The following is a 57,671-nucleotide window of genomic DNA, read 5'->3' as shown; positions in this document are numbered from 1 at the left end:
CCGTCTCGCGCAGCAGGTCCTCGAAGCGACCGAAGGCGTGCTGGCGGATGGTGGCGTCGTAGTCGAAGCGCCAGACCCACGCGCGGTCGTGCGAGATCGGGATGTGCAGGTTGGCGGACCAGAAGTCCGTCATCCGCTCCAGCACGGTGCGCTCGGAGTAGATCCGGCGCAGGATCGACCAGTTGCCGAGCTCGTGGCCGTAGACCCAGCCGCCCTTGACCTGGTTGGCCTGGTTGCTCCAGCGCGTGGCGGCGGAGTCGGTGCGCAGCGAGCGGAACCAGCCGTCGACGGTCGCGACCTTCGGGTGCTCGGCGAAGCGGGCCGGCGAGGTGACCTGCGCCTGCAGCCAGGCAGCCGGCGTGGCGAAGCCGCGCAGCTGCAGCAGGGCGCGCTGCGAGTAGCCGGTGCCGAAGCGGTTGAGGAAGAGCCGCTCCACGGCGGTGGGCGTCATCGTCTGGGCCTGCGTCGGCGTCGTGACCAGGGCGTACGGGTCGGACGGGCGCGGCGGCGTCTGGGCGGCCTTGGCCTTGGCCTCAGCAGCGGCCTTGGCCTTGGCCTCGGCAGCCGCCTTCGCCTTGGCCTCGGCCTGCGCCTTGGCCTTCGCGGCGGCGGCAGCCTTGCGTCGGGCCTCGGCGCGCGCCTTGGCCCGGGCCTTCGCACGAGCGCGGGCACGTGCCTTCGCACGCGCCTTGGCACGCGCCTTCGCGCGGGCAGCCCTCGTCCTGCGGGCCTGCAGCGCCGTCCTGGCGCCTCCTACCGAGATCACTGACACGGGATCCGTCCACTCATCAGGTGTTGATGGTGAAATTTTGCCACAGATGGTGGCAAAACGGACAGACGTTGACTCGAGAGGCGCGGGTGTCTCGTCCCGTGGACGCCTAGAAGGTGCGGGCCTCGTCGGGGAAGCTCTGGTCGCGCACCTCGGCGGCGTAGGCGCGCGCCCCCTCGAGCAGGACGCCGCGCACGTCGGCGTACTGCTTGACGAAGCGCGGCATCCGGCCGGCGCGGAGGCCGAAGGCGTCCTGCCACACCAGCACCTGGGCGTCGCAGTGCGGCCCGGCGCCGATGCCGATGGTGGGGATGGTCAGCTGCTCGGTCACCTGGGCGGCGACGTCGCCCGGCACCATCTCCATCACCACCGCGAAGGCGCCGGCCGCCTCGACCGCCCGCGCGTCGGCGAGCACGCGCTCGGCGGTCTCTCCGCGGCCCTGCACCCGGTAGCCCCCCAGGGCGTGCTCGCTCTGCGGCGTGAAGCCGATGTGGGCCATCACGGGGACGCCGCCGCGGCTCAGGAGCTCGATCTGGGGTGCCATCTCGGCGCCGCCCTCGAGCTTGACGGCGTGGGCGCCGCCCTCCTTCATGAAGCGCACCGCGGTGTCGTAGGCCTGCTCGGGGGAGCGCTGGTAGGAGCCGAAGGGCAGGTCACCCACGACGAGCGCGCGGCGTACGGACCGGGCGACGGCGAGGGTGAGGGGGAGGAGCTGGTCGACCGTGACCGGGAGGGAGGTGGTGTTGCCCAGCACGTTGTTGGAGGCGCTGTCGCCGACGAGCAGCACCTCGATGCCCGCCTCGTCGAAGACCTCGGCGGTGTACATGTCGTAGGAGGTCAGCATCGCGAAGCGCTCACCCCGCTGCTTCATCTCCCGCAGGTGGTGGGTGCGGACGCGCTTGGTGGGCGGCGGTGTCGTGGCCGGCCCGCTGCCGTAGGGGGCGCTCTCCTCGCTCATGCGCCGAGGCTATCGGCCACACTGGGCCCGTGGACTTCCGATCGGTGTATGCGCACGGCTTCGCGCGGATCGCCGCCTGCACCGTGCCGGTGCGGGTCGCGGACCCGGCGGCCAACGTCGAGGTCGTGCTGGAGCAGGCCCGCGGCTGCCACGACGAGGGGGTGGCGGTCGCGGTCTTCCCCGAGCTCTGCCTGACCGGGTACGCCGTCGACGACCTCTTCCTCCAGGACGCCCTGCTCGACGCGGTCGACGAGGCGCTCGCGCGACTCGTCGAGGCGAGCAGGGAGCTGCGCACGGTGATGGTCGTGGGCGCCCCCGTGCGGCACCTGCACCGGCTCTACAACTGCGCCGTGGTCATCCACCGCGGCCAGGTCCTGGGCGTCGCGCCGAAGACCTTCCTGCCCACCTATCGCGAGTTCTACGAGAAGCGTCACTTCGGGTCCGGCGGCGACCAGCGCGACGGCGCCGTCGTCGACGTGCTCGGCAAGACGGTCCCCTTCGGCGTCGACCTGCTCTTCGAGGTCAGCGACGTGCCCGGCCTGACCTTCCACGCCGAGGTGTGCGAGGACATGTGGGTGTCGGTGCCACCCAGCGCCGAGGCGGCGCTCGCCGGCGCGACCGTGCTGCTCAACCTCTCGGGCTCGCCGATCACGATCGCGCGGGCAGAGGACCGGCGGTTGCTGGTCCGCTCGGCCAGCCTGCGCTGCCTCGCGGCGTACGTCTTCGCGGCCGCGGGGGAGGGCGAGTCGACCACCGACCTGTCGTGGGACGGCCAGACCATGGTCTACGAGATGGGCGACCTGCTCGGTGAGAGCGAGCGTTTCCCCGAGGGTCCCCGGCGCACCGTGGTCGACGTCGACCTCGACCGGCTGCGGCAGGAGCGGATGCGCGTCGGCTCGCACGACGACAACCTGCGGGCGCAGGGGGTGCGAGCGGAGGACTTCACCAGGGTGGGGCTCGCGCTCGACCCGCCGGCCGGCGATCTCGGGCTCCGCCGCAAGGTCGACCGCTTCCCCTTCGTGCCCGACGACCCGGCCCGGCTCGCCCAGGACTGCTACGAGGCCTACAGCATCCAGGTCTCCGGCCTCGAGCAGCGGCTGCGCGCCATCGGCGACGACGACTGGCAGCCGAAGGTCGTGATCGGCGTCTCCGGTGGGCTCGACTCGACGCACGCGCTCATCGTCGCGGCGCGGGCGATGGACCGGCTGGGGCGCCCGCGCAGCGACGTGCTCGCCTTCACCCTGCCCGGCTTCGCGACCGGCGAGACCACCAAGGCGTACGCCACCGGGCTCGCGAAGGCGCTGGGCGTCTCCTTCGAGGAGATCGACATCCGCCCCGCCGCCCGGCAGCTGCTGGCCGACCTCGGGCACCCCGCGTCGCAGGGCGAGCACGTCTACGACGTCACGTTCGAGAACGTGCAGGCAGGGCTGCGCACCGACTACCTCTTCCGTCTCGCCAACCAGCGCGGCGGCATCGTGCTCGGCACCGGTGACCTCTCCGAGCTGGCGCTGGGCTGGTGCACCTACGGCGTCGGCGACCAGATGTCGCACTACAACGTCAACGCCGGGGTGCCCAAGACCCTGGTGCAGCACCTGATCCGCTGGGTCGCCGACAGCGAGCAGCTGGGGGAGCGCGAGGGAGAGGTCGGTCGGCTGCTGCGCGAGATCGTCGCCCAGGAGATCACCCCCGAGCTGGTGCCGACGCGCGAGGGCGAGACGCCGCAGAGCACCGAGGCCAGCGTCGGGCCCTACGCGCTGCAGGACTTCACGCTGTGGCACGTGCTGCGCCAGGGTGCGCGCCCGAGCCGGATCGCCTTCCTGGCCCACCACGCCTGGGGCGACGCGGAGGCGGGGGAGTGGCCCCCCGGCTACCCCGAGGAGCTGCGCCCGGCGTACACGCTGGAGGAGGTGCGGCACTGGCTCGAGGTCTTCGTGCGCCGCTTCTTCGCCAGCCAGTTCAAGCGCTCCGCGCTGCCCAACGGGCCGAAGGTCAGCCCCGGCGGCACCATGTCGCCGCGCGGCGACTGGCGGATGCCGAGCGACGCCTCGCCCGCCGCGTGGCTGCGCGACCTCGAGCGGGTGCCGCGTGAGCAGGACTGACCCGGTGCGCGTGCTCGTGGTCGAGCACGAGGCCGGTGCGCCGGCCGCGCTGCTCGGACAATGGCTGCAGCAGGCCGGCGCCGACCTCGACGTACGCCGCCCCTACGCCGGCGACGACCTGCCCGACACCCTCGACGACCACGACGCGCTGCTGGTCCTGGGCGGGTCGATGGGGGCGCACGACGACGCCGACCACTGGTGGCTCGAGCCGACCAAGGCGCTGGTACGCCGCGCGGCCGAGGAGCGCGTCACCACCCTCGGCGTCTGCCTGGGCCACCAGCTCGCCGCGGTCGCGCTGGGAGGCAGGTCGGCGCGCAACCCCGCGGGGCAGCAGCTCGGCCTGCTGCCCGTGGGCTGGACCTGGGCGGTGCACGACGATCCCCTCTTCGCCGCGGCTCCCGGCGCCGCTGGCCGCGGCCTGCACTGGAACGACGACGTGGTGGTGGAGCAGCCGCCCGGCACCGTGGTGCTGGCGCTGGCCCCGGGCGGCGAGCTGCAGGTCGCGCGCTACGCCCCGACGGTGTGGGGCGTGCAGCTGCACCCCGAGGTCGACGAGGCGATCGTCCGCGGCTGGCACGAGGAGGACCCCGACCGCCACGCCGAGGGTGTGGTGGGTCCTGTGCTCGCGGCGGTGACCGAGGCCCGCGACGAGCTGGAGCGCTCCTGGAGGCCCCTGGCCGAGCAGCTGGTCGCCCTCGCGCGGCAGCCGCGCGAGGCCTACCCCTAGGCTCGCTCCATGGGCAAGCAGGAAGACTTCGTGCTGCGGGCGCTCGAGGAGCGTGACGTCCGCTTCGTGCGACTCTGGTTCACCGACGTGCTGGGCTACCTGAAGTCGGTGTCGGTCGCGCCGGCCGAGCTCGAGGGAGCCTTCTCCGAGGGCATCGGCTTCGACGGCTCGGCGATCCAGGGGTTCGCGCGCGTCACCGAGGCCGACATGCTGGCCCACCCCGACCCCACGACCTTCCAGCTGCTGCCGTGGCGGGGCGACTCCCCGGCCACCGCGCGGATGTTCTGCGACATCGGCATGCCCGACGGCTCGCCGTCGTACGCCGACCCGCGCTACGTGCTCAAGCGCACGCTGCAGAAGGCCTCGGAGAAGGGCTTCACCTTCTACACCCACCCCGAGATCGAGTTCTACCTCTTCCAGGGCCGTCCGGGCATGGGGGAGGAGCCGGTGCCGGTCGACCGGAGCGGCTTCTTCGACCACACCGCCCAGTCGCGGGGCGCCGACTTCCGCCGCGAGGCGATCACGATGCTGGAGTCGATGGGCATCTCGGTGGAGTTCAGCCACCACGAGGGCGGTCCGGGCCAGCAGGAGATCGACCTGCGCTACGCCGACGCGCTCTCGACGGCCGACAACATCATGACCTTCCGCACCGTGGTGCGCGAGGTGGCGCTGAGCCAGGGGATCTGGGCGAGCTTCATGCCCAAGCCCTTCACCACCCACCCCGGGTCGGGCATGCACACCCACCTCTCGCTCTTCGAGGGCGACAGCAACGCCTTCTTCGAGGCCGGCGCGGAGTACCAGCTCTCCAAGACCGCCCGTCACTTCATCGCCGGCCTGCTGCGGCACGCAGCCGAGATCACGGTGCTCACCAACCAGTGGGTCAACTCCTACAAGCGGCTCATCGGCGGCGGCGAGGCGCCGTCGTACATCTGCTGGGGGCACAACAACCGCTCGGCGATGGTGCGGGTGCCGATGTACAAGCCCGACAAGGCGCAGTCGACCCGCATCGAGCTGCGCACGATCGACGCCGCCTGCAACCCCTACCTGGCCTTCGCGGTGATGCTCGCCGCCGGCATGAAGGGCCTGGAGGAGGAGTACGAGCTCCCGCGCGAGGCCGAGGACGACGTGTGGTCGCTCAACGAGCGCGAGCGCAAGGCCCTCGGGCTCGAGCAGCTGCCCAAGAACCTCAGCGAGGCGATCCGCGTCGCCGAGGACTCCGAGCTGCTGGCCGAGACCCTCGGCGAGCACGTCTACGAGTTCTTCCTGAAGAACAAGCGGGCGGAGTGGGAGGAGTACCGGGGGCAGGTCTCGGCCTTCGAGCGCGACCGGATGCTGCCCGTCATCTGAGGGTGGCGAGCGGCCGCGGATCCGATTCGCCGTACAGCGCGTCAGATGTGGCGTAGACATGAGTATCCGTACCGATGCACCGGGGCCTCGGTCGACGCGATGGTGGTGACATGAGACGACGTGGCACGCACGAGGACGACTCCACGCCGGTCAGCAGCCTGACCCTGCCCAGCGACGCCGAGGCCGACCTGCGCCTCGCGGGCGACGCGGTCACGGTCACGGTGCGCGGCGACGTCGACCTGCACACCGCCCCCGACCTGCGGGCGACGCTCGCCGCGGCGGTCGACGAGCACGCCGAGCTGGTGCTGGTGCACCTCGACGAGGTGACCTTCCTCGACTCGACCGGGCTGGGCGTGCTGGTCAGCGCCTGGAAGGCCCAGCGGGCCGCCGATCGGCGGCTCGAGCTCGTCTGCAGCCGCCCCGAGCCGCTGAAGCTGCTGCGCCTGACCGGGCTCGACCGCGTGATCACGGTGCACCCCGGCACGCCGTACGCCGAGTGAGCGACCCACTGTCGCTCACCTGGCTGCGGATCGCCGGGTGGGTCGGCCTCGTGGTCGCTGCGGCAGGCGTCGTGGGCGGGGCGGCCGCGATCGTGGTCGACCTCGCGCGCACCGACGACGAGATGCACGGGCTCGGCGTGCTGCTGGGCGGTGTGGTCGTGCTCCTCGCCTGCGTGCCCGGTGCTCTCGCGGTGGCCGTGCTGCGGCTGCGCGAGCGCCGTCCCCAGGGGGTCTCCCTGCTCGCGGTGCTGCTGGGGGTCGTGCTGTGCGTGTTCGCCCCGGCCGTCGTCGGCTTCTTCGTCCCAGTGCTCTCGGTGCCGGCGCTGCTGCTCGGGCTGCTGGTGCTCGGCCTCGGGGTCGCGGCCTCGGTCCGGCTGCGACGCGCGCCGAGCGGGTCCGGCCCGGTGGGCGACCGGCGGTAGGTTGCCCTGGTGGCCGCCCCTACCGACAGCGCGACCGGGCCGCCCCTCGGCAGCCTCGCGCGTCTGGGGTTCCACGACCCCGACCGCGCGGCCGCCCAGCTGGCGCGGCTCGGCGACGTGGTGACACCGCTCGCGCCGCTGCTGGGGCGAAGCGCCGACCCCGACCAGGCGCTCGACGGGCTGGTCGCCCTCGCCGAGGCCGCCACCGACCGGGAGCAGCTGCTCTTGGAGGTCGCCGACGACGAGGGCACCTCGATGCGGCTGCTCAGCGTGCTCGGCGGGAGCACCGCCCTGGCCGACCACCTGCGACGGCACCCGGGGCACTGGCGCGAGCTGTGCGACCCCACCATCGGCTCCACCCGGCCGACCCGGGCGGCGATGCGCCGGTGGCTGATGGAGGCCGTGGGCGCCGACCCCGCGGAGGCGGCGCCCGTGGCCGGAGTCGACCCCGCCGAGGCGTGCGACGCGCTGCGGGTGGAGTACCGCCGGCAGCTGCTGCGCCTGGCGGCCCGCGACCTGGCGCACGCGCTGGGGATCGACGACGTCGCGGCCGAGCTCTCCGACCTCGCCCTCGGCACCCTCGACGCCGCGCTCGCGGTGGCCCGCGCCATGCACCCCGACGCCGGCCGGGCGTGCCGGCTCGCGGTGGTCGCGCTGGGCAAGTGCGGCGGCCACGAGCTCAACTACGTCTCCGACGTCGACGTCGTCTTCGTCGCCGAGGCGCCGCTCGCCGAGGCGTCGCAGGAGCAGCCGACGGAGGAGCACGAGGCGCTCCGCGCGGCCACGCAGCTGGCCTCGGCCATGATGCGGGTCTGCGGCGACCACACCCGTGAGGGCACCATCTGGCCGGTCGACGCCAACCTGCGGCCCGAGGGCCGCTCCGGCCCGCTGGTGCGCAGCCTGGAGAGCCACCGCGGCTACTACGAGCGGTGGGCCAAGACCTGGGAGTTCCAGGCGCTGCTCAAGGCGCGTCCGGCGGCGGGCGACCTCGCGCTGGGGGAGGAGTACCTCGAGATGGTCGGCCCGCTCGTGTGGTCGGCCGTCGAGCGCGACGGCTTCGTCGAGGAGGTGCAGGCGATGCGCCGCCGGGTGGTCGACCACATCCCGGCGCGCGAGTCCGAGCGGCAGCTCAAGCTCGGCCCCGGCGGGCTGCGCGACGTTGAGTTCGCCGTGCAGCTGCTGCAGCTGGTGCACGGCCGCACCGACGAGGCGATCCGCTCGCCCACGACGCTGAGCGCCCTCGCGCGGCTGACCGAGCGCGGCTACGTCGGCCGCGACGACGGCCGGGCGCTGCACGAGGCCTACGCCTTCCTGCGGACCATGGAGCACCGGCTGCAGCTGCACCAGCTGCGTCGTACCCACGTGGTGCCGACCGACGAGGTCTCGCTGCGGCGGCTCGGGCGCTCAATGGGCTTCCGCCGCGACCCGGTCGCCGAGCTCGACGATCGCTGGCACTACCACCAGCGCGAGGTGCGGCGGCTGCACGAGAAGCTCTTCTACCGCCCGCTGCTCTCCGCGGTCGCGCGGATCAGCGGCGACGAGGCGCAGCTCTCGCCGGAGTCGGCCAAGCAGCGGCTCGCGGCCCTGGGCTACCTCGACCCGACCGCGGCGTTGCGCCACCTGCAGGCGCTCACCTCCGGCGTACGCCGCAGCGCGCAGATCCAGCGGCAGCTGCTGCCGGCCATGCTGGGCTGGTTCGGCGACACCCCCGACCCCGACGCGGGGCTCTTCGGCTTCCGCCAGCTCTCCGAGGCGCTCGGGGGCACGCCGTGGTACCTGCGGCTGCTGCGCGACGAGGGCGAGGTCGCGCAGCGGACCGCGCAGGTGCTCGGGACCAGCCGCTACGCCACCGACCTGCTGCGGCGTGAGCCGCAGGCGGTCGCCTTGCTGGCCGAGGACAAGCTGGCCCCGCTCTCCCGCGAGGCGGTGCTGACCGAGATGCGGGCGGCGGCCGGTCGGCGCGACGAGCTCGCGGACGCCGTCCGCGCCGTCCGTGCCGTGCGCCGGCGCGAGCTGCTCCGGATCTCGGTGGCCGACCTGTGCGTGCCCTTCGGGGTCGAGGAGGTCGGCTACGCCCTCACCGACGTCGCCACGGCGACGCTGCAGAGCACCCTCGAGAGGGTCACCCGCGCGGTGGCCGAGACGCGAGGGGCGGAGCCGCCCACGCGGCTCGCCATCGTCGCGATGGGGCGCTACGGCGGGCACGAGCTCGGCTACGGCAGCGACGCCGACGTGATGTTCGTCCACGACCCGCTGCCGGGCGCCGACGCCCAGGAGGCGGCGACCTTCGCCCGCACCGTGGTCAACGAGCTGCGCCGCCTGCTCAGCGAGGCCGGCAAGGACCCCGCCCTCGAGGTCGACGCCGACCTGCGGCCCGAGGGCCGCCAGGGACCCATGGTGCGCACGCTGGCGTCGTACGCCGCCTACTACGCCACGTGGTCGGCCGTCTGGGAGGCGCAGGCGCTGCTGCGCGCGAAGGCGGTCGCCGGCGACCCCGACCTGTGCCGGCGCTTCACCGAGCTGGTCGACCCGCTGCGCTTCGCCCCCGACGGCCTCAGTGCCGACGACACCGTGGAGATCCGCCGCATCAAGGCGAGGGTCGACGCCGAGCGGCTGCCTCGGGGCGCCGACCCGGCCACCCACTTCAAGCTGGGTCGCGGTGGGCTGGCCGACGTCGAGTGGACCGTGCAGCTGCTCCAGATGCAGCACGCGGGGGAGGTGCCCGGGTTGCGCACGACCAAGACCCTCGAGGCCCTGGAGGCGGCGGTGGCCGCCGACCTGCTCGACCGCGACGACGCCGACGCCCTGGCGCAGGCCTGGCGCTTCGCCAGCCGCGCGCGCAACGCCACGGTGCAGGTGAGGGGCAAGGCGGCCGACCAGCTGCCGCGCGACGCCCGCGAGCGCGCGGCCGTCGCGGCGGTGCTGCAGTACCCGCCGGACGCCACCGAGGCGATGGTCAACGACTACCTGCGCACCGCCCGCCGTGCCCGCACGGTCGTCGACCGGGTGTTCTGGGGTGACCTCGAGTGAAGCTGTGTACTTCAGATCGCGCGGAAGAAGCTATCATCTTCAGATGACCTCGCTGAAGTCCTCTGCTTCAGGCAGCCCGCGTGCCGCCGTCATCGGCGACGTGGTGTCCTGGCGCCGGGTGGGCGACCGGACGGCGCTGCTGCGTCGCCTCGACCGGGTGCTCGCGGCGGCCAACGACCGCTTCGAGACCGTCACGCCGTGGCGCGTCACGGTGGGCGACGAGTTCCAGGCCAGCTTCGCGGGCCTCGGGGAAGCCCTCCGGGCGAGCTCCTGGGTGAGCCTGGCGCTGGGTGACGACGCCGAGGAGCACGCCGTCGAGGTGCGCCACGGCATCGGGTGGGGAGGCGCCGAGGTGCTGGAGCGTGAGCCCTTCTTCGAGGACGGCCCGGCGTGGTGGGCCGCCCGGGACGCCATCGACGACGTCGAGGCGCAGTCGCGTCGCCCGGGTCTCGGCACGCGCCGTACGTCGTTCCGCGTCGCGCCCGACGTCGACGGACCCGACCCGGCCCTCGTCGAGGCGCTGCTCGTCTGTCGGGACCAGGTGGTGCAATCGCTCTCGACACGCTCGCGACGGTTGCTGCGCGGGGTGCTCGAGGGTCGCAGCCAGGCCGAGCTGGCGGCGTCCGAGGGCATCTCCGCCTCGGCCGTCTCGCAGCGGGTCCGTCGCGACGGCCTCACCGCGCTGGCGGAGGTCGACGAGCTGCTGAGGAGGGTGCGATGACCTGGATCGGGTTGCTGCTGGCGGGCGTCGCGACCACCGACCTGGTGCGCTCGGTCACTCCCGGACGCGTGCCCGGCTGGGTCGGCGGCCTGGTGGCACTGTTGCTGCTCACCCTGCTCACCGGTGCCCACGGCCCGCTGGCGCTGGTCACGCTGCTCGTGGGGGCGGTGCTGGTGGTCGCGTGGGACCGCTGCGTGGCCCTCGCCGACTCTCGCCCGGGACCCTGGTCCGCGGCCCCCGCCCTGCTGGTGCTGGGCGGTGGGCTGCTGCTCGCCCTGCTCGCCGCACCCTGGTCGCCCGCGGCCGGCGGACTGCTGTCGGAGTGGCTGCAGCGCAGCCCCTGGCCCTCGGTGGAGAGCCTCGACCCCGATCGCGCCGTGCTGCTGCTCGGCGTCCTGCTGGCCCAGCTCTCGACCGGCAACGTGCTGGTGCGGCTGGTGCTCGCGGTGACCGACACGGTCGCGCCGCGCCTGGTGCACACGGTCGACGACCCCGCCGAGCAGCTGCGCGGCGGCCGCCTGCTGGGCCCGATGGAGCGGCTGGTGATCGTGGGCCTCGGACTGGCCGGCCAGCTCACCGCGGCGAGCATCGTCATCGCGGCGAAGGGGCTGCTGCGCTGGCCCGAGCTGCAGTCCCGGGTCGACCAGCACCAGGTGCACCGGCTGACCGAGTACTTCCTCGTCGGCAGCTTCGTCAGCTGGCTCGTGGCGCTGGGGGGCCTGGTGCTGGCGCACTGAGCGCCGCCCGGGTGGTCGAGGCGGACGCTGCATCGCTCCTCGGCTGGTCGAGGACGGCGCGCAACCCCGGGTGGTCGAGGAAGGCGCGCAGCGATCCCGGGTGGTCGAGGAAGGCGCGCAGCGCCTGTCTCGAGACCCGGTGAGGTGCGAGGCGTGCGGGGGTCTCGACAGGCTCGACCGACAGGGCGCGGGTGGTCGAGGAAGGCGCAGCGACCTCGGGTGGTCGAGGAAGGCGCGCAGCGCCTGTCTCGAGACCGGGTGAGGTGTGCGGCGTGCGGGGTCTCGACAAGCTCGACCGACAGGGCGCGGGTGGTCGAGACGGGCGCGAAGCGACCCCGGGTGGTCGGACGGCGCGGCGACCCCGGGTGGTCGAGGAAGGCGCGCAGCGCCTGTCTCGAGACCCGGTGAGCGGGCGGCGTACGGGGTCTCGAGACGGTTGCTGCGCAACCTCCTCGACCACCCCGGTGGTGGGCGCGCAGCTCGCAGGTCGCGTCTCGCAGGACAACTTGCTCCCGCATCGCGGGTGGTGGGTCGTGGCGGTCGACCGAGGCGTCCGCGGCGAGGTCGATGACGGGTCGGATCCTCACGGTGGCGCCGTCGATGCCGCAGCGGCTGAGCCAGCCGGAGAAGAGGTTGGTCGACAGCGCGCCGAGCCGCTCGACGACCGCCACGCCGTCTCCCTCGAGGTCGGAGGGCGTGAGGTGAACGTTCAGGTTGACGATGCTGGCAGTACGGGGCTGGGCATCGCTCGTTGCTCCGGTCATGAGGTCCAACGCGTGCTGCGGGTCCGCGAGGACGCCGACGGCCTTGGCGCGGCGAACGTCGAGGGCGTCGGTGTCGCCCAGCTCCTTCAGCTCGCCGGCGAGTCGTCCGACGGTCTGATCGAAAGCCAGAGCATCCGGGGTGTCGAGGGTCAGGTGGAGGTCGGTGACGCCGGGGGCGCGTCCGTCGCGCTGCAGCCAGACCCCGCGCCGGGCGGCTGCGGCTTCTTCGTCGGCGTGCGCGCGGTCGGGGTCGGCGTGGAGCCGGGCTTCGTGGACCAGCCGCGCCGCGCCCGCGGCGGTGAGCTGGTCGAGCCGGTCGGGCACGGCGCAGAGCAGCCGGTCGGCGTGCAGCGCGGCGTCGAGGCTCAGGTCGCGGGTCTCCCGCGAGATCGCGCGGGCGCGCCAGACCGCGATCCGCCCCGCACGCATCAGCTCCCACAACCGCGGGAGCCGGAACGCGAGCTCCAACGTGTCGCCGAGCAGCTGTTGGGCGTGCTCGGTCGGACGGCCCAGGGCGGCGGCGAGCTCGAGGGGTGCGGCCGCAGCGACGAGCGGGGCGCCGTCCCCGGCCAAGGGGATCGGACCACCCACGCCGTCGCCGAGGACGAGGCCGTCGTCGCCCCAGCCGGCGTACGCCGCACCCTCGGCGGCGGGGTGCAGCAGCGCCCACTGCAGCGTCAGGCGGAGCTGGCGGGCCTGCGCCTCGTGCTCCTCCGCGCGGGCCTCGACGAGGACGTCGAGGACCTGGCGCTTGGGGAGGTAGGGGCTGGGCTCCATGGACTGATTCTATGCCGGGCCACTGACAATAGAACGTGCGTTCGAGGGTCTGTGGACAAGTCTTCTGGACGAGTGACGGGGTCTCGAGACGGTCGCTGCGCGACCTCCTCGACCACCCGGGGACGGGAGCGACCTCCTCGACCACCCGGGGACGGAAGCGACCTCCTCGACCACCCGGGGACGGGAGCGACCTCCTCGACCGCCCGGTGGGCGGCGTGCGAGGCAGGCTCAGGTCGGGAGCCCGCGCTCCACGAGGGTGACGGCGCGGGCAAGGTCGTCGCCGAGCGGGCGGTCGAGCTTGTCGTCGTCGAGCACCGCGGCCGCCGCCTCGAAGCAGGCGCGGACGGGGGAGTGCGGCAGTCGCTCGGGCGCGGCCCGCAGGGCCCGCACGGCCGCCACCAGCTCGCACGCCAGCACGACCGCCGCCGCGCCCACCACGGCCTCGGACCACCGGGCCGCCTGGGTGGAGAACGACGCGTGCTCCTCCAGCCCGAGCGAGACCACGGCGTGCCCGGTCGAGACGGGCGTCGTCATCGTGCGCGCCCGGGCGAGGGCGTCCTGCGCGACGTACTCGAGGATCATGACGCCGGAGCTGTCGGCGGGACCGGACGCCAGGAAGGCCGGCAGGCCGCTCAGCGACGGGTTGGTCAGCGCACTGAGCCTGGCGGCCGACAGCGAGACGACCGGGTAGGTCGCCTGGCGCAGCGAGTCGAGCGCCGCGCTGAGCCGGGCGGTGACGAAGCCGCCGTGGTGCAGCGGCACCCCGGGCTCGACGACCATGGGGTTCTCGGTGGCGTCGTCGACCTCGACCGAGACGGCGTCGCGGGTGCGCAGCAGCGCGTCGATGAAGGGGGCGTGCACCTGCGGCACGGTGCGCAGGCAGAAGGGGTCCTGCAGCCGCGCGGGAGCCCGGTCGACCCCGTCGTCGAGCAGCTCGCGCAGCCGAGCGGCGACGCGCGCCTGACCGGCGTCGGGGCGCCGGGCGTGCACCCGGGCGTCGTAGGCCTGCAGGGAGCCGCGCAGGGCGGCGACGCTGAGGGCGGCGACCCGCTCGGAGGCCACCGAGATGCGCAGCAGCCGGTCCATCGCCAGGAGCGACGTGGCCAGGGTGAGGGCGTTGCTGCTCATGAAGGGCAGGGCGTCGCCGTCGTCGACCGGGGCGGGGGCGACGCCGCCCAAGCGCCACGGCCGCTCACCGACGAGGGTGAGGCCGAGCTCGGCGAGCGGCACCAGGTCACCGGTGCCGATCGAGCCCCACCGGTGGAGCAGCGGTACGGCGCGGGCCTCGACCGCTGCTCCGAGGGCCTGGGCGAGGCCGGTGCTGACCCCCGAGCGGCCGGAGGTGATCTGGTGCAGCCGGACGGCCATGCCGGTGAGCGCGGTCGTCTCGTCGTAGCTCTCGCCGAAGCCCGCCGCGTGGCTGCGCCACAGCCGCAGGGACGGCGACCCGTGCCCGCCGCTGATGTCGGTGGGCACCGAGCGCAGCGCGCCGACCCCGGTGGTCAGGCCGTAGACGGCACCCGAGCGCCCGGCGGCACGCAGCCCCGCCTGCGCCGCGGTGATCCGCTCGACCGTGGCGTCGGTGAGCACGACGGGCGTCGGTCCCGAGCCGCGCGCCCAGGCGAGCACGTCGTCGAGGGGCAGGTGGGTGGTCTCCATGGTGGCGACCAGTCTGCCGCCCCGCCACCGCGAGCGTCAGGAGGTGGCGGGGGACGGCGGCACGGCCCAACGGGGGGTAGGGAGCCGTGCCGCCGCGTCTTGACCCGGTCAGTCGACCGGGATGATCTCGATGGCGCTGACCTTCGCGTTCTCGATCCGCCGGATGAAGTCGATGGTCATCGACCCGTCCGTGACGGTGGTGTCGAACTGACGGACGATCGCGCGGTCGATGCCACCGGCCTGGGCCCAGATGTCGAAGTTGGAGAGCACGGTGGCGTTCTCCAGCCTGACGTCGAAGGTGCGCTGGTTGGCGGCGGTCTTGTTGAGCTCGGCGAAGTGCAGGCGCACCTGGTAGCGGCCGTTGGTCACGGGGACCGCGAAGCCGAAGGCGCGCTGCCCGACGGGGACGACGCCGGGGCCGTTCTGGCCGCCGGTCCACTCCGACTGGAAGATCGCGTTGCTCATGCCTGCCGGGACGCCGGTGATGGTGTCGGCCTCGCTGTAGGCGAAGCCGCCGGTGACCCGGCTGCTGCAGGCGGTGCCGGTGGCCGAGCAGGCGCTCCACGCGACGCCGCCTGCGGTGACCGCCGGCCCACCGGCGTTGATCCGGATCGTGGGCCGGGCCGTCGCGGGACGGGTGGCGTTGACCGTGGCCGACCTCGCCGACTCGTTGCCGGAGGCGTCGACCGCCGTCACCTGGTAGTACGACGCCGCGCCCGTGGCGGCCGTGGCGTCGGCGTACGACGTCGCGGCGACCGGGTTGGTGGTCAGCCTGGTGTAGCTGCCGCCCGCCGAGGTGGCGCGGTAGACGTGGTAGCCGACCAGGTCGGCAGCGGGGTTGGTCGCCCACGAGACGGTGTTGCCGGACGTGGCGCCGGTGGCACCGACCCCCGTGACGACCCCCGGTGCGACGGTGTCGACCGGGATGATCTCGATGGCGCTGACCTTGGCGTTCTCGATGCGACGGACGAAGTCGATGGTCATCGAGCCGTCGGTGACGGTGGCCGGGAACTGCCGGACGATCGCCCGGTCGATGCCGCCGGCCTGGGTCCAGATGTCGAAGTTGGAGAGCACGGTGGCGTTCTCCAGCCTGACGTCGAAGGTCCGGGTGTTGGCGGCGGTCTTGTTGAGCTCGGCGAAGTGCAGCCGGACCTGGTACTGACCGTTCTGCACCGGCACCGCGAACCCGAAGGCCCGGGCCCCGACCGCCACGGCGCCGGGGCCGTTCTGGCCGCCGGTCCACTCCGACTGGAAGATCGCGTTGCTCATGCCTGCCGGGACGCCGGTGATGGTGTCGGCCTCGCTGTGGGCGAAGCCGCCGGTGACCCGGTTGGCGCAGGCCGTGCCGGTCGCGGAGCAGGCGCTCCAGGCGACACCACCGGCCGTGATCGCACCGCCACCCGCGTTGATCCGGACCACGGGCTGCGTGGTGCCGGGTGCCCGCGGTGGTGGCGCGGTAGACGTGGTAGCCGGTGAGGCCGGTGGCGTTGGACGCCGTCCAGCCCAGGGCGATGCCGCTCTGCGAGCCGGTGGCCTGCAGCCCGGTGACCTGCGCCGGGGGCTGCGGGGCCGCCGGCCCGCGGTGGTGGCGCGGTAGACGTGGTAGCCGGTGAGGCCGGTGGCGTTGGACGCCGTCCAGCCCAGGGCGATGCCGCTCTGCGAGCCGGTGGCCTGGAGCCCGGTGACCGCCGCCGGCAGCGCCGCGGGACGGGTCGCGCTGGCCGTGGCCGAGCGCGGGCCCTCGCCCGCCGCGTTGACGGCGGTGACCTGGTAGAAGGACGCCGCTCCGGCCGGTGCGGTGGCGTCGTCGTACGACGCCGTCGCGACCGGGCTGGTGGTCAGCCGGGTGTAGGTGCCGCCCGCGGTGGTGGCGCGGTAGACGTGGTACCCGGTGAGGCCCGCGGCGTTGGACGCCGTCCAGCCCAGGGCGATGCCGCTCTGCGAGCCGGTGGCCTGCAGCCCGGTGACCTGCGCCGGCGGCTGGGCCGGACGCAGGGCGTCGGCGGCGACGGGGGCGGAGAGGTTGCCCGCCGTGTCGACCGTCCGCACCCGGTAGTAGGAGCGGACGCCCGCCGGTGCCGTGGTGTCGGGGTAGGTCGTCGCGCCGACGGCCGCGTCGTTGAGCTTGGTGAACTCGCCGTCGGCCGAGGTGGCGCGGTAGACGTGGTAGCCGGCGATGTCGTCGCCGACGACGGCCGGCCAGGTCAGCGAGACCCCGGTGGTGGCCGCGGTCGCGGTCAGCGACGCGGGTGCGGCGGGCGCCGTGGTGTCGGTCCCGGGCAGGATCTCGATCGCGCTGATCTTCGCGTTCTCGATGCGACGGATGAAGTCGATGGTCATCGACCCGTCGGTGACCGTGACCGGGAACTGGCGCACCACGGCCCGGTTGATGCCGCCGGCCTGGGTCCAGATGTCGAAGTTGGAGAGCACGGTGGCGTTCTCCAGCCTGACGTCGAAGGTGCGGGTGTTGGCGGCGGTCTTGTTGAGCTCGGCGAAGTGCAGGCGGACCTGGTACTGGCCGTTCTGCACCGGCACCGCGAACCCGAAGGCTCGGGCGCCGACCGCGACCGTGCCGGTGCCGGTGGCACCGCCGGTCCACTCGGACTGGAAGATCGCGTTGTTGGTGCCGGCCGGCAGAGCGGTGTTGGTGTCGGCCTCGCTGTAGGCGAAGCCGCCGCTCACCCAGCCGCTGCACGCGGTGGCGCTCGAGCAGGCCGACCAGGTGGTGCCGCCGACGGTCTGGGCCGTGCCACCGGTGTTGATGCGCACCGGCTGCTGCACCGGCACCGGACGGGTGCCGCTGACCACGCTCGACGGGGCCGAGACGTTGTCGGAGGTGTCGATGGCGACGACGCGGTAGAAGACCGCGGTGTTGGCCGGCGCCGTGGTGTCGACGTAGGTCGACGACACCAGCGGGGTGGTCGTCAGCTCGGTGAAGCTGCCGTCGGCGGTGGCCGAGCGGTAGACCCGGTAGCCGACCAGGTCGGTCGCGGTGGAGTCGGTCCAGTCGAGCGTGACCCCGGCCTGGGTGCCGTCGGCCGTGAGGCCGGTGGGCGCCGCGGGCGGCGTGCTGTCGACGGGGCAGGCGCCCTGGCAGAGCACCTCGATCGCGGAGATCGCCGGGTAGTCGGCGGTGGCCTTGAGGGCGAGCTCCAGGGAGCCGCCCTTGACGGTCACGTTGGTCAGCCCCAGCACCGTCGCGGTGTTGAGACCACCGGCGGCCGCGAAGATGTCGACGTTGCGACGCACGGTCTCGCCCTCGACGTCGATGTCGAAGAGGCGCTTGCCCGCGGTGTTGTTGGCCGCCGCCCGCTCCGCGAAGTGCAGCCGCAGGTCGACCTTGGTCGCGGCCCGGGTGGGCAGCGAGTAGGTCAGGTTGCGGGGCGTCACCGAGCCGGTGTTGCCCCGGTAGGTGGCGTACAGCGGGTCGTCGGTGGTGCCGGCGATCGCGTCGGCGCGGTTGCCCTCCGCGGGGGCGGTGGTGGGCGTGAAGCGCCCGGTGTCGGGTGCCCACACGTTGCCGGCGGTGTCGGTGTAGGTCGTCGACGAGCCGGTGTCGATGCGGAGCAGCGCCTCACGGGTGGCCGGCGCCCCACCGGTGGCGTTGCCGCCGACGATGCCGAAGGACTCGTAGCGGGCGACGAGCGGGTCGCCACCCTTGTGCGAGACCAGGATGCCGGCGTGCGAGCGGGCGTCGAAGAGCTTGCCCGCGAAGGTGGCGGGGGCCGTGAAGGCGGTCGGCAGGATGGTCCACGCGCCGCCGTTGGTGCGGTACGCCGCCCTGACGGTGCGCGCACCGGGGTCGGCGAGCAGCGCCAGGTCGACGCTCGTGACCGAGGCCGGGTTGGGGAGCAGCACCGGGGTGCCGACCGTGACGCCGGTGCCCGCCTGCTCGGCGTAGAACTCGACCGCCGGGCCGGTGGTGCCGCCCACCGTCTTCTGGATCACCGAGGCCTTGACGTAGTTGTCCTGGTCGTTGCCGAGCTGGATGCCCGCCTGCTCCGACCCGGCGTTGTACTGCGTCACCGGTCCGGCGATCCGAGCGGTCACGCTGAAGGGGTCGCCGGTGCCGTCGAAGGGCAGCCGCAGACCGTTGACCAGCGTGTTGTCGTTGCCGCCGTTGGTGCCCTCGGTGGCCGTGCCGCTGCTGGTCACCCGCAGCGACCCGCCCTCGCCGGTGACCAGGTCGAGCAGCAGCGGCTGGTAGGAGTCGCTGCCGGGGGCGACGTCACGCTCGTTGGGCTGCGTGGAGCGGAAGCCCGTGCCCTCGTTGTTGACGTCGACGAGGGTGCCGGCGACGGCGCTGTCGAACTCGAGCTGCAGCGACGACGCACCCGGCACCGGGGCCTGGGCACCCGGGTCGGCCGCGGTCTCCGGCTTGATGTTGGAGACGAGGTAGACGTTGTCGTTGTAGTCGTAGTTGATGCCGGCGTAGTCCATCGCCACCAGGTAGGTGTTGGCGATCACGGCACCGGAGCGGTCCTTGGCCGGCCACACCCGCAGGTGGTGGCCGCACTGCTCCACCGAGGGGCAGCCGTTGGTGACGTCGAGCTGGCGGTCGTTGCGGACCGGGTCGCTCCACTCGGGGTCGATCTTGAGGCCGAAGGCGCCGGCCGGGGTGAAGGTGCTCTGGCCGACGGTCCGGTTGGCGTCGTTCTTGCGCGGCAGGATCGACTGGCCGTCCTCGCCCACGTGGGTCAGCGCGGTGCTGGTGCTGGTGGAGCCCTTGGCGTGCCAGAAGAAGCTCGCCGTGTTGCCCTGCGTGTGGTACGCCGCCAGCTGGCGGACGGTGACCGGCGCGGCGGTGTTGGCCCGCAGCCAGTAGGGCGAGAGGATCTCGTCGCCGTTGGCCTTGATCAGGCCCTGCTGGTTCAGCGGCTGGCCGGGCGAGACGATCTGGGTGCCGTAGCCGAAGAGACGCGTGATCTCGATGAGGTCGGGCTCCTGGTTGCCCTCGGAGACGCTCTGCCAGAAGCCGGCGAGCTCCACGGGCACGGAGGGCTCGTCGACGTCGTCGCTCTTGACGTCGAGCGTGCCGGTCCACAGACCGCCGTTGGTGCCGATCGTCTGCGCGGTGAAGCGGACCTTCACGTCGAGCGAGCCGCCCGCGGGCACGAGGGCCGGCAGGGTCGGTGCGTCGACGACGGCGAAGGGACCGGTGACGTCGAGCCCCGTGACGTTGAGCCCGTCGGGCCCGGTGTTGGAGATGCGCAGGGTCGAGACGTCGTGGACCACGTTGGGCGAGGTCGTGCTGATGGTCTGGATCCGGTTCATCACCAGGCGGTCGTCGAAGGGCACGCCGTCCTGGTTGCTGACGGAGATGTCACCTCGGGCCGCCCCGCCCGTCACCACGCGGAAGGTGGTGAAGGCCGTGGTGGTGAAGAGGCCGGCGCCGTTCTGCGCCCGCGCCCGGACCGTGTGGGTGCCGGGCTCGGTCACCTTCACCGGTGCGGTGTAGGTGGTGAAGGGCGCGTTGTCGATGCTGATCGAGGTGATCGCGATCGAGCTCTCCGGGTCGCTGGCGCTGACCCTGACGGTCGCCTCGTCCTTGTAGGTGCCGGCAGCCGTCTGCAGCCCCGTCACCTCGGTGGAGACGACCGGCGCGGTGGTGTCGGTGCCGGTCAGCGGCCGCTCGATGTCGACGTACTGGATCTTGGTGTTGGTGCCGCCGACGGCGTCGAGGTCGAGCACGCCGTCGGTCACCTGCACGGTGGCGCTGCCGGTGGTCGACCGGGCGGCCGTGGTGGCGGCGAAGTTGGGGACCACGGTCTGGCCCTCGACGTTGATGCGGTGCACCGAGTCGAAGAAGTCGGGGTCGCCGACGCCGACGGTCACCTGGTAGGTGCCGTTGGGCAGGGTGTAGCGCCAGCCGGCGGGGCCGGCCGGGAGCTGCGCCGCGGTGGGCTGCATCAGCACCAGGGTGCTCTGGTTGAGGTTGGCGCCCGCCCGGTCGCGGGTCATCGCGACCATCGACTGCGGGGCGCCCGTGGCCTGGTTGACCCAGCCGGAGCCGCCGGTGGTGAAGGCGGCGCCGCTGTCGCGGGTGTAGCCGGCGGCCAGGCTCGACGTGGCGGGACCGAAGTCGATCTTCGCAACGGGCGTGGTGCCACCGGTGGACCCGGCGATCCGCACGTTGCTGATCTCGAAGACGTAGTCCTGGTAGTCGCCGTTGGTGGCGTCCTCGAAGCCGACGAGGTAGGTGTTCGGGATCAGCGTGCCCGCACGGTCCTTGGCCGGGTAGGTGCGCACGGCGTGTGCCACCCCGGTGTTGAGGGCCGACTGGGTGTAGCTCTTGCGGTTGAACGTCTTGGAGTCGACGTAGAGACCGAAGCTGGCGCCGGCGGGGTCGAAGCTGCTGGCACCGCCGGCGGCGATTGCCGGGTTCAGCGTCTGGTGCTGGCCGGTGTCGATCTTGGCGACCTCGCTGAGCTCCGGCGTGCTGCCGGTGGGCAGGTACCACCCGAAGGGCAGCTGCTCGTCGGGCGAGAAGCGGGCGACGGGCTTGATCGAGACCTCACCCGTGCCGGCCTTGGTGAAGAGCGGCGCGAGGACCTCGTCGCCCTCCATCTGCGAGCCGGTGGCGGGGTTGTCGTTGGTCAGACCGCTCCAGCCGACGTTGATGTTGCGGCCGAGGGTCTTGACCACGTCGGCCAGCGGGGGCTCGTTGCCGCCCTCGAGGCCGTTGAGCGACAGGCCGTGGAGCCCCAGGTCCAGCTGCGGGGTGTCGGCGTCGTCGGAGGTCACGCGCAGGACGGCGTCGCGGACGCCGACCGTGCTGGCGCCGGGCTTGAAGGCGACCTGGTAGGTGGCGGTGCCGCCGACCGGGAGCGTCGCCGGGCCGCCGCCCGCGAGGGTGAAGTCACCGGCGTGCGCACCGGTGAGGGCGACGCTGCTGATCTCGAGTGCGGTGGTGCCGTCGTTGGTGACCTCGACGCTCTGCGTCGCCGAGGTGGTGCCCTTGACGCCGGAGAAGACGAGCTCGGGCTTGCTGGCCGAGATGTCGCCGTTGCCGGAGGTCACCAGGGGCTGGACGTTGCGGACGACCATGACGGCGTCCTGGAAGTCCACGCCGGTGGGCACGTCCTCCGGGGCGACGATGTAGGAGTAGGGCTCGACCGTGCCGTCGGCGTTCTTGAGCGGGTAGACGCGGACCTTGTGGCCGTTGCCGGAGCTCCAGGAGAGGTTGCGCTCGTCCTGCTGGCTGGTGACCCGGTTGCTCAGGCCGTGCCAGGTGAAGTCGAGGCTGAAGGCGTCGGGCAGGTTGTCGACCGGCGAACCGGCGGCCGCGGTGCCGGTGAAGATGGGCAGCACCTTCTGGTTCTGCCCGTTGGGGCCCTGGCCGACGGTGGTGCGGTCGGTGGGCGACTCGGGGTCGTAGGCACCGACGGTGACGGTGTTGCCGTTGGGACCCGCGGGGCCGAAGAGCGAGAGCGCCTCGAAGCGGACGATGTTGTCGAAGGGGTCGGACCGGAAGGACTCGATCTCGACCTCGTCGCCGATGAGGGCGGACGTCACGGGCATGTCGTTGTTGGTCGGGTCGGGGTCACCCACGTCGACCGGGATCTGCAGGGTGTCGAGGATCCACTGCAGCGACGGCTCGTTGGAGCCGCCGGTGCCCAGGGTCCCCAGACCGCGCAGCGTGGTGGTGACGCTCGGCGTCGCCTGGCTGTCGGTGGTGACGGTGAGCGTGGCGCCACGGGGGCCGGCCACGGTCGGGTTGAAGGTGACCGGGATCGTCGCCGTGCCGCCGGCCGGGACCGCGCTGGTGGGCAGGGTGCCGGTGCGGGCGAAGAGGCCGGCGTCGGGCCCGGAGACGGTGGCGCCGGTGATGGTGAGGGGCGCGGTGCCGGTGTTGCGCACGACCACGTTCTGCGCCGCGCTCGCAGCGCCGCCCTGGACCTCGGTGAAGACCAGGCGCGAGGTGGCCTCGGCCCGACCGGCGGTCACGCCGCCGCGCGGCTTGAGCAGCTTGATGGCGGTGTTGGCGAAGTTGTTGGGCAGCTCGGCCACGTAGAGGTTGCCCGTGGTCGGGTCCTCCGCCACGTCGAGCGGCTGGGCGAAGCCGGTGAAGCCGGCGATGCCCGTCGTGGCGCCGGAGAGGCTGCCGTTGGCGCGCACGTCGAAGGTGACGAGCTCCTGGTTGGCGCTGTAGCGGACGACGACGAGCTTGCCCTTCAGCGCGCCGCCGAAGGCACCGGCGTTCTGGTACTCGATGGTGCCGTTGGCCGAGGCGTGCATGCCGGCGTCGTAGACGTTGGCCAGGTCGTAGTTCGGGTCGGCCTGCTGGCCGGCGGGGTAGGCGTTGACCTTGAAGAGCGGGTTGCCGGTGTAGCCCGTCGGGTTGCCGGCGTTGAGGATGTACTCGCAGCGCTCCGGGTTGGGGTGGCCGTAGTACTTGCCCTTCTTGACGTTGAACATGTAGTCGGTCTCGTCCTGACGGTTGTTGGTCAGGGCCGGGGCCGAGGGGCCGGTGTAGCCGCCGTCGGGACGGTTGGCGCAGGAGGCGGGCAGCGTCGTGGGCACGGCCGGGGTGTTGCCACCCGCGGCGGAGCCGTTGGTGCCGACGTAGAGGTTGCCGTTGCTGTGCCACACCAGGTCGTAGGCGTTGCGGATGCCGGTGGCGTAGAGCGTCAGCGGGGCGTTGGCGGCGTACGGGTTGTAGGAGCGGGCGTGGGGCCGGGTGCTGCTGGGCGCCTTCTCCATCTCGGGCGTGGAGGCGTCGACCGGCAGGTTGGCCGGCAGCTTGGCCGGGTCGAGCTCGAGCACGGCGGCCGAGAGCAGGTTCTCCGGGCGCTTCCAGGTGCCGTCGGTGGCGCCCATGGCGTTCATCGAGCCCTGCGGGGTGTAGAGCTTGCCGTTGTGGAAGGCCAGCGAGTTGGTCTCGTGGTCCTTGATCGAGCGCGGCAGGTTGATCACGACCTCCTGGTAGTTCTGGAGGTTCGCTCCCGTCAGCCTCGAGATGGCGCCCGTGCCGTTGGGCACGTCGGAGCCGAGGTAGGCGTAGTTGTCGGTGATCCAGAGGATCGGGTTGGTCGGCGTCGACGCGGGGTCGAAGGCCATGCCGATGACGGTGCGGTTGGGCGCACCCTCCCAGCCGGCCGCGGTGGCGTGGTTGCGCACCGTGTTGATCTCGAAGGCGTTGGTCAGGGTGCCGTCGGCGGCCACGTCGTAGCGGTAGATCTGGCCGAAGATGGTGCTCGCGTAGAGCTTGCCGTCGGGACCGAAGGCGAGCGAGGTGTAGGCCTTGCCCTTGGTCGCGCCCGACTCGCTGCGGTCGAAGGCCGCGGCGACGGTGCCGGGGTTGGTGGAGTCGGCCCGCGTGGTGAAGACCGAGGAGAAGGGCAGGAACTTGTTGCCGGCGGTGTCGGCCGCGGTCTCGAGCACGTCGAAGCGGTAGAGCGTGCTGGGCAGCAGCGCCTCGTCGGGGCGGAAGCTGACGGTGTCGCCGCCGCCGCTCGTCGCGCCCACGCCGGCCACGGGGGCGCCGTCGGAGACCCGGGTCAGGCGGACGCCGTTGACGACGGCGGTCGGGCTGACCGCACCGCCCGGCAGCTGGTTGCTGGCGGTGGGGGAGACGTTGGTGACCACGTCGGTGGCGCCGTTGAGCGGCAGCACGACCTCGCTGTAGGGGCGGCCGGCCTGGGCGACGCTGGCGATGTCGACGTAGGTGATCTTGGTGTTGGTGCCGCCGACCGGGCTCAGCGTGATGCGGCCGTCGGTGACGGCGACCGTGCGGGTGGCGGTGGCGTACTTGGTGCCGGAGCCCGGCGTGAAGGCGGCCACGGCGTTCTGGTTCTCGATGTTGACCCAGTTGTTGCTGTCGACGGCCGTGCCGGCGTCACCGACGTCGACCTTGACCGAGTAGAGGCCGTTGGGCACCGCCACCTCCCAGCTGCCGGAGGCGGTGACCGAGCCGGCCGCGGTGCCGACGTACTGCATGTGCATCGTCGTGGCGCGGCGCGCGTCGGGCTCGTTGGCCGACGGGCTCTCGGTGTTGCGGTTGCGGCCGTTGCCGACCAGCGAGACCGGCGTGGAGGTGTCGGGGCTGACCCAGCCGAAGGACAGACCCGTCCCCTGGTTGGCGCCGGTGCGGGCGCCGAAGGCCTGGCCGTAGTCGAGCAGGTAGCCCGACGCGGGGGTGGTGGTGGCGGTGCCGAAGTCGACCTTGAGCGTCACGTCGGTAGCGCCGGCCGAGGGGGTGGCGGACGCGACGCCCGAGGCCGGGCCGACGTTGCCCGCGTTGTCGACGGCCTGCACGGCGTAGGAGTACTGCGTGCCGTTGGCCAGGCCGGAGTCGGCGAAGGAGGTCCCGGTGACCAGGCTGGTGCTGATCCGCGTGGCTGCGCTCGGCACGACGGTCGAGCCCGCGGCGCGGTAGACGTGGTAGCCCGCGACGTCGGTGTCGCTCGGGGCGCTCCACGAGAGCGAGACCGTGGTGCTGCCCGCGGAGGCGAGCAGACCGGTGGCCGCGCCGGGGGCCGTGGTGTCGGGCGCGAGCGGGCCGGCGCTGGTGATCTTGACCCAGTTGATCTTGGTGTTGTTGCCGCCGATGGCGTCGAGCGTGAGTCGCCCGTCGGTCACGTCGACGACGGCGGTGCCGGTCTTGTACTCCGTGGCCGCGGTGGCCTGGAAGGCCGGCAGCACCGAGACGCCCTCGGCCCGGACCACGTGGAGGCTGTCGTAGCAGGGCGCGGCGCAGCCGGTCTTGGCGGCACCCGGCTGGTCGCCGGCGCTCACCTCGACCTCGTAGCGGCCGTTGTCGACGACGTGCTCCCAGGCGCCCGGTGTCAGGTCACCGTTGGTGGTGGGGGTCGGGACGATGTCGCCGTACTGCATGTGGATGACGCGGTTCTGCTCGGCGCTCACCGTGGTGCGGGTGCGGAGCCGGGTGTTGGCGGTCAGGTTGAGCGGGGTGTGGGTCTGGCTGGCGAGGCTCGCCTGGGTGACCCAGCCGCGACCGGTCGCCAGGCTGAAGGCGGAGCCGATGTCCTTGGTGAAGCCGGTGAGCACCGGCGCGGAGTCGGGCTGGAAGGCGTAGGCGAGCTCGATGCCGTCGGCCTCGACCGTCGCGGTGACGGAGTTGGACGGCGACGACGCGTTGCTCGAGGTGTCGAGCGCTCGCACCGTGTAGTAGCCGGTCGTGCCCCGCGGGCGGTCGGCGTCGACGAAGGTCGTCGCGGTGAGCGTGCCGGAGCTGATCTTGGTCGGCGTCCCGCCGGCGGTGTCGGCGCGGTAGACCTCGTAGCCGGCGACGTCGCCGGAGGTCGAGGCGGTCCAGGTCAGCGTGACGTCGTCGTCCTCGACCTCGGCCTGCAGCTGCGTGGGAGCAGCCGGCGGCGTGGTGTCGGGGGTCGGCAACGCGGTGGCGTTGGCCGACTGGGAGGCGGGGGACTCGTTGGGCGGCGTGGCGGCGTCCAGCGCGGTCACGACGTAGGTGTAGTCGGTGCCGACGATGACGTTGGCGTCGATGAAGGTGCGCGGCTGGTCGGCGCGGAAGGTGCCGAACTGCTCGAGGCCGAGCGGGAAGTTGGCGGTGCGGGCCCGGTAGATCCGGTAGCGCGCGACGTCGGAGCCCTCGGGAGCGGCGTCCCAGGTCACGGTGATGCGGTTGACGCCGGCGGTGGCCGTCACCCCGGTGGGCGCGGCGGGAGCGGTGGTGTCGACCGGGGTGGCGGAGACCTCGCTGGAGCGGGCGGACTCGTTGCCCGTCGTGTCGACGGCCGTGACGGTGTAGTGGTAGGCGGTGCCGTTGAGCGCGGTCGTGTCGACCAGCTCGGTGGCGCTCACGGGCGCGTCCCCGCTGATGAGCGCGCCGGGCTGGCCGGCGGCCGCCGAGCGGTAGACGCGGTAGCCCCGCAGGTCGAAGATCGCCGGGTCGGTGGCGGTCCAGCGGACGGTGACGCGGGCGTCGCCGGCCGTGGCGGTGACCCCGGCGGGCACCGGCGGAGGCGTGGTGTCGGCGTCGGCCACGGGCGTGGTGGAGACCTCGACGGAGGGCTCCGACTCGTTGCCGGCCCTGTCGACGGAGACGATCCGGTAGTAGAAGGTCTCGCCGTTGGTGACGTCGTCGTCGACGTAGGTCGGGTTGGCGCCCTGCTCGAGCTCGACGGTCGCCAAGGGCTCGCCGTCGGTGTCCACGCCGGCCGTGCTGCCGCGGAAGATCTTGAACGACGCGATGTCGAGGTTCTGCCCGGTGCCCCAGGTCAGCGTGACCTTGCCGTCGCCGGGAGCGGCGTTGGGGTTGGTGGGCTGCGAGGGCGCGGTGGTGTCGGCGGGCGTCGCGGAGACGGTGGCGTTCTCCGCCGAGCCGTTGTCGGACTCGTCGACCGCCACCACGCGGTAGAAGTACTCGGTGCCGTTGGTGACCGTGGTGTCGGTGTACGTCGCGGTCGGGTGGTCGACCTCCGCGAGCGGCGTGGTCATGGTGATGTCGGCCGAGGTGCCGCGGTAGACGAAGTACGTCGCCACGTCGTCGGAGGTGGAGGCGGTCCAGGTCAGCTCGACCAGGGCGTCGCCGGCCGTGGCTTCGAGCGCGGTGACGGGAGCGGGCGGCGTGCTGTCGCCGGGCTTGGCGCTGACGGTCGCCGAGGCGACGGACTCGTTGCCCTTGGCGTCGACCGCGGTCACGACGTAGGACCAGGTGTCACCGTTGGTGAGGCCGTCGTGGGTGAAGGTCCGCGCGGCCTGGGGGGTCGCCGGAGAGAGCCGGTTGGCGGCGGTCGTGGTGACGGTGTCGCCCTTGGCGCCGTAGACGCGGTAGCCGGCGAGGTCGGGCTCGGTGTTGGCGCTCCAGCTGAGCACGTTCTCCTCGTCGCCGGCCTCGGCCTCGAGGCCGGAAGGGGCGGCCGGGGAGTCGGAGTCGGCGACCTCGACGTCGATGAAGTTGATCTTGGTGTTGGTGCCGTCGCCGGCGTCGACGGTCAGCCTGCCGTCGTCGACCGTGACGATCACGGTGGCGGTCTCGAACTCGTCGGCGGCGGTGGCCTGGAAGGCCTCGATCGCCGGCTCGCCCTCGACGACGATGGAGTGCTGGCTGTCGTAGACGCTGTTGGCGCCGGGCCGGTCGCCGACGCTCACGGTGACCTCGTAGGTGCCGTCGGCGACGGCGGCCTCCCAGGCGCCCTCGGTGGGGATGCCGTCGAAGGGAGGCGTCACGTCCTGGCCCTGCATGTGCATCAGCCCGCGCTGGCGGATATCGACGTCGACTCCGTTGCGCACGGGGCGAAGTCGCCCGTTGCCGACCAGGTTCAGCGTCTCGTGGGTGCCGGGCTTGACCCAGCCGTAGCCACGGGTGTTGGTGAAGGCCTGGCCGTGGTCCTTGAGGAAGCCGGCGGCCGGCGTGGTGGCGGCGTCGGTGAAGTTGAGCCGGAAGGGCACGTCGAGCTCGTTGGCCTCGGCGACGTCCGGCGTGGCGGAGACGGCCGTCGAAGCGCCGGACCGCTCGCCACCGGCGCCGACCGCGACGACGACGTAGTGGTAGGTGGTCTCGTTGGTCACGGTGTTGTCGACGAAGGTCGAGGCCGAGACAGGGGTCTCGCCCGTGAGGGGCGTGCCAGTGGTGGCGACGTTGGCCGTGGTGCCGCGGTAGACGTGGTAGCCCTGCAGGCCGCTCTCGGCGTTGTCCGCCCAGTCGAGGGTGACCTCGCCGTCGCCGGCCGTGGCGGTGAGACCCGTGGGCGCGTCCGGGCGGGCCGAGGAGGTGACGGTGAGGTCGGTGAGCTTGGTGTTGGTGCCGCCGATGGCGTCGATCGTGAGGAAGCCGTCGGTGACGCGGACGTCGGAGAGCGTGACCGTCCGGAAGCGGGCGTCGCCGGTGAGCGCGACGCCCGGGTTGGCGCCGGTCACGGTCTGGTAGTAGCCCGCCGGAGTCAGGTCGGCGAAGGCGTCGACGTCCTCGACGTGGATCACGTGGCGCGTCGGGTCCTGGCCGGGCTCACGGTCGCCCACGGTGAGCTGCACATCGTAGCGGCCGTTGGCCACGGCGGCCTGCCAGGCGCCCTGCTGGTGGGTGCCGTTGGTCTGGTTGGCCCCGGTCGCGGGGTACTGCAGGTGCATCATCGAGCTCTTGAGCACGTCGGCCGTGGTGCCGCCCGTGCGGGTGCGGCCGTTGCCGACCAGGCTCACCGGGGTGTCGGTGCCCGGGCTGACCCAGCCGAAGCCGCGGGTGTTGCTGTAGCCCTGGCCGAAGTCGCCCACGTAGCCGCTGGCGGTGGCGCCGCCCCGGTCCTTGAAGTCGACCTTGAGCGGCAGCGACGGCCGCTGCGGGGTGACGTCGTCGGCGAGGGCGCGCACCACCGCGCCGCCGGCGGCGTCCTGCATCGTGTTGGGGGCGACGCTGTAGCTGTAGAGCACGCCCTTCTCGGCGCTGGTGTCGGTGAGCTCCGAGGTGGTGGGGCTGCCGACGAGGGTCAGCGGAGCCTGGCCGTTGGACGCGGGGAGCGTCTCGCTGCGCCAGACCCGGTAGCCGGAGGCTCCGTCGATGTCGTCCCAGTTGAGCGTGACCGCGTCGGTGGTCGCCTCGGCCTCCAAACCGGAGACCGCGACGGAGTCGATGGCGACGTAGGCGAGCTTGGTGTTGGTGCCGCCGACGGCGTCCAGGGTCAGCTTGCCGTCGGTGACGGTGGCCCAGCCGACCGCCTTGCGCATCCGGCTGTTCACGCAGTTGACGCCGAACGAGGCCACGTCGCTGCGCACCAGGTTGACGCCCTCGGCGTTGAGCGTGTGGCTCTCGGCGTCGCCGCCGCTGTTGGCGTCGCCGTAGCCGACCTCGACCCGGTACTGGCCGGCGGGCACGGCATACTCCCAGGCGCCCTTGGTCGCGTCGTTGGTCGCGTTGGTGACGGGGGCCTGCATGTGGATGAAGCTGCGCGCCTGAGCCGTCCCGGTGGCGCAGCTGCGGGTGCGGGTGTTGAGCGTCAGCGCGAGCGGCGTGTGCGCGCCCGACAGCGAGTCCTCGCGCACCCAGCCCATGCCGGTGGCCTCCGAGTAGGCCGCCCCCGAGTCCAGGGTCCATCCGGCGGCCGCCCCTCCTGCTGGAGCGAAGTCGATCCGCGCGCTCACCGCAGTCGGCGGCGGCACCGCCTGCACGGGCGCGGCGGCCTCGAAGGTGAGCGTGGCGACGGCGAGGACCAGCGACAGCGCGACGAGGAGCGCGCGCTTGATGGTCGGCGTCGGCCGGCTGTCGGCAACGGGTGCGTTCACGAGTGAGTCCCCCAAGGATCGTCGGACCACGCCTGGGCGATGCGGTCCGAGCGTGATCCTCGGCAGCAGCCCGTGACAGGCCCGTGAAAGTGGCGGTTCGCCGCCGTCGGCGTCGCTGACCGGGCTAGACCGTCGGTCGCCGGCTGGGACGGTCCGGTGGACGGATCGGAGGGCGATACGCATGCTGTCGGAGGCGCGACGACCGCGGGGGGACCGTCGCACACCACGGGGGGTGGTCGCAGTTGTCCGCTGCGCTGACGTTGCTGGGAGCTCTGACCTACCGGCACGCCGACGAGGCGGTCGCGGCCGCCGTCGTGGTGCCCACGACCAAGGCCCTCGACCTGTTGCGTCTGCTCGTTGGCGCCGGCCACGTCGCCCTCGGCGCCGGCCACTACATCGCGCTGCTGTGGCCCGAGGCCGACGCCGACCGCGGACGCATGAGCCTGCGCACCGCCCTCGCCCAGCTGCGCCGCGCCCTGGGCCCCGAGGTCGTGCAGCGCGACGGTGACCTGCTGCGGCTGGGCGACGTCGAGACCGACGTCGCGCGCCTGCGACGGGCGGGGAAGCAGGTCGAGCGACTACGGCGCGCCGGCGACGACGCGGGGGTGGTGGCAGCCGCGCTGGCCCTGGAGCGGGAGTGCGGTGCCGACCTGGTGGTCTCCCCGGGATCGTGCGAGGCGGTCTTCGCGCTGCGCGACGAGCTGCGCGCCGTGCGCGGCGACGCCCTGCTCGACGCCGCGACGTCAGCCCACCGCCTGGGCTGGGACCGCGAGTGTCTCGGCCTGGCGCAGAGGGCCGACTCGCTGCTGGGCAGCGAGACCTCGGCCCGGGCCTTGATGGTCGCGTGGGCGGCGCTGGGGGAGACCAGGCGGTCGATCGAGGTCTTCGAGCAGCTGCAGGCCACCCTGCTCGCCGCCTACGGTGTGCAGCCCTCGGCCGCCACCCGGGCGACCTACCTGCAGGTGGTCACCTCCGGGATCGACGTCACGCTGCGCTCGGCCGAGCACCACCGCGACGTGGTGGTCTCGCTGGCCGGCGACCTCGCCGAGCTGACGCGCGAGAGGGGCGGCGTCGTGTGGCTGCTCGGGGAGCCCGGATCGGGCCGAGGCGTCGTCGCGCGCGAGGCGGTGCGCCTGCTCGGGCGCACCGCCCCGGAGCGAGCGGCCCGGGTGCTGATCCTGCCCGAGGTGGTTGCGCTCGACGAGGCCGAGCGGGCACGGCTGCACGCCGAGGCCGAGGAGCACCACTCGGTGCTGGTCGTGCCCCTGCGGCAGCCCGCGCCTCCGCCGGCTGAGCAGGGCGAGATCGCGGTGCGGGTCGAGCCGCTGACGCGGCAGGAGTTCCACGACCTGCTCGCGCACCTGCTCCAGGAGCAGCCCTCCGAGCAGCTCGAGCAGCGGCTGTGGTCGACGACCGGTGGCCTCGCGGGGCTGACCACGCGCGCCGTCGGCACCCTCATCGAGGGCGGACGGGTCCGGTGGGGGCCCGGCACGGTCGGCATCGCCTGACCGGCCCCCGTCGCCCCGGGTCCATCTTGGGATCAGCCGAGGCGGTCGAGCACCTGGACCATGTCGTCCTCGGTGTCGTTGCCGAGCTTCTCGAAGACCAGCTTCATCACGGGCGTGGCCAGCTTGGCGACGCCGTGCATCTCCAGCTCGGCGTGGTAGGTGATCTCGCTGCCGGTCCCGTGCGGGACGACGGTGATGGTGTCGACGGCCGTGGCCTGCTCGTTCTCCCCTCGCAGCACGATGTGGTCGTCGGCGACCTCCTCGAGGGTGTAGACGAGCTCGGTCTCGTTGCCCGCGATCTTGGAGGTGTTGTGCCACTGGGTGCCCACGGTCACGGGGCCGCTGCCGATCTGGGTGCAGGAGACGGTGCCCGGGTCCCACTCCTCGGCGTGCGAGAAGTCCTTGAGGTAGTCGAGCACGGTGGCGGGGGGCGGGGTCACGGTGAAGGTGCGGCTGGTGGTGGTCATGCGGTGTGGGGTGCCCGACGCGGCCGGAAGCACGCGTCCCATCAGCGCCGCGCGCGATCCGCCGGGTGCTCGGCTCCGTGGTGCGGCGCCAGTGCCTCCAGCACGAGCTCGACCGGGTGCCAGGCCGAGCGCTCGGTGCCGTGGAAGATCTGCTCCCGGCAGGAGGTGCCGGTCGCGGCGACCACGGTGCGCGCGTCCTCGGCCAGCACCGCCGGGAAGAGCCGGTCGGCACCCACCTTCATCGACAGCTCGTAGTGCTCCGCCTCGTAGCCGAAGGAGCCGGCCATGCCGCAGCAGCCCGCGTCGAGCTCGACGACCTCGACCCCGGGGATCTGCCGCAGCAGCCGCATCGTCGCGACGGTGCCGACCTCGGCCTTCTGGTGGCAGTGCCCGTGGTACAGCACGCGCCGGCCGGCCAGCCACGAGTCGTCGGCCAGGCGCAGCCGGCCCTCGTCGATCGCCTCGGAGAGCAGCTCCTCGACCTGGCGCACCCGGCCGGAGACGTCGCGCACGTTGGGGTCGTCGGGAAGCATCGAGACGTGCTCGTCGCGCAGGGTGAAGAGGCAGGACGGCTCACAGCCCACGATCGGCGACCCGGGCGGCGTCCGCTCGGCCAGGTCGCGCGCCATGGTGCGGGCCTTCGAGGTCGCGTCGTCGACCAGCCCCTTCGACAGCGACGAGCGACCGCAGCAGCCGGTGCTCGCGAGCTCGACCTCCCACCCCGAGTGCTGCAGCAGCGTGATGGCCGCCTGCCCGATGTGGGGCTCGGTGTAGGAGGTGAAGGAGTCGGCCAGGAAGTTGACCGTGCCGACGCTGGCGCTCGCGGAGGCCGGGGCCTGGCGCCGAGCGAACCACCGCAGCAGGTTGGTCCGCTCGAAGTGCGGCAGCGGTCGCTGCCGCGCGATGCCGAGGGTCCGCTCCATCAGCCACCGCAGCACCGGCACCCGTCCGGGCAGGTTGGCCAGGGGGGCGAAGAAGGAGCCGAGCCTGTTGAGCGCCCGGATCGACCCGAAGACCCGTGACCGCAGCGGTACGCCGTGCAGGTCGTGGTGGTGCGAGAGGGCCTCGCTCTTGAGCTTGGCCATGTCGACGCCCAGCGGGCACTCGGACTTGCAGGCCTTGCACATCAGGCAGAGGTCGAGGATCTCGTGCAGCCGCTCGTCGCCCAGCGCCGCCGCCGGGTCGGGCTCCGAGAGGGCCTTGACCAGCGCGTTGGCGCGGCCGCGGGTCGCGTGCTCCTCCTCCCGGGTCGCGATGTACGACGGGCACATCGCGCCGGTGGTCGTCTTGCGGCACAGCCCGATGTTCATGCACCGGTCGGCCGCGCCCCGCATGCCGCCGACCACGTCGAAGTCGAGGCGGGTGCGGAAGTCGGGGGCGGGCGGCAGCGCCGCGTCGCGCAGGTGCTCGGTCATGGCCGGGGCGTCGACGATCTTGCCGGGGTTGAGGATGCCGGCCGGGTCGAAGAGCCGCTTGACCTCGCGCATCGCCTCGTAGAGGTCGTCGCCGAAGATCTCGCGGTTGAACTCGCTGCGCGCCAGGCCGTCGCCGTGCTCGCTGGAGTTGACGCCGCCGAACTCGCGCACCAGGTCCTTGACCTCCTCGGCCACCCGGCGCATCCGCAGCACCTCGTCGGGCCGGGAGAGGTCGACGAAGGGACGGATGTGCAGGCAGCCCACCGAGCAGTGGCCGTAGAAGCCGGCCCGCATCTCGTGGGCGTCGAGGATCTCGGCGAAGCGCGCGGTGTACGCCGCCAGCCGCTCGGGCGGCACCGCGGTGTCCTCCACGAAGGCGAGCGGGCGGTTGGTGCCCTCGCTGGCCGCCATCAGCAGCCCGAGGCTCGACTTGCGGACCTTGAGCAGCGCGGCCTGCTGGGCCGCGGTGACCAGACGGAGCGTGTGGTAGCCGTGGCCGGCCGCCTCCCACGTCGCGATCAGGTGGTCGAGCCGTCCGAGGACCTGCTCCTCGTCGTCGCCGGTGAAGGAGACGAAGAGCAGCGCGGCGGGATCGCCCACGAGGCTGGAGCCGAGGTCGGCGTACTCGATCTTCTGCCGCGAGAGGTCGAGGATCGTCTTGTCCATCAGCTCGACCTGGGCGGGCTCGCAGTCGAGCGCGCTCGTCGTGGCCTCGATCGCGCGCTGGGTGGTGTCGAAGTGGCCGACGGCGTACACGGTGTGGCGAGGCTTGGGCACCAGGTCGACCTCGGCGACGGTCGTGACGGCCAGCGTGCCCTCGCAGCCGACGACGAAGGTCGCGAGGTCGAAGTCGGTGGTGGGGTCGGCCAGCCGGTCGAGCCGGTAGCCGCAGGCGCGGCGCCAGAAGGGCGGCATGCCCTCGGCGATGGCGTCGGCGTTGCGCTCCACGATGCCGGGGAGCTCGCGGTAGAGCGCTCCCTCCAGCGTCTCCTGGGCGGCCCGGGAGGTGACCTCGTCGGCGGGCACGGGCTCGAAGCGGGCGGTCGAGCCGTCGGCGAGCACCACCTCGAGGGCGCGCACGTGGTCGATGGTCATGCCGAAGCGCAGCGACCCGCTGCCGGCGGAGTTGTTGCCGATCATCCCGCCGATGGTCGCCCGGTTGCTGGTCGAGGTGTCGGGGCCGAACATCAGGCCGAAGGGTGCCGCCGCGCGGTTGAGGTCGTCCTGCACCACACCGACCTCGACGCGCGCCGTGCGGGCCTCGGGGTCGAGGTCGAGGATCCGGCTCATGTGGCGGGACATGTCGAGCACCAGGCCAGCGCCCACCGTCTGCCCCGCGAGGCTGGTCCCGGCGCCGCGGGGCGTGACGTGCACGCCGTACTGCGCCGCGACGCGCACCGCGGCGGCGACGTCGTCGGCGTCGCGCGGGTAGACCACGCCGAGCGGGCGGATGGAGTACATGCTCGCGTCGCGCGAGAAGAGGTGGCGGCTGTAGTCGTCGAAGGCCACCTCGCCCGCGACCGCCGCCTCGAGGGCGGCGAGCAGGCCGTCGGGTGCGTCGTCGTGCGTGCCGGTGGGCTTCTCGGTCGTGGTGGTCATGTGCTTCCTGCTCAGCCCCGCTCGAGGACGTCGAGGGCGGCCTGCAGGCCTTCGGGCTTCACCGGCACCCCCGCGAGGCCGAGGCCGAGCTGGACGCCGCCGAGCGTCCCGATCAGCGAGAGGTCCTCGAAGTGGCCCAGGTGGCCGATCCGGAAGATCTTGCCCGCGAGCTTGCCCAGCCCCGCACCGAGCGACATGTCGAAGCGCTCCAGGATCGTGGCGCGGACGGCGTCGGCGTCGACGCCGTCGGGCACGACGACCGCCGTGAGCGAGCCGGAGTGCTCACGCTCGTCGAGGCAGAGCACCTCCAGCCCCCACGCCTCGACGGCCGCGCGGGTCGCGCGCGACCAGCGCTGGTGACGGGCGAAGACCTGCTCCATGCCCTCCTCAGCGAGCATGTCGAGCGCGACCTCGAGGCCGTAGAGCAGGTTGGTGGCCGGGGTGTAGGGCCACATGCCGCGCGTGTTGGCCTCCAGGATGGGCTTCCAGTCCCAGAAGGAGCGCGGCAGGTCGGCCGTCTCGTAGGCCGCCAGAGCCTTGTCGCTCACGGCGTTGAAGCTCAGGCCCGGCGGCAGCATCAGGCCCTTCTGCGAGCCGGCGACGGTGACGTCGACACCCCACTCGTCGTGGCGGTAGTCGATCGAGCCGAGCGAGGAGATGGTGTCGACCAGCAGCAGCGCCGGGTGCTCGGCGGCGTCCAGGGCGGCACGCACGTCGGCGATCCGGCTGGTCACGCCCGTCGAGGTCTCGTTGTGCACGCAGCAGACCGCCGCGATCTCGTGGCCGGTGTCGGCCGCCAGCCGCTCGGCGAGCACGGCGGTGTCGACACCGTGGCGCCAGTCGCCCGGCACCAGGTCGACCTCGAGACCGAGCTCGAGGGCCATCTTCTGCCACAGGGTCGCGAAGTGCCCGGTCTCGAAGGCGAGCACCTTCTGGCCGCGGCTCAGCGTGTTGACCAGCGCCGCCTCCCACGCGCCGGTGCCGGAGGCGGGGTAGATGACGACGGGGTTGGTGGTGCCGAAGACGGGCTTGATCTTCTCCAGCAGCCGGGTGCCCAGGGCCGCGAACTCCGGTCCGCGGTGGTCGATGGTGGGCGCTGCGATCGCGCGCAGCACCTGCTCGGGGCAATTCGTGGGGCCCGGGATCTGCAGGAAGTGACGACCCATGAGTGCTTCTCCTCCCCGGAGGCCTGAGGCACCCCGAGTTCCGCTTCGTGGAAGTTGGTTATCGCGCTACGGACGTTACGTGCGCCACACGACATGCGTCCAGAGGCTTGACGAGACGTACATCACAAGGCACCGTGCTCCGAGATGGAAGTCGTCTTCCGCATCGCGGAAGGCGCCTCTCGGCCAGAGCGACCCGACCCAGGAGCAGACCCGTGTCCGTGGAACTCATCTCGATCCTTGTACTGGTGGCGGTCTTCCTGATCGCCACCGTGCTGCCGGTCCACATGGGAGCGCTGGCGCTGGTCGCCGCGTTCCTCGTGGGCACCCAGGTCGTGGGGGAGGACGTCGACTGGGTCCTCGGAGGCTTCCCCGCCGACCTCTTCATGATCCTGGTCGGCGTCACCTACCTCTTCGCGCTGGCGAAGGACAACGGCACCGTCGACTGGCTGGTGGAGCAGGCGGTGCGGGGCGTCGGTGGCCGGGTGGCCCTGATCCCCTGGGTGATGTTCGCCGTCACCGGCCTGCTCACCTCGGTGGGCGCCGTCGTGCCCGCCGCGGTCGCGATCATCGCGCCGATGGGCATGGGCTTCGCCAAGCGCTACGAGATCCGCCCGCTGCTCATGGGCCTGATGGTGATCAACGGCGCCAGCGCCGGCGGCTTCTCCCCGCTGAGCATCTTCGGCTCGATCACCAACGGTGTCGTGGCCCGCAACGACATCCCCGGCAGCCCGCTGCTGCTCTTCCTGTCCTCGATGATCTTCAACATCATGCTCGGCCTGGTGGTCTTCTACCTCTTCGGCGGTCGCGACCTCATCGGCAAGCGCGACCTGGGCGACGGCGAGGTCTCCGACTCCCGTGCCGACGGCGGCACGCCGGCGGGCGGACCGGGCAACGCGGGCGGCACGGGCGGCGCCGGCACCCGGACCACGCGCGCCAGCACCACCTCGGTCCAGACGACCACGGTCACGGGCGGCACCTCCGGTGCGCCCACGACCACGCTCGACCGCAACCGGATCCTCACCCTGGTCGGCATCGCCGGCCTCGCGATCGCGGTGCTCTTCTTCGAGCAGGACGTGGGCTTCACCGCGATCACCGTCGCCGTGGTGCTCTCGCTCTTCTCCCCGAGCATCAGCAAGGGCGCCGTGAGCGCGATCGCGTGGCCGACCGTGCTGCTGATCTGCGGCATCGTCACCTACGTCTCGCTGATGGAGAACATCGGCACGATCGACTGGCTCGGTGAGGGCGTCGCCGGCATCGGGGCGCCGCTCCTGGCCGCGATCCTGATCTGCTACATCGGTGCCGTGGTGTCGGCCTTCGCCTCCACCACCGGCATCCTGGGAGCCCTCATCCCGCTGGCCGTGCCCTTCCTCATGGCGGGCGAGATCGGCCCGATCGGGCTGATCATCGCGCTGGCGATCTCCTCCTCGGTGGTCGACTCCAGCCCCTTCTCCACCAGCGGCGCGCTCGTTGTGGCCAACTCCCCGGAGGAGCAGCGCGACCAGGTCTTCAAGCAGCTGATGGTCTGGGGCTTCTCGATGGTCCTGATCGCCCCCATCGTCACCTGGGCGATCTTCGTCCTGCCCGGCTGGGGCTGAGCCCCGCCTCGGTCCTGGGGCCGGGCAGTCCCGTCCTGCCCGCGCCCTAGGATCGCCGGACAGCCAGGGGAGGGGAGGTGTCGGCATGGTGCAGGACGGCAACGGGCCCGGCGGCGTGCCCGACGCGCAGGCCGCGCAGGCCGAGCAGGCCGAGCAGGCGGAGCCGAGCGGGTCGGTGCGTGGCGCCAACGGCGTGCAGTCGGTGGTCCGGGCCTTCCGGCTGCTCGAGATCTTCGCGGCCAACCAGGGCGTGATGGGGCTCTCGGAGGTCGCCGCCCAGAGCGGGCTGCCGCTGCCCACCATCCACCGCGTCGTGCGCACCCTGGTCGACCTCGGCTACCTGCGGCAGGAGCCGTCGCGGCGCTACGCGCTCGGTCCGCGCCTGCTGTTGCTCGCCGACAGCACCTCCACGGTGCTCAGCTCCGTGGCGCTCCCGCACCTGCGCTCGCTCGTCGAGGCCCTCGGCGAGACCAGCAACCTGGCGGTGCTGGAGGGTGACGACATCGCCTACGTCGCCCAGGTGCCCGGCCGCCACTCGATGCGGATGTTCACCGAGGTCGGGCGGCGGGTCTCGCCGCACTGCACCGCCGTCGGCAAGTCCCTGCTCGCCCAGGTGAGCGACGCCGAGGCGCGGGCGCTGCTCGGCCGCATCGAGATGACCCGGCACACCGACCGCACCATCGTCGAGCCCGACGACTACCTCACCGAGCTGGCCGCTGTCCGCGAGCGCGGCTTCGCCCTCGACGAGGGGGAGCAGGAGGTCGGGGTCCGCTGCGTGGCCGTGGTGGTGCCGCACCCCACGGTGCGGCTCGCGATCTCGGTCTCCGGGCCGGCGCCGCGCATGACCGACGACCTGGTGGAGCGCGCCGTGCCCCTGCTCGACGAGGCCGCCCGGACGCTCGCCCACGACCTGACCTGACCTGACCGCCACACCGATCGGGAGGACCCGTGCACGTGAAGTCCGACGCAGGAGCGCTCCAGGGCGTCCGCGTGGTGGAGGTGGGCGTCTTCATGGCCGCGCCCTTCGCCGCGATGCACCTGGCCGACATGGGCGCCGACGTCGTCAAGGTGGAGGCGCCGGGCACCGGCGACCCGGCACGCGCCACCGGCCCCTTCGTCTCCGGCGAGGGCTCGGCCTTCCTGCGCCTCAACCGCAACAAGCGCTCGGTCGTGCTCGACCTGAAGCAGCCGGAGGGGCGCGAGGCCTTCCTCGCACTGGTCGACAGTGCCGACGTGCTCGTCGAGAACCTCCGGCCGGGCGCGCTGCGCCGGCTCGGCCTGGGTCCCGAGGAGCTGCGCGCCCGGCACCCCCGCCTCGTGCACGCCTCGGTCTCCGGCTGGGGCCAGGACGGCCCGCTGGCCGACCAGCCCGGCCTCGACATCATGGCGCAGGCGCGCGCGGGGCTGATGAGCATCACCGGTCACCCCGAGACCGGCCCGGCCAAGGTCGGCGTGCCCGTGTGCGACCTGGTCGCGGGCCTCTACGCCGCCCTCGGCATCGTGGCCGCGCTGCGTCGCCGCGACGTCACGGGCGAGGGCGACCAGCTCGACGTCTCGCTGCTCGAGGCCGGCGTCTCGCTGGCGGTCTGGGAGGCGGGCAGGTACTTCGCGACCGGCGAGGTCGGCTCGCCGCAGGGCACCGCGCACCAGAGCCAGGCGCCCTACCAGGCCGTGGTGACCAGCGACGGGCACGTGACCGTCGGCGCCAACACCCCCAAGACCTGGGAGGGCTTCTGCGCGGCGCTCGAGCGCCCCGACCTGCTCGCGGACCCCGGCTACGCCTCCGTCGCGCAGCGGTACCAGCGCCGCGAGCAGCTGCTGGCCGAGATCGAGCGGACGACGCGCACCCGCACCACCGACGACCTCGTCGCCGCCTGGACCGCCCACGGAGTGCCGTGCGCGCCGCTCTCGACCTACGACCAGGTCTTCGACGACCCGCACCTGGCGGCGCGCGACTTCTTCTGGGACGCCCCCGACGCCGACGGCACGCCCGTGCGGCAGATCGGCTCCCCGCTGCGCTTCGCCGAGGCGGCCGCCCAGCGGCGTACGGCGGGGCCCCGGCTCGGGGGCGACAGCCTCGAGGTGCTCGCCGAGCTGCTGGGCGAGGAGCGTGCAGCGGAGCTGCTCGCCGCGGGGGTGGCCCGATGACCGAGGAGCTGCTGCTCGACGTCGCCGACGGCGTGCTGACCGTGACCCTCAACCGCCCGGAGGCGCGCAACGCGCTCACCTGGGCGATGTACGACGGCCTCCGTGAGGCCTGCGAGCGCGTCGACGCCGACCCCGACCTGCGGGCGCTGGTGATCACCGGCGCCGGCGACCGTGCCTTCGCGGCGGGCACCGACATCCGCCAGTTCGCCGACTTCGCCACCGGGCAGGACGGGCTCGACTACGAGGCCCGCATCGCCGACGTGGTCGACCGGCTCGAGGCGGTGCAGGTCCCGACCGTGGCGGCGGTGCGCGGCTACTGCGTCGGCGGCGGGCTGGTGCTGGCCGCCGCCTGCGACCTGCGCCTCGCGACCCGCTCGGCACGCTTCGGCGCGCCCATCGCCGCCACGCTCGGCAACTGCCTCTCGGCCAACAGCCAGTCCTTCCTGCTGCTCCACCTGGGGCTGGCCCGCACCAACGACGTGCTGCTGCGCGCCCGGATGCTCGACGCCGACGGCGCGCTCGCGGCCGGCTTCGTCAACGAGGTCTGCGAGGAGGACGAGCTCGACGGCCTCGTGGCCGACACGACCGCCACGCTGCTCGCGCACGCGCCGCTGACCCTCTGGGCCACCAAGCAGCTCAACCGGCGGATGCGGCGGCAGCTGCTGGTCGACGACCACGACGTGGTCGCGCGCGCCTTCGGCAGCGACGACTTCCACCGCGCGGTCGCGGACTTCCCGCGTCGTGGGCCGGGGGAGTGGCGCGGGCACTGAGCCGTGGGTCCTACCCGTCCCGGCTCGCACGGCTGAGCAACGCGGCCAGCGGAGGGGGCTCCTCGCCCGGCGCGAGGGCGGTCACGAGCAACTCGGCGTAGCGGGCCTTGCGGCCGGACCCGGCGCCGAGGAAGCGGTGCAGCACGCGCTCGCGCGACCAGCCCTGCTGCGCCGGCATGCCGGCGAGCAGCCGCAGCGACCGGCCGTCTCCCTCGGCCTCGACCACGGCCTCGACCCGGTCGACACCGAGCGCGCGGATCAGCTCCGCCTCCAGGTCGGCCACGCACGCGAAGAACCCGTGGGCGGCCAGGTCGGTCGCCCCGGGCGCCGTGACGCCGGCGGCCGCGAGCCCGCGCCGTACGACGGCTGCCTCGGGGGCGTCGTACAGCCCGGCGAGCGGCAGGCCGTCGCCTCGCGGACCGAGGCGCAGCGCGAAGGCGCGCACGTTGGTGATGCCACCCATCGCGAGCACCCGTACGCCGTCGGAGGCGAGGTCGAGGCCGCGGCGACGTGCCAGCACCTCGACGGCGATCCGGTCGCTCTCGCCCTCGACCAGCACGGCGAGGCGGGCGTCCGGATCGGCAGCGGCCTGGCCGGTCACGGCGTGGTCTCAGCGCAGCGCGAGCGACCCCGAGACGTCGGGCTCCCACGGGAGTCCGGCCTGCGCCGCGATCTGCTGGTCGAGCGCGGCGGCGACGTCGTCGGGCCACGGGGCCGTGCGCCGGGTCTCCAGGTCGATGTGGAGGAAGATCTCCTCCATCACGAAGCTGAGCCGCTGGTGGGAGTCGTCGAGCAGGTAGACCAGCGCGTGGGCCGCACGCTCCGAGCGGCCCAGCAGCCGGACCCGCGACGACATCCGGGCCCCGGTGCGCAGCTCGGCGAGGTAGGTGAGGTGGTGCTCGGCGGAGAAGCAGGCGTGGCCCTGGAGCGGCCAGTTCTGGGGGATCCCCACCTCGGCGAGCGACTCGTCGAGGCCCTCGCTCGCGATGCCGGTGTAGTGCCGGACGTTGAGGTGGCCGTTGGCGTCCTCGAAGGGCACCGGTACGGGCTGTTCGGTGTAGGCGGGGAGCCCCACCAGCTGGTCGTAGGTGGGTCGGGTGACAGTCACGGGAGGTGACGCTACCGGCCCGCCGCGATCTCCTCGACCGCGCCGGTGTGGCTCGTCCGCCGGGCGACGTCGTAGGTCTCTGCGTCGGCGGCGGCCCGCTCCATCTCGGGGCCGGCGAGCGCCGAGCGCATCGAGGCGAGGTCGTCGAACCACAGCTCGGCCACCAGGTACGGCGTGCCCTCGTCGCCGCGAGGCCGCGAGAGCGTGACGCGACGTACGCCGGGGACCGCGTGCACCAGCGGCAGGTGCCGCTCGCGGTAGGCCGCCTCGAAGGCCGGGCTGTCGGCGGGCTCGAAGTACTGCACGGTGAGGCGGTGCATGAGGGGCATCCGGGCTCCTTGCCTGGGGGGCTGGGCTCGTGTCAAGGTATTACAGACCGAGCGGTCAGTAAACCGGTGACGAGGAGGCCCCCGTGACGGCAGTGGACACCGACGCCGGTCCCGACACCGGCCCCGACCCGGCGCTGCTCGCCCAGTTCGAGCGGGTGCTCGCGCGCAGCGACCGGATCGAGCCCCGCGACTGGATGCCGGAGCGCTACCGGGCCACGCTGGTGCGCCAGGTCGCGCAGCACGCCCACTCCGAGATCATCGGGATGCAGCCGGAGGGCAGCTGGCTCACTCGCGCCCCCTCGTTGCGCCGCAAGGCGATCCTGCTGGCCAAGGTGCAGGACGAGGCCGGCCACGGGCTCTACCTCTACTCCGCCTGCGAGACGCTCGGCGTCTCCCGCGAGGAGCTCACCCTCCGGCTGCTCGAGGGCCGGCAGAAGTACTCCTCGATCTTCAACTACCCCACGTTGTCCTACGCCGACGTCGGCACCATCGGGTGGCTCGTCGACGGCGCCGCGATCTGCAACCAGGTGCCGCTGTGCCGCACGTCGTACGGTCCCTACGGCCGCGCGATGGTGCGCATCTGCAAGGAGGAGTCCTTCCACCAGCGCCAGGGCTTCGAGCTGCTGATGACGATGAGGTCGGGCACCGAGGCTCAGCGGGCGATGGTGCAGGAGTCGGTCGACCGCTTCTGGTGGCCGTCGCTGATGATGTTCGGCCCGCCCGACGCCGAGTCGCCCAACACCGCGCAGTCGATGGCGTGGGGGATCAAGCGCAACACCAACGACGAGCTGCGGCAGCGCTTCGTCGACATGACCGTGCCGCAGGCGCAGGCCCTGGGCGTCACGCTGCCCGACCCGGACCTGCGGTGGAACGAGGAGCGCGGTCACCACGACTTCGGCCAGCCCGACTGGGAGGAGCTCGCCCAGGTGGTCCGCGGCAACGGCCCCTGCAACGCCCAGCGCCTCGCCCACCGGCAGCGGGCCCACGACGACGGCGCCTGGGTGCGCGAGGCCGCGACCGCCTTCGCCGCGCGCCGGTCCGGGGAGCCGTCCCTGTCGGTCGAGCCTGTCGAGACCCCGGGAGCGGACCGGTGAGCGCCGGTGAGTGGCCGCTGTACGAGGTCTTCGTGCGCGGCAAGCGCGGGCTCAACCACGTGCACGTCGGCTCGCTGCACGCGGCCGACGACGAGATGGCCGTGCACCACGCACGCGACGTCTACACCCGCCGCAACGAGGGCGTGAGCATCTGGGTGGTCCGGGCCGACGCCATCACGGCCTCGAGCCCCGACGAGAAGGACCCGCTCTTCGCGCCCGCCGGCGACAAGGTCTACCGGCACCCGACCTTCTACTCCGTCCCCGACGACGTCCCCCACCTATGAGCACCCCACCGGATTCTTCGCCTCCCCCGCTGCGCTCCTCCGACGAACAATCCGTCGGGGACCCCGTTCCCGACGGGCTGATGAGCCATAGCGCCCCCGACCCGAGCCGCGTCGAGGGCAGCGTCTACGACGGCCTGCTCGAGCACCACGACGTCGTCGGTGACGACGCGCGATGGGCCTTCGGGACCGCCTTCGAGGACCCGCTGGCGGGCGTCGACACCACCGTGCCCGACGACGTCGACGCCAGCGCGCTGGCGGCGTACTGCCTGATGCTGGGCGACGACGCGCTGGTCCTCTCGCACCGCCTCTCGGAGTGGTGCAGCCGCGCGCCCGACCTCGAGGACGACATCGCGCTGGCCAACATCGCCCTCGACCTGCTCGGCCAGGCGCGGCTGCTGCTCGCCCGCGCGGCCGCGGCCGATCCGAGCGTCGTGCCCCCGCTGCCGGAGGGCTCGCCGGTGCCCGCCGAGGACGCGCTCGCCTTCTTCCGCGACGCCGGAGAGCTGCGCAACGTGCGCCTGGCCGAGGTCGCCAACGGTGACTTCGCGCACACCGTCGTACGACTCCTGGTCCTGGCGACGGTGCGCCTCGCCGTGCTCGGCCGACTCGTCGGGAGCCGCGACCCGGTGCTCGCCGCGATCGCGGCCAAGGGCGTCAAGGAGGTGACCTACCACCGCGACTACGCCGGTCGCTGGTTCGTCACCCTCGCGCAGGGCACCGAGGAGTCGCGGCGCCGCCTGCTCGCGGCCGTGGCCGAGCTCTGGCCGCTCTGCGAGGAGCCGCTGCAGGTGCACGAGACCGAGCGGGCGATGGCTCGGGCCGGCGTCGGTGTCGACCCGGGCGAGGTGCGCGACGAGGTGGACGCGGTGCTCGGTCAGGTGCTCGCCGCCGGGGGTGTCGACCGCCCCGACGTGGCCGCGCTGGCCGGCGTGGGTGGCCGCACCGGCCGCCACGGGCTGCACACCGAGGCGCTGAGCCGGATGCTCGCCGAGATGCAGGTGGTGGCCCGCGCCCATCCCACGGGGAGGTGGTGAGCATGACCGCCACGGCACCCTCGTCACCGTCGACAGGCTCGGGACAGGCCCGGATCTGGGACCTCGCGAGCTCGGTCCCGGACCCTTCGACAGGCTCAGGACAGGCCCGGATCTGGGACCTCGCGAGCTCGGTCCCAGATCCGGAGATGCCGATGCTGACCCTCGCCGACCTCGGCGTTCTGCGCGGTGTCCGCGAGCACGACGGCCAGGTCGTCGTCACCATCACGCCGACCTACAGCGGCTGCCCGGCCCTGGCCACGATGCGCGACGACCTGGTGCACCGGCTGCGCGACGCGGGGTACGCCGCTCGGGTCGAGGTCGCGCTCAGCCCCGCCTGGTCGAGCGACTGGATCACCGAGCGGGGGCGCCGGGCGCTGCGCGACCACGGCCTCTCCGCTCCCGGGCCCGCGCCCCGTGCGCCCGCCGGGGGACCGGTGGCCCTCGACCTCGGTCCCACGCGGCGTCGGCTCAGCTGCCCGCGCTGCGAGGCAGCCGACGTCGCGCTGGTCTCCGAGTTCGGCCCCACGGCGTGCACGGCGATCTACCGCTGTAGGTCCTGCCTGGAGCCCTTCGAGCACGTGAAGGAGATCTGAGGTGACGACCGCCCCGACCGCGACCGGCACCCGCTCGGCCCGTGGTGCCTTCCACACGCTGGCCGTGGCCGACGTCGAGCGGCTCTGCGACGACGCGGTGGCGGTCACCTTCGACGTGCCGGCCGACCTGGTCGACGCCTACGCCTTCGCGCCGGGCCAGTCGCTGACGCTGCGGCGCACGGTCGGCGGACGGGAGGAGCGGCGCTCCTACTCCATCTGCGCCCCGGCGGGCGCTGCGCCGCGCATCGGCGTCCGCGAGATCCCCGACGGCGTCTTCTCGCGCTGGCTGGTGCACGAGGTGCGTCCCGGCGACCTCGTCGACGTCCAGGTGCCCAGCGGTCGCTTCACCGCCGACCCGTCGGCCGGCGGGCGGCACCTCTGCCTCGCCGCGGGCTCCGGGATCACCCCGATGCTCTCCATCGCGAGCTCGCTGCTCGCCGGAGGCGACGCGGAGGTGGCGCTGGTCTACGGCAACCGGACCAGCCGGTCGGTGATGTTCGCCGAGGAGCTCGGCGACCTGAAGAACGCCCACGGTCCGCGGCTGCAGCTGGTGCACGTGCTCTCCCGCGAGCCGCGCGACGTCGAGCTCTTCTCCGGACGTCTCGACGCCGACCGGATCCGGCGCATCCTGGCGGCGCTGCTGCCGGTCGAGCGCTTCGACTACGTCTGGCTGTGCGGACCCTTCGCGATGACCAGCGACGCGCGCGCCGTGCTCGCCGAGCTGGGTGTCCCGCCGGAGCGTGTGCATGTCGAGCTCTTCCACGTCGACGAGCCGCCACCCGACCTGCACCGCGCCGCGCCCGCTGGCACCGGCGCGACCACCGACGTGACCGTGGTCCTCGACGGGCTGTCGTCCAGCGCCGCCATGCCGCAGGACCACACGGTCCTCGACTCCGCGCAGGCGACGCGGGCCGACCTCCCCTTCGCGTGCAAGGGCGGCGTCTGCGGCACCTGCCGGGCCAAGGTCACCCAGGGCGAGGTCGAGATGCGACGCAACTACGCCCTCGAGGCCGCCGAGGTGGCCGACGGCTTCGTGCTGACCTGCCAGTCCTACCCGCGCGGCGACCGGGTGAGCATCGACTTCGACGCCTGACGCCGCCGCGCATGCGGGTGGGGCCGGCGGGCACACCCCACCGGTGCCCACCTCGCGCGAGACCGCCCACCACGACGTCGTCGTCCTGGGAGGCGGCAACGCCGGGATCGCCGTGGCGGCGCACCTGCGCCGCGCGGGTGTCGACGACGTCGTCGTGGTCGAGCCGCGCGGGGAGCACCGCTACCGACCGCTGCTGTCGTACGTCGCCGCGGGGCGGGCTCCGACGGGAGCCGTCACGCGGCCGCAGCGGCGGGTGACGCCCCGCGGTGTCGCCTGGCGCCGCGACGAGGCGGTGGCGGTCGACGCCGCGGCCGGCGCCGTGCGCCTCGCGGGCGGCGGTGGGCTGACCTACCGGGACCTGGTGGTCGCGGTGGGCACCCGGCCCGACTGGGACGCCTGGCCGGGGACGCGGGCGGCGTACGACGACGGCCTCGCCGCCTCCAGCTACCTCGACGAGTCGGCGGCGTACGCGTGGGAGCGGCTGCGCTCGATCGAGCACGGCACCGTCGTCTTCACGCTCCCGCCACCCCCGACCTCCTGCGGGCCGACCGCCCTGAAGCCGCTGCTCATGGCGTGCGACCACTGGCGCCGCCGCGGCGTCCTGGGGGCCGTGCGCCCCGTGCTGGTCACCGCCCAGCACCCGACCGGGGTCGGCACGCTCGATCCGCACGTCGGCGACGCGCTGGCCGACTATGGGGTCGAGGTCCTGCCGGGCGAGTCGCGCCTGGAGATCGACGCGCCGGCCCGCCGCCTGGTCGTGGGGGAGCGTGCCTTCGAGGTCGCCTTCGTGCACCTGGTGCCGCCGTACCGCGGGCACGACCTGGTGCTCGCCAGTGGACTGCAGGGCGACGGCACCCTCGTCGACAACGACCCGCACACCCTGCGGCACCGCGCCCACCCCCACGTGTGGGCGCTGGGCGACTGCGCCAGCACGCTCAACCTGCGCACTCGGGCGCCGCCCTGCGCGCGCAGGCGCCGCTGCTCGCGGCCAACCTCCTCGCGGCGCGGGCGGGTGGTGAGCTGCAGCGGGACGAGGGCTACTCCGCGGCGCCGGTCACGGTCTCGCGCGACCGGCTGTGCTTCGCGGAGTTCGGGCCGGACGGATCGCCGGAGCCCTCGGTGCCGTACGTCGACCTCGTCCGCCCGCGCCGCTCGACCTGGCTCTTCGACCGTCACGTGCTGCCGCAGCTCTACTGGCACGGCATCCTGCGCGGCCGCCTCTGACCGGCGCCGCAGGAGGGCTTCGCGACGGTGGAGGCGGGCCGGCCGCGGGGCCATGATGGGTCGATGGCCGTCATCGAGCTGCGTGACATCGTCAAGACCTTCGGTCACGTCCGCGCGCTCGACGGCCTCGACCTCGCCGTCGAGCAGGGCGAGGTGCACGGGTTCCTCGGCCCCAACGGCGCCGGCAAGTCCACCGCCATCCGGGTCCTTCTCGGCCTGCTCGCGTCCGACTCCGGGACCGCCCGGATGCTCGGTGGCGACCCGTGGCGCGACGCCGCCGACCTGCACCGCCGGCTCGCCTACGTGCCGGGCGACGTCGCCCTGTGGCCCAACCTGACCGGTGGCGAGGTGATCGACGTGCTCGGGCGGATGCGCGGCGGGCTCGACGAGCGGCTGCGTGCGGAGATGCTCGAGCGCTTCGAGCTCGATCCGCGCAAGCGGGCGCGCACCTACTCCAAGGGCAACCGGCAGAAGGTCGCCCTCGTCGCGGCGCTGTCGAGCCGGGCGGAGCTCTACCTGCTCGACGAGCCGACCTCCGGGCTCGACCCGCTGATGGAGGTGGAGTTCCAGCGCGCCGTGCAGGAGCTGAAGGGTCGCGGGGCCACGGTGCTGCTCAGCTCCCACATCCTGGCCGAGGCCGAGGCGCTCTCCGACCGGATCAGCATCATCCGGGGTGGGCGCGTGGTGCAGAGCGGCACGCTGGCCGAGCTGCGCCACCTGACCAGGACGACGGTGGTCGCCGAAACCGCCGCGTCGCCCGACCGGCTGGGCGAGGTCGAGGGTGTCCACGATCCTCGCGTCGTCGACGGGCGGGTCAGCTTCGACGTCGACTCCGACCACCTCGACGGCGTCGTCAGGGCGCTCGCCGACCTCGGGGTGCTGTCGCTGACGGCGCACCCACCGACCCTGGAGGAGCTCTTCCTCCGGCAGTACGGCGACGCGTCGACGTCATGAGCAGCGCCTTCACCGGCACCGTCCACCAGCTCCGCCTCGTCCTGCGGCGCGACCGGGTCCGGCTGCCGCTCTGGGTGGTCGGGCTCGGCGGCCTGATCGCCCTCAGCGCCCTCGCCGTGCCCCCGATCTACGACACGCCCGAGAAGGTCGCGGGCTACGCGCGCACCGTCGGCGCCAGTCCGGTGAGCTACCTGATGTCCGGACGGCAGGTCGCCATCGACACCCTCGGCGGCATCGTGGCCAACGAGATCTCGCAGGTGGCCCAGCTGGGCGTCTGCCTGATGGTGATGTTCCTCGTCGTCCGGCACACCCGGGCCGAGGAGGAGAGCGGGCGGGCCGAGATGCTGCGCTCGACGGTGCTCGGCCGGCACGCAGCCACGCTCGCCGCACTGCTCCACGCGGTCGCCGCTGTCGTGCTGATCGGTCTCCTCACGACGGTCTCGATGCTGGCAGCCGGCCTCGACGGTCTGGGGAGCGCGACGTACGGCGTGGGGCTGGCCCTGCTGGGGCTCTGCTACGCCGCGGTGAGTCTGGTCGCGGCGCAGCTCTCGGCGTCCGCGCGCGGTGCCCTCGGCATCGCCGGTGCTGCCGTCGCCGCGGGCTACCTCGTGCGCGGCGTCGGTGCGATGCAGGACAGCGTCCTGGTGTGGGCCTCGCCCTTCGGGTGGGCCCAGCGGATGGACGCCTTCGGCGACGAGCAGGGGTGGCCCGCGCTGCTGCTGCTCGCGCTGACCGCCCTGCTGCTCGGCCTGGCGGGCTGGCTCACGGCCCACCGCGACTTCGGCGGCGGCCTGCTGCAGGCGCGCCCCGGTCCGACACGCGCCGTACACCGCCTCGGCACCCCGGTCGGGCTGGTCCTGCGCCTGCAGCGCGGCCTGATGCTCGGCTGGGCCGTCGGTCTGGCCGCCCTGGGGCTTCTCTACGGGGCGCTGGTCCCCACGATCCCGGACCTGGTCGCCTCCAACCCCGACATCGCCGGCTTCATCGGCGCCTCGCCCGACGCCGAGCAGGCGCTCGTCGACGCCTTCCTGCGCTACGTCTTCGTCCTCATGGCCGTGATCTCGACCGGGTTCGCCGTCGGCTCGGTGCTCCGCCTGGTCGCCGACGAGGAGGCGGGCCGCGCCGAGGTCGTGCTGGCGACCGCCGTGTCCCGGTGGGCCTGGCTCGGTGCCACCGTCCTGGTGTCCGCCGCCGGGGCGCTGCTGATCGCGTCGCTGATGGGACTCGGGCTCGCCGCCGGCTACGGGCTCGGCACGGGGGAGTGGGACCAGGTGGTGGCGCAGGTCGCCGGCCAGCTCAGCTACCTCCCCGCCGTGCTCGTCGTCGCAGGGCTCGCCGTCGCGGTGTGCGGCCTCGTGCCGCGCTGGTCGGGGCTGGCCTGGGCGGGGGTGGCCTTCGTCCTCGTCCAGGTCGTGCTGGGCGAGGTCCTCCGCCTGCCGGGCTGGATCGACGCGCTCTCGCCCTTCTGGCACCTCCCGGCGCTGCCGGTGGAGGGCTTCGCCCCGTGGCCCGCTCTCGTCCAGCTCGCCCTGGCTGCGGCCCTGGTGCTGCTGGGGCTGTGGGGCTACCGGAGGCGTGACGTCGTCACGTCGTGACCGACCGCCTGCCGGCTCCGGTCCGCGAGGTCCGAGCGCGCCGGGCCCCGCGCCGCAGCTCGACGCGGCACTCGTGGCGGTAGACCGCTCCGTTCATCTGGTAGCGGTTGCGGGGCGAGTCGACGAAGTGGCGACGGATCCGCTCGTCCTCGCGGGCGATCGAGGCGCGCATCGCGGCGGCGTCCGGGAGGGCGTAGGCACCGGTGAGGTGGGCGGTGACCAGACGTGCCTGGGACTCGAAGAGGGGGAGGAAGCCCCACCCGACCGCCTGCAGCAGACCCACGAAGTAGAGCGACGGGTGGTCGGGGTGGAAGATCCGCCGGTGCAGCGGCACCCGGTTGTCCACCGCCGAGAAGACCTCCGGGTCGAGGAACGGCGTGGTGGTGCGGAAGCCGGTGCAGTGGATGATCTCGTCCACCTCCTCGCGGCTGCCGTCGACGAACTCGACGACGTGGCCCGCCAACCGCGCCACCTGCGGACGGACCCTGACGCGACCTCGCGCGACGAGCTCGGGCAGCGCGGCCGACACCGTGGGGAGCGCCGCGCCGAAGTGGTGGTCCGGCCGCGGCAGTCCCGAGCGGGTGGGTGGGCCCACCACGGCGCGGTAGTAGGCGGTGAGCAACGGCCCGGCGACGGCGTGGGGCAGGTAGGCGTTGACGAGGAAGCCGAGCCACGCCGGCATCGCGCGGTCGATGCGGAGCCCCCGCGCCCGTTGGGGGAGCACGTAGCCACCGCGCCGCACCGCGAGCACCGTGTCGGACGCGACCTGGCTGACGTCGACGGCGATCTGGCTCCCGCTGTTGCCGAAGCCCACCACGAGCACCCGCCGGCCGGCGTACGGCTCCCTGGTGCGGTAGTCGCGGGAGTGTCGCTGACCGCCCTCGAAGTGACCGGGGAAGTTGGGCAGCAGGGGCTCGTCGTGGTGCCCGTTGGCCACGACGACGGCGTCGAAGCGTCGGCGCTCCCCGGAGTCGAGCGTGACGTGCCAGGAGCCGTCGCCGGCCGGGACGACACGGGTGACCGCGGTGCCGAAGCGGATCCGGTCGCGGATGCCGAAGTGGTCGACCGCGCCGTCGAAGTAGCTGCCGACCTGCGCCGCGGTCGGGAAGTCCGGGTAGGAGCGCGGCATCGGGTGGCCGCGCAGCTCGAACCAGCCCCGCGGGCTGTTGAGGCTCAGGCTCGGCCAGGCGTGGGTGAGGCCGGGGGTGTCGTGGGTCGACCACACCCCACCGGGACCAGGGCGCTGCTCGAAGCCGACCCAGTCGACGCCCGCCCGCGTGAGCTCGACGCCTGCCGCGAGTCCCGCCGGCCCGGCCCCGACCACGCAGACCTCCGCCGTACGCCGTGGGGCGCGGTCGTCGTCGAGCAGGTGGTCGCCCATGCCGAGGGAGGCTAGCCCTCCTCGGAGTCGGCGTCTTCAGTGGAAACACCGAGGACCCGGCGCGGCGGCCGGGTGTCGTGGGGCAGGAGCTCGGCGCGCAGGTACGTCGCGACCGTCGGCGATGCCGTCAGGTCGAGTGCTGTCCGGGCGCTCGCAGCGGCCGTCGGCGCTCCCAGGTCGCGCTCGCAGTGGGCGCGCAGCACCCAGTAGGGCTGGTAGCCCTCGACCGCACCCTCGGGCAGCTCGCGCAGCAGGTCGAGCGCGACGGCCGAGCCGCGGACCTCCCGGTGGGCGGCGGCGCGCGCGACCAGCGCGCCCACCGACGGGGCGAGCCGCACCAGCCCGTCGTACAGCCGGCTGACCGCCTCCCAGTCGGTCCGGCCCGTGGCGGCGCGGAAGTTGTGCACCGACTGGATGGCGGCCTGGAGCTGGTAGGGCTCCGGGGGTCCGAGCGCCAGCGCGGCCGCGAGGTGCTCCTCGGCCTCCTCGATCCGCGGTCGCGACCACGCGGTGACATCCTGTGACGCCAGCGGCACGTAGCTGCCGTCAGGTGCCCGGCGGGCCTCCGACCGGGGGGAGGAGTGGAGCAGCAGGGCGAGCAGTCCCCGGCATGCGGGCTCTCCCGGGAGCAGCTCGACCAGCAGCCGTGCCAGCCGCACGGCCTCCTCGACCAGGTGGGCGCGTCCCGGGTCCAGGCCGTCGGCGTCGTCCCACCCCGTGCCGTACTCGCGTAGACCGCGTCGAGCACCGCGTCGAGCCGAGCCGGCAGCTCGTCGGGGCCGGGCACCCGGAAGGGGATCCCGGCATCCTTGATCTTGGCCTTGGCCCGCACGAGCCGCTGACCCATGGTGGCGGGCGCGACCAGGAAGGCCTCGGAGATGCGAGCGGCGTCGAGCCCCAGGACCGCCTGCAGGATCAGGGGGCTGCGCACCTGCTCGGCCACGGCTGGGTGGGCGCAGGCGAACATCAGCCGCAGCCGGTCGTCCGGCACCGTGCCCGGGGGGGTGGTCCCGCTCCAGGCGCTCCTCCATCACCCGCGCGATCTCGGGCAGCGCGCGCGACGCGGTGTCCCGTCGTCGCGCGGCGTCGATGAGGTTGCGGCGGGCGGCGGTGACCAGCCACGACTCGGGCCGGGAGGGGACGCCGCGCTCGGGCCAGGTCCGCAGCGCCGCCACGAGGGCGTCGCCCAGCGCGTCCTCGGCGGCGGCCAGGTCGCCCGTGACCGAGGCGAGGTAGGCGACCAGGCGCCCGTACGACGTGCGGGCGACCTCCTCCACGGTGCGGGCGACCGACGCGGCCTGCTCCACGCGGCTCGCACCCACGCGGCGGCGGCACCAGCGGGCGCACCTCGACCGAGGCGTACTCCGCCGAGGGGCAGCGCTCCGCCCAGGCCAGGGCCGTGTCGAGGTCGGGCACCTCGACGACGAAGTAGCCGCCCAGCTGCTCCTTGGTCTCGGCGTACGGGCCGTCCTGCACGAGACGTCGTCCGTCACGCACACGCAGCGTGGTCGCCGTCCACGGAGGCTGGAGCCCGCCGGCGCCCTGCAGGACACCGGCCTCGGTCAGCGCCGCGAGGTAGCCGCTCCACGAGCTCCAGTACGCCGCGCTGCGCTCGGGGTGCTCCCGCGCCTCGAAGGCCGACTCGTCCTCGGCGGCCAGGATGAGGAACTGCATGATGACCTCCTGCTCGTCCGGGCCGCATGCCTCGCGGGCTGCGGCCCCGCGTCTCCTGTCGTGCTGCAGACGTGCCCGACCCCGCCGCTTCGACATCGAGCATCCCTCGCGCCCCTGCTTCGTCGGAAGAGCTGCCGGTGGATGTCGAAGTGGCCGCCCGTCCCACGTCTGCGTGACGAGACCGGGTCCCCGGTCACGACCACCACCAGCACCGAGGAGTCCGACATGACCACCACGCAGACCACCACGCAGGTCACCACCCCGACGACCACTCCGACCACCACCCTGACCGTCCAGCTCGCCGTCAGGGCCACCCCCGAGCAGGTGTGGGGGGCGCTCACCGACGGTGCCGTCACCCCGGCCTACTACCTGGGCTTCGAGGCGCACTACGGCGACCTGAGCGTCGGCGAGAGCTACGCCTACACCGCCGGCGGGGGCGACATGATCACCGGCGAGGTGCTCGAGTCACAGCCCGGCCGCAGGCTCCGGGCCACCTTCGAGGGCCACTGGGCACCCGACGTCGCCGCGCTGCCCACCTCGGTGGTGACCTTCAGCATCGTCGAGCCCCCCATGCCGATGCCGGGGGTCATCTTCCTGTCCTGCGTGCACGAGGGCCTCCCCGAGGGCGAGACCGCCCGCCAGCTCGAGCTCGGGTGGGTCGCGATCCTCTCCGGGCTGAAGACCCTCCTCGAGACGGGTGCCCCGATGATCGGGCCGCCCGCCTGAGCGCACGCCGCGCACGCCGGCGCCGCCACGGAGGGGCCACCGGCGTCCTCGCTGCTACCGCGACGTGGGCGTGAGCAGCTCCACGGAGGCCTCACGGCAGCAGCCGCGGACGTCGTCGTCGGCGGCGTCGACGACCAGCGTCCAGGCGCTGGGCATCCGGGTCCAGGAGGGGGCCGAGGCGCCGATCTTGCTGGCGTCGGCGAGCACGACGGTCCGTCGGGCGGCGCCCGCGACCTGCTCCTTCAGCAGCGTCTCCTCCAGGGTCGGCTCGCCGACCCCACGGGCGGGGTCGACGGCGTCGGCGCCGAGGAAGGCGATGTCGAAGGACATCCGCTCCAGCGCCAGCGAGGCCAGCGGACCGACCAGCCCGTGGCTCATCCGACGCATCCGGCCGCCGAGGAGCTCGAGGTCGACGTGCTCGACGTCCGCGAGCTCGACGGCTGTCTCGAGGCCGCGGGTGACCACGGTGAGCGGACCGAGGTCGGCGTCGGTGGCGATCAGCCGGGCGAGCGCCCCGCAGGTCGTCCCCGCGTCGAGGAAGACGCGCCCCCCGGTCGGCACGAGAGGTCGGGCCAGCCGGGCGATGGCTCGCTTGGCGTCGGTGGAGACCTGCGCGCTGTCGCCGACGGACCGCTCGTGGAAGGGCACCATCGCGCCGCCGTAGGTGCGCGCGACCTCGCCGTCACGACCGAGCCGGGCGAGGTCGCGCCGCACGGTCGACACCGACACCCCGGTCTCGGCCGCGAGGTCCTCGACCGCCGTGACGCCCTCGCGCACCAGCCGGACGAGCGCGGCGTGCCGCGCCCGGGTGCCGGCGCGGGCACGGGTGGGCGTCTCGCTCATGTCACGAACCGTAGGCGCTGCGCATCCGCGGCACGAAGGGCGCGTAGTCGACCGCCGCGAGGTACGCCGAGCGCATCGTGCCGTGGTCGGCCTTCCCGGTGCCCGCGATGTCGAAGGCGGTGCCGTGGTCGACCGAGGTGCGCAGGATCGGCAGGCCCACGGTGACCGAGATGGTGCCGTCGAAGTCGAAGGTCTTCGCGGCGATGTGGCCCTGGTCGGGGTACTGCGAGAGCACCCCCTCGAAGCGGCCCTCGAGGCCGTGGTGGAAGACCGAGTCGGCCGGGATCGGGCCGTGCACGGGCAGTCCCTCGGCGCGCAGCTCCTCGCAGGCCGGGATGATCTCGTCGAGCTCCTCGCGACCGAAGGCGCCGTTCTCCCCGCCGTGCGGGTTGACCGCGGCGACGGCGAGCGTGGGCGAGTCGACGCCGTAGACCTCGAGCGCCTGCAGCGCGCGCCGGATCGAGTCGACCTGCCTGTCGCGGGTCAGCTGGTCGAGCGCCTTGCGCAGCGAGAGGTGGCGGGTGGCGAAGAAGATCCGCAGGTGGTGGTCGGGCTGCTGCCGCGACCGGACGACGAACATCGTGTCCTGCTTGGTGACGCCGGTCAGCTCGCCGAGCATCTCGGTGTGGCCGAGGTGCTCGCTGCCGCTGGCCCAGATCGCCTCCTTGTTGATCGGCCCGGTCACGACCCCGTCGACGTCGCCGGCCATCGCCGCCCTGGTCGCGGTCTCGATGGCGACGACCGCGGCCCTGCCGGCCTGCTTGTCGACGTGACCCCAGGCGGGCTCGCTGTCGCCGAGCACGCCGATGTCGAGCACGTCGATCACCCCCTCGCCCGCGGCCGGCGTGTCCCAGCCGGTCACCTCGCGGACCTCGACGTCGAGGCCGGTGGCGGCCACGGCACGGCGCACGGCGACGGTGTCACCGACCGCGATGCCGTGGTGGTCGTCGGTGCCGGCGTACTCCGCGAGCGTGCGGACGGTGATCTCGGGGCCGATGCCGACGGGGTCGCCGACGGTCAGGGCGAGGACGGGGGTGGTGCGGCTCATCGTGGTCTCCTCGGGTTGGACTGGTGCAGGACTGGATCAGTGGGTGCGGGCGGGTGCGACGTGGCGGCGACGGGCCTGGGCCGACTGCTCCAGGAACTCCAGGCACGCGACGGCGGTCTCGTCGTCGCCGACCAGGCCGCCCTTTCGAGTGGGTCGTCCAGGGGCGTCGACGCGACGTGCTGAGAGGTGGTTCCAGTCGAGCACTAGGACACCGGCTACAGGCATGGCGATAGGTCAGGAACGGCGTCGCTCCCTACGCAGGAGGGAGCGCAGAGTCTCGGCGTTCGCGTAGCCGACCCGTAGCGCGATCTCGGCGGAGGTGAGGTCCGTGGTTGCAGAGAGGTGCCGAGCTCGTTCGATGCGAAGCCGTTGGACGAAGCCGAGCGGAGTGAGGTTGAGCGCCGCACGGACTCGTCGTTCGAGGGTGCGCCGGCTGGTGCCGAGCGACTGCGCGACGAAGGCGACGTTGAACGGTTCGTCCAGGCGGGCGCGCACGAAGCGGTCGAACTCGACGACGATCGGGTCCTCGTGCCGGAGATGTTCGTAGGCGACGAAGGCCGCCTGCGACGGGCGCTCGTCGATGATGAGGAGCTTGGCGACATGTTGGGCCAGGTCGGGGCTGATCGATCGCACGAGTGAGAGCGCGAGGTCGATGTGGGCGAACGCGGCGCCGGCGGTGACGAGGTTCCCGTCGACCACGACCATGGTGTCGAGATCGAGGGCGACGGTCGGATAGCGCTTCAGGAACTCCGGCCCCAGGAACCAGCTGGTCGTCGCCCGCCGATGATGCATCCGTCCGGTCTCGGCGACAGCGAACACGCCGGTGCACGCCGCGGCGATCCGGGTGGTCGCCTCGTCGAGGCGCCCGAGCGAGGCGATGACCGAACGAGCATCTCGGCTCTGGAGGGCGTCGTTGGTAGCGGCGGCCGTGAGGGTTCCAAGCGCAGGGACGACGACCACGTCGAACTCTGCGGACTCCGACAGCGGGTGGTCCACCGACAGGGTCATCGATGCCGTCGTGGTCACTCGCCGTTTCGGTCCGAGGATGGCGAGTTCGATCGGGTCGATCCGCGGGTCGACATCGCCGCGGGCTCCGTCGGCCACCCGCACGATGTCGATGACCGACGCGACAGCCGAACCGAAGCAGCCGTCGATCGCGATGAGTCCGATACGCATGGCGCGAACAATAGCAATACTGCCGTATACGCCACTCCCCACCGGCCCTCGCTCGTCATACGCTGAACTCGCTTCACCAAGAAACCTCGACACCTAGGAGAACCCCTCATGTCCACACCCGCATCACTTCCGTATGCCTTCGTCGCCAAGATCGTCGCGGCCGATGGACAGCACGACGCGCTGGCCGATCTGCTCGCCGGCGCTGTCGCGCTCGCCAACGAAGAAGTAGGAACGATTGTCTGGTTCGCGGTCAGGACCCACGCCGACACCTTCTGGATCTTCGATGCATTCCCCGACGAGGCCGCTCGCGACGCCCACGCCAACGGCGCCATCGTCGCAGCCCTGATGGCCAACCAGCACCTCCTCGGCGCAGCACCCGAGATCCTGGCGGCCGACGTCCTCGCGTCCAAGCTCCCGTAGTCCGCCAACGCACGAGACGATCGCGCCCCGCCGAGCCGTCGCCAGGTCGCGACGCAACGCCACGCTGCGTTGCCGAGTGGTGCGAGGCCTATCGGCACACGGACAGGATGCCGGCCGCGAGCGCTCAGCCGGCGAGGGGTCCGTCGCAGAGGAGAGCGACGTCGGTGTCGGGCAGAGCCGTGAGGCCAGCGCATCGCGCGACCACCAGAACCGAACCGCCCCTGCCCTGCGTTTCCGCAGGTCAGGGGCTGTTCGCCGGAGCCGACTGTCGGAATCGAACCGACGACCTAATCACGTCGGCTTTGCGTCTATCGCTTGATGCGCCCACTGGGCGAACGAGCCGCTGACCTGCGCAAACGCCGAGCGTGGGGGACGCCGCCATCCGGTGGTGACCGACGACGACCGACCAGTACCGACCGTTTCACCGGAGCTTGCGGTGGCGTCGAAGCCGAGCAAGCTCCATTCCTTTAGCTCACCGCGCCCTCCTCCTCGCCGGTCCCGTCGTCGTCGAAGACGTTTCAGGGGTCTTCTCAGATGACGGTGTAGGTCGGCCGGGCGCGTCGGTCCGCAGATAGACGTCGAGGTCTCCCGACGACGGAGGGGTCTGCTGCACGGATAGGTGACATCTTGACCTGACCTACATCCTGGGTTCCAGATTTGGTGGCTAACTGACGGCCTTCACGAAAGGCTGAGAGCCATGCCTCGTCCCTATCCGC

The 57,671-nt window shown here is 73.0% G+C and carries 39 protein-coding genes and 2 pseudogenes (1 of these 41 running past the window's edge); 24 read left to right on the top strand and 17 right to left on the bottom strand.

Annotated elements, in window-relative coordinates; genetic code table 11:
• Both IG63_RS21860 and panB read right to left on the bottom strand, forming a co-directional pair.
• On the bottom strand, nt 1-772 hold the 5' portion of the coding sequence (locus IG63_RS21860; RefSeq protein WP_157210309.1) for a DUF1800 domain-containing protein. Its footprint begins 1,010 nt before the window's first position; only the first 772 of its 1,782 coding nucleotides appear in the window; the start codon lies at nt 770-772; its stop codon lies off the left edge, out of view.
• 106 nt (nt 773-878) lie between these two features.
• Nucleotides 879-1,727: a 3-methyl-2-oxobutanoate hydroxymethyltransferase gene (panB, locus tag IG63_RS0119445; RefSeq protein WP_030486003.1), complete on the bottom strand. Its 849-nt coding sequence runs from the start codon at nt 1,725-1,727 to the stop codon at nt 879-881.
• A 29-nt stretch (nt 1,728-1,756) separates the two neighbouring features.
• Here panB and IG63_RS0119440 point away from each other — a divergent pair, with 29 nt between their 5' ends.
• The 8 genes from IG63_RS0119440 (at nt 1,757) to IG63_RS0119405 (ending at nt 11,310) form a co-directional block, all read left to right on the top strand.
• Nucleotides 1,757-3,826: an NAD(+) synthase gene (locus IG63_RS0119440; RefSeq protein WP_030486002.1), complete on the top strand. Its 2,070-nt coding sequence runs from the start codon at nt 1,757-1,759 to the stop codon at nt 3,824-3,826.
• The gene (locus IG63_RS0119435; protein ID WP_084597356.1) at nt 3,813-4,553 is read left to right on the top strand and encodes a type 1 glutamine amidotransferase; all 741 of its coding nucleotides are present in this window, start codon (nt 3,813-3,815) and stop codon (nt 4,551-4,553) included. Before IG63_RS0119440 ends, IG63_RS0119435 begins: the two co-directional genes overlap by 14 nt.
• Before the next feature lie 9 nt (nt 4,554-4,562).
• A complete protein-coding gene (locus tag IG63_RS0119430) occupies nt 4,563-5,900 on the top strand; it encodes a glutamine synthetase family protein (protein WP_030486000.1) in 1,338 nt (445 codons plus the stop codon).
• A 110-nt stretch (nt 5,901-6,010) separates the two neighbouring features.
• A complete protein-coding gene (locus tag IG63_RS0119425; protein ID WP_084597355.1) occupies nt 6,011-6,400 on the top strand; it encodes an STAS domain-containing protein in 390 nt (129 codons plus the stop codon).
• The gene (locus IG63_RS0119420; protein WP_030485998.1) at nt 6,397-6,822 is read left to right on the top strand and encodes a hypothetical protein; all 426 of its coding nucleotides are present in this window, start codon (nt 6,397-6,399) and stop codon (nt 6,820-6,822) included. Before IG63_RS0119425 ends, IG63_RS0119420 begins: the two co-directional genes overlap by 4 nt.
• A 9-nt stretch (nt 6,823-6,831) precedes the next feature.
• The gene (locus IG63_RS0119415; RefSeq protein WP_051707291.1) at nt 6,832-9,852 is read left to right on the top strand and encodes a bifunctional [glutamine synthetase] adenylyltransferase/[glutamine synthetase]-adenylyl-L-tyrosine phosphorylase; all 3,021 of its coding nucleotides are present in this window, start codon (nt 6,832-6,834) and stop codon (nt 9,850-9,852) included.
• Nucleotides 9,853-9,895: 43 nt separating this feature from the next.
• Nucleotides 9,896-10,573: a SatD family protein gene (locus tag IG63_RS0119410; RefSeq protein ID WP_084597354.1), complete on the top strand. Its 678-nt coding sequence runs from the start codon at nt 9,896-9,898 to the stop codon at nt 10,571-10,573.
• Nucleotides 10,570-11,310, top strand: coding sequence for a hypothetical protein (locus tag IG63_RS0119405; RefSeq protein WP_030485995.1), 741 nt, complete (start codon nt 10,570-10,572; stop codon nt 11,308-11,310). The genes IG63_RS0119410 and IG63_RS0119405 overlap by 4 nt, the downstream gene beginning before the upstream one ends.
• Nucleotides 11,311-13,079: 1,769 nt before the next feature.
• Here IG63_RS0119405 and IG63_RS0119395 read toward each other — a convergent pair.
• Nucleotides 13,080-14,510, bottom strand: a complete 1,431-nt coding sequence (locus tag IG63_RS0119395; RefSeq protein WP_030485994.1) for an aromatic amino acid lyase — start codon at nt 14,508-14,510, stop codon at nt 13,080-13,082.
• Between the two features lie 108 nt (nt 14,511-14,618).
• Nucleotides 14,619-29,711, bottom strand: a complete 15,093-nt coding sequence (locus IG63_RS23885; protein ID WP_036196277.1) for a malectin domain-containing carbohydrate-binding protein — start codon at nt 29,709-29,711, stop codon at nt 14,619-14,621.
• Between the two features lie 242 nt (nt 29,712-29,953).
• Here IG63_RS23885 and IG63_RS0119385 point away from each other — a divergent pair, with 242 nt between their 5' ends.
• Nucleotides 29,954-31,219 (top strand): AfsR/SARP family transcriptional regulator, encoded by a 1,266-nt coding sequence (locus tag IG63_RS0119385; RefSeq protein WP_157210308.1) that lies wholly within the window; start codon nt 29,954-29,956, stop codon nt 31,217-31,219.
• A 32-nt stretch (nt 31,220-31,251) separates the two neighbouring features.
• Here IG63_RS0119385 and IG63_RS0119380 read toward each other — a convergent pair whose 3' ends face one another.
• Genes IG63_RS0119380 through IG63_RS0119370 form a run of 3 tightly spaced genes read right to left on the bottom strand, consistent with a single transcriptional unit; the run spans nt 31,252 to nt 35,866 of the window.
• Complete coding sequence (locus tag IG63_RS0119380; protein ID WP_030485991.1) at nt 31,252-31,686, bottom strand: SRPBCC family protein; 435 nt, start codon at nt 31,684-31,686, stop codon at nt 31,252-31,254.
• A 41-nt stretch (nt 31,687-31,727) separates the two neighbouring features.
• A complete protein-coding gene (locus IG63_RS0119375) occupies nt 31,728-34,700 on the bottom strand; it encodes an FAD-binding and (Fe-S)-binding domain-containing protein (RefSeq protein WP_051707287.1) in 2,973 nt (990 codons plus the stop codon).
• 11 nt (nt 34,701-34,711) lie between these two features.
• Nucleotides 34,712-35,866 carry a pyridoxal-phosphate-dependent aminotransferase family protein gene (locus IG63_RS0119370; protein WP_030485989.1) on the bottom strand — a complete coding sequence of 385 codons (1,155 nt, stop codon included), beginning with the start codon at nt 35,864-35,866 and terminating at the stop codon, nt 34,712-34,714.
• A 212-nt stretch (nt 35,867-36,078) separates the two neighbouring features.
• Here IG63_RS0119370 and IG63_RS0119365 point away from each other — a divergent pair, with 212 nt between their 5' ends.
• The 4 genes from IG63_RS0119365 to IG63_RS0119350 all read left to right on the top strand — a co-directional run bounded on the left by IG63_RS0119365 (nt 36,079) and on the right by IG63_RS0119350 (nt 40,379).
• A complete protein-coding gene (locus IG63_RS0119365; protein ID WP_030485988.1) occupies nt 36,079-37,461 on the top strand; it encodes an SLC13 family permease in 1,383 nt (460 codons plus the stop codon).
• An 85-nt stretch (nt 37,462-37,546) separates the two neighbouring features.
• A complete protein-coding gene (locus tag IG63_RS0119360; RefSeq protein WP_084597353.1) occupies nt 37,547-38,380 on the top strand; it encodes an IclR family transcriptional regulator in 834 nt (277 codons plus the stop codon).
• Between the two features lie 35 nt (nt 38,381-38,415).
• A complete protein-coding gene (locus IG63_RS0119355; protein WP_030485986.1) occupies nt 38,416-39,609 on the top strand; it encodes a CaiB/BaiF CoA transferase family protein in 1,194 nt (397 codons plus the stop codon).
• On the top strand, nt 39,606-40,379 hold the full coding sequence (locus IG63_RS0119350) for an enoyl-CoA hydratase (protein WP_030485985.1): 774 nt from the start codon (nt 39,606-39,608) through the stop codon (nt 40,377-40,379). Before IG63_RS0119355 ends, IG63_RS0119350 begins: the two co-directional genes overlap by 4 nt.
• 10 nt (nt 40,380-40,389) lie before the next feature.
• On the opposite strand, the gene IG63_RS0119345 is transcribed toward IG63_RS0119350, so the two are convergent.
• Genes IG63_RS0119345 through IG63_RS0119335 form a run of 3 tightly spaced genes read right to left on the bottom strand, consistent with a single transcriptional unit; the run spans nt 40,390 to nt 41,816 of the window.
• A complete protein-coding gene (locus tag IG63_RS0119345; protein WP_030485984.1) occupies nt 40,390-40,980 on the bottom strand; it encodes a TOPRIM nucleotidyl transferase/hydrolase domain-containing protein in 591 nt (196 codons plus the stop codon).
• A 9-nt stretch (nt 40,981-40,989) separates the two neighbouring features.
• Entirely contained in the window at nt 40,990-41,487 is a 498-nt protein-coding gene (locus IG63_RS0119340) for a thioesterase family protein (protein ID WP_051707284.1), read from the bottom strand.
• 11 nt (nt 41,488-41,498) lie between these two features.
• Complete coding sequence (locus IG63_RS0119335) at nt 41,499-41,816, bottom strand: EthD family reductase (RefSeq protein ID WP_051707282.1); 318 nt, start codon at nt 41,814-41,816, stop codon at nt 41,499-41,501.
• 83 nt (nt 41,817-41,899) lie between these two features.
• Between IG63_RS0119335 and paaA the strand changes: the two genes are divergently transcribed.
• The 9 genes and pseudogenes from paaA (at nt 41,900) to IG63_RS0119295 (ending at nt 49,687) form a co-directional block, all read left to right on the top strand.
• Complete coding sequence (paaA, locus tag IG63_RS0119330) at nt 41,900-42,910, top strand: 1,2-phenylacetyl-CoA epoxidase subunit PaaA (protein ID WP_051707280.1); 1,011 nt, start codon at nt 41,900-41,902, stop codon at nt 42,908-42,910.
• Complete coding sequence (gene paaB / locus IG63_RS0119325; RefSeq protein ID WP_030485980.1) at nt 42,907-43,194, top strand: 1,2-phenylacetyl-CoA epoxidase subunit PaaB; 288 nt, start codon at nt 42,907-42,909, stop codon at nt 43,192-43,194. The genes paaA and paaB overlap by 4 nt, the downstream gene beginning before the upstream one ends.
• An 80-nt stretch (nt 43,195-43,274) precedes the next feature.
• Nucleotides 43,275-44,228, top strand: coding sequence for a 1,2-phenylacetyl-CoA epoxidase subunit PaaC (gene paaC, locus IG63_RS0119320; RefSeq protein WP_051707279.1), 954 nt, complete (start codon nt 43,275-43,277; stop codon nt 44,226-44,228).
• Nucleotides 44,229-44,281: 53 nt separating this feature from the next.
• Entirely contained in the window at nt 44,282-44,821 is a 540-nt protein-coding gene (gene paaD, locus IG63_RS0119315; RefSeq protein ID WP_425411801.1) for a 1,2-phenylacetyl-CoA epoxidase subunit PaaD, read from the top strand.
• A 1-nt stretch (nt 44,822) separates the two neighbouring features.
• A complete protein-coding gene (gene paaE, locus IG63_RS0119310) occupies nt 44,823-45,914 on the top strand; it encodes a 1,2-phenylacetyl-CoA epoxidase subunit PaaE (protein WP_030485977.1) in 1,092 nt (363 codons plus the stop codon).
• A gap of 43 nt (nt 45,915-45,957) precedes the next feature.
• Nucleotides 45,958-46,308 (top strand): annotated as a pseudogene (locus IG63_RS24025) (FAD-dependent oxidoreductase); the annotation flags it as partial.
• Between the two features lie 512 nt (nt 46,309-46,820).
• The gene (locus IG63_RS23405; protein ID WP_051707273.1) at nt 46,821-47,138 is read left to right on the top strand and encodes a hypothetical protein; all 318 of its coding nucleotides are present in this window, start codon (nt 46,821-46,823) and stop codon (nt 47,136-47,138) included.
• Nucleotides 47,139-47,201: 63 nt separating this feature from the next.
• Nucleotides 47,202-48,092: an ABC transporter ATP-binding protein gene (locus tag IG63_RS0119300; protein ID WP_030485976.1), complete on the top strand. Its 891-nt coding sequence runs from the start codon at nt 47,202-47,204 to the stop codon at nt 48,090-48,092.
• Nucleotides 48,089-49,687: an ABC transporter permease gene (locus IG63_RS0119295; protein WP_030485975.1), complete on the top strand. Its 1,599-nt coding sequence runs from the start codon at nt 48,089-48,091 to the stop codon at nt 49,685-49,687. Before IG63_RS0119300 ends, IG63_RS0119295 begins: the two co-directional genes overlap by 4 nt.
• On the opposite strand, the gene IG63_RS0119290 is transcribed toward IG63_RS0119295, so the two are convergent.
• From IG63_RS0119290 to IG63_RS24020, 3 genes and pseudogenes are all read right to left on the bottom strand, one after another.
• Nucleotides 49,677-51,068, bottom strand: coding sequence for a flavin-containing monooxygenase (locus IG63_RS0119290; protein WP_051707270.1), 1,392 nt, complete (start codon nt 51,066-51,068; stop codon nt 49,677-49,679). The two genes, IG63_RS0119295 and IG63_RS0119290, sit on opposite strands and share 11 nt — an antisense overlap.
• Before the next feature lie 11 nt (nt 51,069-51,079).
• Nucleotides 51,080-52,345 (bottom strand): DUF6596 domain-containing protein, encoded by a 1,266-nt coding sequence (locus IG63_RS23935; protein ID WP_425411800.1) that lies wholly within the window; start codon nt 52,343-52,345, stop codon nt 51,080-51,082.
• Nucleotides 52,346-52,412: 67 nt separating this feature from the next.
• Nucleotides 52,413-52,742: pseudogene (locus tag IG63_RS24020) on the bottom strand (YciI family protein); the annotation flags it as partial.
• 225 nt (nt 52,743-52,967) lie between these two features.
• Between IG63_RS24020 and IG63_RS0119280 the strand changes: the two are divergent.
• Nucleotides 52,968-53,468 carry an SRPBCC domain-containing protein gene (locus tag IG63_RS0119280; protein WP_169741835.1) on the top strand — a complete coding sequence of 167 codons (501 nt, stop codon included), beginning with the start codon at nt 52,968-52,970 and terminating at the stop codon, nt 53,466-53,468.
• Between the two features lie 54 nt (nt 53,469-53,522).
• Here the strand turns inward: IG63_RS0119280 and IG63_RS0119275 are convergent, their stop codons facing one another.
• The 4 genes from IG63_RS0119275 to IG63_RS0119260 are packed head-to-tail and all read right to left on the bottom strand — an operon-like array spanning nt 53,523 to nt 56,535.
• Nucleotides 53,523-54,311 (bottom strand): DeoR/GlpR family DNA-binding transcription regulator, encoded by a 789-nt coding sequence (locus IG63_RS0119275; protein ID WP_030485972.1) that lies wholly within the window; start codon nt 54,309-54,311, stop codon nt 53,523-53,525.
• Nucleotide 54,312: 1 nt separating this feature from the next.
• Nucleotides 54,313-55,359: a 4-hydroxythreonine-4-phosphate dehydrogenase PdxA gene (gene pdxA / locus IG63_RS0119270; protein ID WP_030485971.1), complete on the bottom strand. Its 1,047-nt coding sequence runs from the start codon at nt 55,357-55,359 to the stop codon at nt 54,313-54,315.
• Nucleotides 55,360-55,395: 36 nt separating this feature from the next.
• A complete protein-coding gene (locus IG63_RS22385) occupies nt 55,396-55,584 on the bottom strand; it encodes a hypothetical protein (protein WP_084597348.1) in 189 nt (62 codons plus the stop codon).
• A 9-nt stretch (nt 55,585-55,593) separates the two neighbouring features.
• Nucleotides 55,594-56,535, bottom strand: a complete 942-nt coding sequence (locus IG63_RS0119260) for a GlxA family transcriptional regulator (RefSeq protein ID WP_030485970.1) — start codon at nt 56,533-56,535, stop codon at nt 55,594-55,596.
• 108 nt (nt 56,536-56,643) lie between these two features.
• Between IG63_RS0119260 and IG63_RS0119255 the strand changes: the two genes are divergently transcribed.
• Complete coding sequence (locus IG63_RS0119255; protein WP_003941073.1) at nt 56,644-56,955, top strand: putative quinol monooxygenase; 312 nt, start codon at nt 56,644-56,646, stop codon at nt 56,953-56,955.
• Nucleotides 56,956-57,671: the final 716 nt, after the last annotated feature.

The organism is Nocardioides aequoreus, assembly GCF_000720335.1.
Taxonomy (GTDB): domain Bacteria; phylum Actinomycetota; class Actinomycetes; order Propionibacteriales; family Nocardioidaceae; genus Marmoricola; species Marmoricola aequoreus.
Note: the sequence above shows the minus strand (reverse complement) of the source record. Positions and strands in the feature narration are given on the sequence as shown.

Bases quoted from the DNA above. Each gene is read 5' to 3' on its own strand.
- panB (WP_030486003.1), bottom strand. From the start codon at position 1,727: ATGAGCGAGGAGAGCGCCCCCTACGGCAGCGGGCCGGCCACGACACCG.
- IG63_RS0119430 (WP_030486000.1), top strand. From the start codon at position 4,563: ATGGGCAAGCAGGAAGACTTCGTGCTGCGGGCGCTCGAGGAGCGTGAC.
- IG63_RS0119425 (WP_084597355.1), top strand. From the start codon at position 6,011: ATGAGACGACGTGGCACGCACGAGGACGACTCCACGCCGGTCAGCAGC.
- IG63_RS0119410 (WP_084597354.1), top strand. From the start codon at position 9,896: ATGACCTCGCTGAAGTCCTCTGCTTCAGGCAGCCCGCGTGCCGCCGTC.
- IG63_RS0119405 (WP_030485995.1), top strand. From the start codon at position 10,570: ATGACCTGGATCGGGTTGCTGCTGGCGGGCGTCGCGACCACCGACCTG.
- IG63_RS0119395 (WP_030485994.1), bottom strand. From the start codon at position 14,510: ATGGAGACCACCCACCTGCCCCTCGACGACGTGCTCGCCTGGGCGCGC.
- IG63_RS0119380 (WP_030485991.1), bottom strand. From the start codon at position 31,686: ATGACCACCACCAGCCGCACCTTCACCGTGACCCCGCCCCCCGCCACC.
- IG63_RS0119375 (WP_051707287.1), bottom strand. From the start codon at position 34,700: ATGACCACCACGACCGAGAAGCCCACCGGCACGCACGACGACGCACCC.
- IG63_RS0119370 (WP_030485989.1), bottom strand. From the start codon at position 35,866: ATGGGTCGTCACTTCCTGCAGATCCCGGGCCCCACGAATTGCCCCGAG.
- IG63_RS0119360 (WP_084597353.1), top strand. From the start codon at position 37,547: ATGGTGCAGGACGGCAACGGGCCCGGCGGCGTGCCCGACGCGCAGGCC.
- IG63_RS0119350 (WP_030485985.1), top strand. From the start codon at position 39,606: ATGACCGAGGAGCTGCTGCTCGACGTCGCCGACGGCGTGCTGACCGTG.
- IG63_RS0119335 (WP_051707282.1), bottom strand. From the start codon at position 41,816: ATGCCCCTCATGCACCGCCTCACCGTGCAGTACTTCGAGCCCGCCGAC.
- paaC (WP_051707279.1), top strand. From the start codon at position 43,275: ATGAGCCATAGCGCCCCCGACCCGAGCCGCGTCGAGGGCAGCGTCTAC.
- IG63_RS0119300 (WP_030485976.1), top strand. From the start codon at position 47,202: ATGGCCGTCATCGAGCTGCGTGACATCGTCAAGACCTTCGGTCACGTC.
- IG63_RS0119295 (WP_030485975.1), top strand. From the start codon at position 48,089: ATGAGCAGCGCCTTCACCGGCACCGTCCACCAGCTCCGCCTCGTCCTG.
- IG63_RS0119290 (WP_051707270.1), bottom strand. From the start codon at position 51,068: ATGGGCGACCACCTGCTCGACGACGACCGCGCCCCACGGCGTACGGCG.
- IG63_RS0119280 (WP_169741835.1), top strand. From the start codon at position 52,968: ATGACCACCACGCAGACCACCACGCAGGTCACCACCCCGACGACCACT.
- IG63_RS0119275 (WP_030485972.1), bottom strand. From the start codon at position 54,311: ATGAGCGAGACGCCCACCCGTGCCCGCGCCGGCACCCGGGCGCGGCAC.
- pdxA (WP_030485971.1), bottom strand. From the start codon at position 55,359: ATGAGCCGCACCACCCCCGTCCTCGCCCTGACCGTCGGCGACCCCGTC.
- IG63_RS22385 (WP_084597348.1), bottom strand. From the start codon at position 55,584: ATGCCTGTAGCCGGTGTCCTAGTGCTCGACTGGAACCACCTCTCAGCA.
- IG63_RS0119260 (WP_030485970.1), bottom strand. From the start codon at position 56,535: ATGCGTATCGGACTCATCGCGATCGACGGCTGCTTCGGTTCGGCTGTC.
- IG63_RS0119255 (WP_003941073.1), top strand. From the start codon at position 56,644: ATGTCCACACCCGCATCACTTCCGTATGCCTTCGTCGCCAAGATCGTC.